Source organism: Pseudomonas bubulae (assembly GCF_900618535.1).
In the GTDB taxonomy this organism is placed as follows: Bacteria; Pseudomonadota; Gammaproteobacteria; order Pseudomonadales; family Pseudomonadaceae; genus Aquipseudomonas; species Aquipseudomonas bubulae.
The window spans coordinates 1-57,370 of sequence record NZ_UYJA01000006.1; the positions used below are offsets into that span (position 1 = coordinate 1).

Consider the following 57,370-nt stretch of genomic DNA (forward strand, 5'->3'; position numbering starts at 1 on the left):
CGCCAGGCGCGACTCTCATCGTGGCGCTGGGGCGTGCCCCAAACAGACGCCGGATAGATTTAAGCAAGCCAACCACATCACCCGTTAATCAGTATTGCAAAATGGGGGGTGACCATAGATTTTTTTGGATTTTTTTTAAGTCAATTGCCCGCCAAAACCCCACCACGGCATGTGATTATTTGGACGCTGCCATTGCCCCGGGCTTGAGCACCAGCCACAGCGCCACGGCGATCAGCAGACCTCCGTACAGGTGCGCCATCGACAGCGGCTCGCCCAGAAACAGCGCGCCCCACAGCACGCCAAACGGCGGGATCATAAAGGTCACGGTCATGGATTTGACCGGGCCAATGCTGGTCAGCAAGCGGAAGTACAGGATATAGGCAAACGCCGTACACACCAGCCCCAGACCCAGCAACGATAACCAGACACTCGTCCCGCCCCAACTGACCGGTGGCTGATTGATCACACTCAGCCCGAACAGCGGCAGCAGGAACAAAGTAGCCCCGAGCATACTGCCCAGTGCCGAAAGACGAGGGTCGAGACCGCCTTGCTGATCCAGCCAGCGGCGTGCCAAAAAGCCGGCAAATCCATAAAAGGTGGTGGCCAGCAGACAGGCGAGGGCGCCCATCAGCAAGTCCAGATTGAAAGCAACCGGCCCGGCACGGGTCAAAATGCCTACACCGAGCAAGCCCAGAAACACCCCGGCCATTTTGGTCAGGGTCAATTTTTCGCTGAAAAACAGACCGCCGATCAATACGCCCATCAACGGTGTGGTGGCGTTGAAAATCGATGAGTAACCGGCAGGCAACACCTGGGCCGCCACCGAATACAGCGTGGCCGGTACCCCGGAGTTGATAACCCCCAGTATCAGGATTACCTTGAGTTTGCCGCCGAAATCCCAGCGCACGCGCATCAGCGCCAGAATCACCACCAGACCGGTTGCTGCGATGGAAACCCGGAAAAAAGCTGTCGGGATGGTCCCGAGTACCGGTGCAATGATCCGCATAAACAGAAAGCTGGCGCCCCAAATGCCTGCCAGCGACAGCATGCGCAGCAAATCGACAAGTCTCACGGGATTTTCCTTACAAGTTTCAAGGCGGGCAGTGTAGGGGATGCAGCGGACAAGACAACGCGCTAATTCCTACAGATTCGTGCATGAGCGTCCAAATCTGCGACAATCCGCCCCCTGCATTTACGAAGAATTCTGCGCACCTGATGACTGACGAATCGCCTGCTATCGACCAACTGTTGAAAAACCTCGATCAAGCCATGATTGCCGACCGCCACAAGCTGCGCCGGCAATTGCATGAGCTGCGCAAAAAGCCTGACGACGCCAAGCTGGCCGCCTGGGCCGAGCGGGTGCAGGCGTCGTGCGCGCAGGTGGCAGCGCGGGCGGCCAGTGTGCCGCAGGTTCGCTATGACGAAAATCTGCCGATCGCGGCCAAGCGGGACGAGATCAAGGCCGCGCTGCTCAAGCATCAGGTGCTGATCCTGGCCGGTGAAACCGGCTCGGGCAAAACCACCCAGTTACCGAAGATCTGCCTTGAAATCGGCCGTGGGCAGCACGGCCTGATCGGCCATACCCAACCGCGCCGCATCGCCGCCCGCAGTGTGGCCAGCCGGGTGGCTGAAGAGCTGGGCACGCCGCTGGGTGCGCTGGTCGGCTATCAGGTGCGGTTTGAGGATCAGAGCGATTCCAATACCCTGATCAAGCTGATGACCGACGGTATCCTGCTGGCCGAAACCCAGCACGACCGCTATCTCGAACGCTATGACACGATCATCGTCGACGAAGCCCACGAGCGCAGCCTGAACATCGACTTTTTGCTCGGTTATCTGAAGATCCTGCTGCCCCGTCGTCCCGATTTGAAGGTCATCATCACCTCGGCAACCATCGATCTTGAGCGTTTCTCCAAACACTTCAATGACGCGCCCATTGTCGAAGTGTCGGGCCGTACCTTTCCGGTCGAGACCTGGTATCGCCCGTTGACCTCCCAGCAGGACGAAGAGGGCAACAACGTTGAAGAAGACCTGAGCGTCGACCAGGCCATTATTGCCACCCTGGACGAGATTGCCGCGTTCGAGCGCAGTGAGCGTAAAAGCCCCGGCGATGTGCTGGTATTTTTACCAGGCGAGCGGGAAATCCGCGATGCCGCCGACATGCTGCGCAAGGCGCAACTCAAGCACACCGAGATCCTGCCGTTGTATGCGCGGTTGTCGCCTGCCGAACAGCAGCGGATTTTCCAGTCGCACCCGGGCCGCCGTGTGGTGCTGGCCACCAACGTAGCGGAAACGTCATTGACTGTGCCGGGCATCCGTTACGTGATTGACAGCGGCACGGCGCGCATCAGCCGATACAGCTACCGGGCCAAGGTCCAGCGCCTGCCGATAGAAGCGATTTCCCAGGCCAGCGCCAACCAGCGCAAGGGCCGTTGTGGCCGGGTCGAGCCGGGTATCTGCGTGCGCCTGTATGCCGAAGAAGATTTTAACGGTCGCCCGGAGTTTACCGATCCTGAGATTCTTCGTACCAACCTTGCGGCAGTCATCCTGCAAATGCTGCACCTGCGCCTGGGCGAAATCACCGCGTTTCCGTTTATTGAGCCCCCGGACGGCAAGGCAATCACCGACGGTTTCAATCTGCTGCAAGAACTGTCGGCGGTTAACCGCGAAAATCAGCTCACACCGCTGGGCCGTCAGTTGGCCCGCCTGCCGGTGGACCCGCGCATGGGCCGTATGTTGCTCGAAGCCGCCAAGCTCGGCAGTTTGCAGGAAGTATTGATCGTCGCCAGTGCGATGTCGGTGCAAGACCCGCGTGAACGTCCGCCGGAACGTCAACAAGCGGCAGATCAGGCCCACGCGCAATGGAAAGATGTCGACTCTGACTTTGCCGGTCTGATCAACGTATGGCGCGGTTTTGAGGAGCAGCGCCAGGCGCTGACGGCCAGCCCGCTGCGCAACTGGTGTCGCAAGAACTTCCTCAACTACCTGCGGTTGCGCGAGTGGCGTGATTCCCACCGTCAATTGAGCCTGATCTGTCGCGATATGCAGCTCACGGTCAATCAGGAACCGGCCGATTATGCAAAACTGCACAAGGCGGTGCTGTCGGGGTTGCTGAGCCAGATCGGGCAAAAAACCGAGGACGGAGATTACCTCGGGGCGCGCCAGCGGCGGTTCTGGATCCATCCGTCTTCGGGGCTGGGTAAAAAGCGTCCGCAGTGGCTGATGACTGCCGAGCTGGTAGAAACGACCAAATTGTATGCGCGGATGGTGGCCAAGATCGAGCCGGACTGGATCGAACCGCTGGCCGGGCATCTGGTGAAAAAGAACTACTTCGAGCCCCATTGGGAGAAGAAGCGCGGGCAGGTGGTGGCCTATGAGCAGATCACCCTGTTCGGCCTGATCGTGGTCGGTCGCCGTGCCGTGCATTACGGGCCGATTGACCCGGTGCTGTCCCGCGAGCTGTTTATCCGTGAAGGGCTGGTGCGTGGCGAAATTCAGTCGCGGGCCAAATGCCTGACGGCCAACGCGCAGTTGCTTGAACAACTCGACGAACTGGAGGCCAAGGCCCGGCGCCGTGACATTCTGGCGGATGAAGAAACCCTCTACGCGTTTTACGACGCTCGCCTGCCGGCCGAGATTCATCAGACCGCGACATTTGACAGCTGGTATCGGGTCAACAGCCAGAAAGATCCACAGTTGCTGATCATGCGCGAAGAAGACGTGCTGGCCCGCGAAGCCACCGAAATCACGGCCATGCATTACCCTGACACGTTGCATCTGGGGGATTTGACCCTGGAGCTCAGCTATCACTTTGAACCCAACCACCCCCGCGATGGCGTGACGGTCAAGGTGCCAGCGCCGCTGCTCCCGGTTTTGCCGCCGGAACGTATGGAGTGGCTGGTGCCCGGCATGATAGAAGCCAAATGCATCGCCCTGGTGCGCAGTTTGCCCAAGGCATTGCGCAAAAACTTCGTGCCGGTGCCGGACTTCGTCAAGGCCGCGTTGCAGCGCATGGAATTTGCTGAGGGATCATTGCCACAAACCCTGGGCCGCGAATTGCTGCGCATGACCGGCGCTCGGGTGAGCGACGAGGCCTGGGCGCAAGCCGCGCAGCAAGTTGAAAATCATCTGAAGATGAATATCGAAGTGGTCGACGCCGACGGCAAGTTTCTCGGCGAGGGTCGTGATCTGGCCGAATTGACGGCCCGCTTTGCCCAGGCCAGTCAGGCAGCACTGGCCGTACCGCAAACCGCGAAAAATCAGCAGCCGGTCGAGGCCAAGGTGTTTGCCCCGGTGGCGGAGAAAACCCAGCAGAAGATCGCCGGGCTGTCGATGACGGTTTACCCGGCGCTGGTGGAAGAGGGCAATACGGTCAAGGAAGGGCGCTTTTCTACCCCGGCCGAGGCTGAGTTCCAGCATCGCCGTGCGTTGCAGCGTTTGCTGATGCAACAACTGGCGGAACCGGCGAAATTTTTGCGTGGCAAGCTGCCAGGGTTGACTGAGCTTGGCCTTTTGTACCGCGAATTGGGTCGGGTCGAGAGCCTGGTGGAGGACATTCTGCTGGCCAGCCTCGACAGCTGCATCCTGGAAGGCGAGGCGGTACTACCCCGTGATGGCGCGGGGCTGGCATCGCTTGCCGAGCGCAAGCGCGGAGCCTGGACCGAACATGCGGAAAAGCTGGCCAGATTGACGCTGGAAATCCTCAAACTGTGGCATGGTCTGCAAAAACGCTTCAAGGGCAAGATCGATCTGGCCCAGGCGGTGGCGTTGAATGACATAAAGCAGCAGCTGAGCCATCTGGTGTACCCGGGTTTTGTGCGCGAAACCCCGGCTTTGTGGCTTAAAGAGTTGCCGCGCTACCTCAAGGCGATAGAAATGCGTCTTGAAAAACTGCCGGGCCAGGTGCAAAAAGACCGGGTCTGGAGTGGTGAGCTGAGTGGTTTGTGGGCGCAGTACCAGGCGCGTGCGACCAAGCATGCGCAGGAGGGCAAGCGCGATCCGCAACTTGAGTTGTACCGCTGGTGGCTGGAAGAATATCGGGTGTCGTTATTCGGCCAGCAACTGGGGACCAAGGTGCCGATTTCGGACAAGCGCCTGAGTAAGCAGTGGAGTTTGGTGGAGGCTTGATCCTGCAGTCCTGTGGGAGCGGGCTTGCTCGCGATGCAGGCGACGCGGTCATGCATTTGCACCGTGTTGCTGCAATCGAGAGCAGGCCAGCTCCCACGGGGGATTACTGCAAGATCCGTAAATAACGCCAAATGCTGGCATTTATGGCAAACTTCGCGGCTATCCGTACCTGAAACGATTTCAATATCTTCTGCTTGAACAGAATAGAGGAACGATCGTGCATAACGTCGTCATCAGCGGCACCGGCCTGTACACCCCGGCCAACAGCATCTCCAACGAAGAGCTGGTGCAGTCTTTCAATACCTATGTACAACAGTTCAACGCGGACCACGCCGTGGCTATCGAGGCCGGTGAAATCCAGCCTCTGGCCGAGTCCAGCGCCGCCTTTATCGAAAAGGCTTCGGGCATAAAAAGCCGCTTTGTGATGGACAAGGACGGCATCCTTGACCCGCAGCGCATGCGCCCGCATTTGCCGGAGCGCTCCAACGACGAAATGTCGGTACTCTGCGAAATGGCCGTTGGCGCTGCCAAACAAGCGCTGGAACGCGCGGGTAAAACCGCCGCTGACATCGACGGCGTGATCGTGGCCTGCTCCAACCTGCAACGCCCGTACCCGGCCATTGCCATCGAAGTGCAACATGCACTGGGCATTCAGGGTTTTGGTTTTGACATGAACGTGGCCTGTTCTTCCGCAACGTTCGGTATCCAGACCGCCAGCAACAGCGTCCAGTTGGGCCAGGCTCGCGCGGTACTGCTTATCAGCCCTGAAGTATGCACCGGCCACTTGAACTTCCGTGACCGTGACAGCCACTTTATCTTTGGCGATGCCGCGACCGCGATAGTGGTCGAGCGTGCCGACCTGGCAACGTCCGAACACCAGTTCGACATCGTCAGCACTAAACTGCTGACTACGTATTCGAACAATATTCGCAACAATTTCGGCTTCCTCAACCGTGCATCCGACGAGCCAGCTGACAGCCCGGACAAACTGTTCGTACAAGAAGGGCGCAAGGTCTTCCGCGATGTCTGCCCGATGGTGGCTGAACTGATCGGCCAGCATCTGCAGGAAAACCAGCTGGACGTGGCGCAAGTCAAACGTTTCTGGTTGCATCAGGCCAACCTGAGCATGAACCACCTGATCGTGCGCAAGCTGTTGGGCCGCGAAGCTTCGGTCGAAGAAGCTCCGGTGATTCTCGACACCTATGCCAACACCAGTTCGGCCGGTTCGGTGATTGCCTTCCACAAGTACCAGGACGACTTGCCAAGCGGTTCGCTGGCGGTGCTCAGCTCGTTCGGTGCCGGCTACTCGATTGGCAGCGTGATTCTGCGTAAACGCTAAGGTCACAGCTGGTTTGTGGTGGGAGCGGGCTTGCTCGCGATACAGGCAGCGCGGTCTGACAGGCAAACTGCGGTGATGCTATCGCGAGCAAGCCCGCTCCCACACAGAAAAATCACTTTCCGGTTGCGGAGACCTGCATGGCAACTGTTGACGACGCTGACCTGCTCAAACGTCTGCTTAACGGCGAGCAACAGGCCTTCCGCGAGCTGGTCACTACCTATCAAGGTGCCATGCGCGCTGTGGCCCATGCGATCGTCGGCAATCGCCATGCTGACGAAATCGTTCAGGACGCCTGGCTGTCAGTGGTGCGCAACCTGTCCGGGTTCGAAGGCCGTTCGAGCCTGAAAACCTGGCTGCTGACCATCACGGCCAATGCGGCGAAACAACGCTACAAGCAAAATCGTCGTGAAGTGCTGCTCGACGATTTGCCTTCGCCCCACGGTACTGTCGACGATGAGCGGTTTTCCAGCGATGGCCACTGGTTGCTTGCCCCTTATTCCTGGCATCAGGACAGCCCTGACGCATTGCTCAGCGAAGATGAGTTGCGCGAATGTCTTGAGCAAACGCTCCTCAGTCTGCCGCAGTTGCAGAGCAGTGTGCTGGTGTTGCGCGAGCGCCAGGGGCTCGAGCTCGAAGAAATTTGTAATATTCTTGAGATATCGCTCTCTAATGTCCGGGTGTTGATACATCGCGCCCGACTCAAAGTCTTCGCGACCGTGGAACATTTCGAGGAAACTGGCGAATGTTGACCTGCAAACAGCAAGTAGCGGTCTCAAGTGACTATCTGGATGGTCAGCTGAGTTTTCGTCAGCGGTTGTTGGTACGCCATCATTTGCTGTTCTGTCCGAACTGCAGGCGTTTTATCAGGCAAATGCGTTTGTTGAGGGGCACGTTGCAAAAACTTCCCGAACCGCCACCGGAGGATCTGGAGCAGACGGTTGAGCGAATGATGCGCGAGCAGTCGCGCTGATGGCGGGGCATGAACGAGAACACTGTCGGTGGATGTGATGGGGGCCGACGGCATCCTCGCTCTGCTTTTACGGCACAAAACGCTGAATGACTTCAGCGTTTTGTCTATTGAGTAAACCTTTCTTTTAGAACTTGGCTTCCAGGTCCAGCTGCAAGGTGTTGGCCTTGGCATCTTTCTGGGTGGAGGTCGCGTAGTCGGCCTTGGTCAGGAAGTAGGTCACGCCGACACCGAAGTTCTTGTCGATTTCATAACCCACTTTGAACTTGTGACCGCGGGAACCGGTAGTACCGTTGGCGAAGTCAGAATCGGTGAAAGCGCCGACCACGGCGTTACGCTGAATATCGCGGTAGTTGTAGTCCAGGCTGAAGGCGTTGAGCTTGGATTTGAAGCCCACCAACCAGGCATCATCCTGATCGCTGTCGGTGGCAGCGTTATGCACGTATTGGCCGTACAGCGACAGCGGCACGGGCAGGTTGGCGATATCGACCTGACCGAAGCCTTCGTACAGGCGGAACTCGTCAGTGCTGTTACCGTTGACGCCGAGTGCACATGGGGTGGTCTTGGTCCCGGTGGTCGGGCACTTGCTGTCCTTGTCGTTGTTGTAGCTGTAAACGCTGCCGCCCAAGGTCACTTTCAGGCTGTCGGTAGGGGCGAAGCGAGCACCCAGCTGGCCGGCGTACAGGCTCAGGTCGTGCTTGAATTGCACGCCTTCGCCGTCAACGTTGTCCTTGAGGGTGTAGTAACCGGCGCTACCAAACATTTCGACGCCGCTGTTGCCCAGGTTGTGTTTGTAAGTGGCGGCCAGACCTTCCGGGTTGATATCGCTATCCCAGATTACATCGCCCATATTGACCCACGGCTGTGGCATCTTGCCGGCAATCAGGTGCAGGTCCTTGACGGCGGTCGGGTGGTAGTCGATGAACGCCATGTCCAGCCACAGTTGCTTCTTGTCGAAGTAGTTGTCCAGATCCTGGTTGGTGGAACGTGCATCATCACCGCCGCCAGTGGCAATACGGATACCGGTATTCACCTGCGGGTTGATTTCGGTATAGGCGCCCAGGCGAGCACGAATGCGTTGGCGGTCCTTGTTCTTGCCATCGGATTCGCCGTCGATCTTGACGGTTTCCTGACGAACCCGTACATCCCCCTTGAGTTCGGTTTTGGCGGCCCAGGCGACTTTCTGTTCGAAGGCACTGAGATCGGATTTTTTCACCTGGTCGGCGGCAGCTTCTTGCTTGGCTTGATTCTCACTGGCGAGTTCAGTTTGCAGCTCGGAGTACTGTGCAGGCGAAATAGAGCCGTTGGCTTTTAGCATTTCGAGCAGTTTGGCATCGACCGCAGCGCTGGCCGGAACGCTCATGGCCAATACCAGGCCACCACACAGTCCCGCAGCAACCCGTGTAGATACAAGACGCATTATGAATCTCCCAGTGCTGAGATGGCCCTAGCCACCCCAAGAAAAATCGGCCCTTTACGGGCTCACGTTAACGAGGCTTGGCGTGTCATGAGCGTGTTGGCAAACAGGTCGCTCATAACCCCGTGTTCTAAGAAGCGGCGTCAGTATCGCGGGTGGATATGACAGAAAAGTGGCAGACTGATAGCAAGTCTGTGACAGTGAAGCGATTCAGTGGTTGGGTGATACCATCGCGTCTAAGCCGCGCCTTGAGGACTATTAATGCCGCTTCAACGACTCGATAGCCTGTCCACCATCCCCTCCCATGAATGGGATGCGCTGGTGCCGGTGGCCCAGCCTTTTTTGCGCCATGCCTTTCTCAGTACCCTGGAAGACAGTGCCAGCCTGGGCCCGCATTCAGGCTGGCAGCCCGAGCATTTACTGCATTATGAAAATGGGCAGTTGCAGGCGGCGTTGCCCAGTTATCGAAAATGGCATTCCTACGGTGAGTACGTGTTCGATCACGAGTGGGCGCAAGCCTGTGAGCGGGCAGGTATCGAGTACTACCCCAAGCTGCTTGCGGCAGTACCGTTCAGTCCGGTCAGCGGCCCCCGGTTGTTGGCCGCCCGTGCCGAGGACGGGCTTGAGCTGCTGGCGGCCTTGCCCGGTTATCTGCAGATCGAAGGGTTGTCCAGCGCCCATATCAATTTCACCGACCTGCTGGCCGATACGGCGCTGGCGCAACAACCCGGCTGGATGCAACGGCTGGGTTGTCAGTTTCACTGGCAGAACCGCGGGTACCGGGACTTTCAGGATTTTCTCGATGCCCTGAGCTCACGCAAGCGCAAACAGATGCGCAAAGAGCGTGAGCAAGTGGCAGGGCAGGGGTTTGAGTTTGAGTGGCTGGAAGGCCAGCAGGTGAGTGAAGCGCAATGGGATTTTGTCTACGCCTGCTACGCCAACACCTATGCTGTGCGACGGCAAACGCCGTATCTGACCCGGGATTTCTTCAGCCTGCTGGCCGAGCGCATGCCCGAATCGATTCGCGTGGTGCTGGCCAAACAGGGTTCGACCCCGGTTGCGATGGCGTTCAGCCTGATCGGCGGCGACAGTCTCTATGGTCGCTACTGGGGATGTCTTGGCGAGTTTGACCGCCTGCATTTCGAGACGTGTTTCTACCAGGGCATGGATTACGCTATCGCCCACGGTATCAGGCGTTTTGATGCCGGTGCTCAGGGCGAGCACAAGCTGATTCGCGGCTTTGAACCGGTGATCACACACTCATGGCATTACCTGCGCCATCAGGGCTTGAAGGCGGCCGTAAGTGACTTTTTGCAGCGTGAGCGGGTCGGTGTGCTGGCGTATGCTGAAGAGGCGAGGTCGGCGCTGCCATATCGGCAGGCCTGACCCTCGCGTCCGGCCGTTTAGCTGCCTTCCTTGCCCAGCCAGCGATAGACCAGTGCGCCAATGGCCGCACCCAGCATTGGCGCCAACCAGAACATCCATAACTGCTGAAGCGCCCAGCCGCCTACGATCAGCGCCGGGCCTGTGCTGCGCGCCGGGTTGACCGACGTGTTGGTCACCGGGATCGAAATCAGGTGGATCAGCGTCAGCGCCAGGCCGATGGCCAGAGGGGCGTGCCCCGCGGATACCCGTTTGTCAGTGGCGCCCATGATGATCAGGATAAACATGGCGGTCATGGTGATTTCACAGATGAGCCCCGACACCATGGAGTAGCCACCGGGTGAGTGGTCGCCATAGCCATTGGCTGCGAGCCCGCTGGCAGCCAGATCAAAGCCGGGTTTGCCACTGGCAATCATGTACAGGAGCCCGGCAGCAATCACACCGCCGAGGATCTGGGCAATGATGTAGGCAGGCAGTTCTTTTGCAGGAAAGCGTCCACCAACCCACAAGCCGAAAGACACGGCCGGGTTGAGATGGCAACCACTTATATGGCCGATGGCAAAGGCCATGGTCACCACGGTCAAGCCAAATGCCAGAGCCACCCCCAGCAGGCCGATGCCGACATCAGGAAACGCGGCTGCGAGCACAGCACTGCCGCAACCGCCCAATACCAACCAGAAAGTACCCAGCAACTCAGTGACGGAACGTTTGAACAAGGTCATGGAGGAGATCCCGGATGGATAAATCCATCGAGCAATTGAAGCGGCGTTGCCTCCTGCGATTTACTACAGGATTCTCCCGAATCCTTTACTAATTACAGCACTCGCCGATTTTTTTTCCAGTGCCATAAAAAACGCCAGCCCCCTTTGAAATCGGGGGCTGGCGTTGTGCTCCACGCGCTTTGCAGTTAGCGCTTTTTTGGTTCAGTCGATGCCGACAAAACCACCGGTCTGGTGTTGCCACAAACGCGAGTACAAGCCACCTTTGGCGAGCAGCTCGCTGTGGGTTCCGGATTCAGCGATACGGCCGTTTTCCAGGACCACCAGACGGTCCATCCGTGCAATGGTGGAGAGGCGGTGGGCGATGGCAATCACGGTTTTGCCTTGCATCAGGGTTTCCAGGCTTTCCTGGATCGCGGCTTCGACTTCGGAGTCCAGTGCCGAGGTGGCCTCGTCCATGATCAGGATCGGAGCGTTCTTGAGCAGCACGCGGGCAATGGCGATACGCTGGCGCTGGCCGCCGGACAGCTTGACGCCGCGCTCGCCCACATGAGCGTCAAAACCGGTGCGGCCCTGGGCATCGGATAGCAGCGGGATAAACTCATCGGCCCGGGCTTTGCGCACGGCTTCCCACAGCTCCTCGTCGGTGGCGTCCGGCTTGCCGTACAGCAAATTGTCGCGGATCGAACGATGCAGCAGCGAGGTGTCCTGGGTAATCATTCCGATCTGTTCGCGCAAGCTTTCCTGCGTCACTTCGGCGATGTTTTGATCGTCGATCAGGATGCGACCGCCTTGTAGGTCATACAAGCGCAACAACAGGTTCACCAGGGTTGACTTGCCGGCACCGGAAGGGCCGATCAGGCCGATTTTTTCACCGGGTTTAATTACCAGGTTGAGGTCGCTGATGATCCCGCTGCGCTTGCCGTAATGGAAGTCAACGTGTTCAAAACGCACTTCGCCACGGTTGACGATCAAGCGTGGAGCCTGGTCGCGGTCAGTCACGGCGACAGGTTGGGCGATGGTCTCCAGGCCGTCCTGAACCATGCCGATATTTTCAAAAATGCCGTTGACCACCCACATGATCCAGCCGGACATGTTGACGATACGAATCACCAGGCCGGTGGCCAGGGCAATTGCGCCGACGCTGATCAGCGACTGGCTCCACAGCCACAGCGCCAGGCCGCTGGTGCTGACGATCAGCAGGCCATTCAGGCTGGTGATTGCCACGTCCATGCTGGTGACCACGCGACTGGCCAGTCGGGTTTTTTCGGTTTGCTCGATAATGGCTTCGCGCGCGTACTGCTGCTCAAAGTTTGTGTGGGCGAACAATTTGAGGGTGGTGATGTTGGTATAGCCGTCGACGATGCGGCCCATCAGTTTGGAGCGTGCATCAGAAGATACCACCGAGCGTTCCTTGACCCGTGGTACGAAGTAATACAAGGCCCCGACATAGCACAGGATCCAGGTCAGCAGGGGGATCATCAGGCGCCAGTCGGCTTCGGCAAACAGCACCAGCGAGCTGATGGCATAGATCAGGACGTGCCACAGCGCATCGACGGCCTGTACCGCCGAATCACGCAGGGAGTTGCCGGTTTGCATGATGCGCTGGGCGATGCGCCCGGCAAAATCGTTCTGGAAAAAGTTGAGGCTTTGCTTGAGTACATAACTGTGGTTTTGCCAGCGGATCATGCTGGTCATGCTGGGGCTCAGGGTCTGGTGCACCAGCAGGTCATGCAGGCCGAAGAACACCGGGCGGATGATCAGTGCGACCACGGCCATCCAGATCAGCTCACCGCTGTGGACCTTGAAAAAGTCAGTATTGGGCGTGCCCTGGGTCAGGTCGATCAGCGTGCTCAAGTAGCTGAAAAGCGATACTTCGATCAGTGCCGCGATCAGCCCGACCACCAGCAAGGCGGCAAACACGGGCCAGACCTGGCGCAGGTAGTAGAGATAAAATGCCCAGACAGTGCTGGGCGGAGCCGGAGTGGGGGCTTCGCGAAAAATATCGATCAGTTGTTCGAAGCGACGATAGAGCATTGGCACTGACGCCCGCAGCGCGGGCTCTCCTTATAGTGGTGTGACCGGCAGAGCAAAACACGGTCGCTGCAGGCGAAGGCAGCATAGCCGTCTGCGGCAGCAGCGACCGTGTATTGTTTCCAGTCAGCGCTTCCTGCGTGATAGCGCCTGTCAGTCGATACGCTTGGCCGACTTGATCAGGACCGGATCGATGGGCACATTTTGCATGCCTTGTTTGGTGGTGGTTTGCGAGTTGACGATCTGGTCAACAACATCCATGCCATTTACTACCTTGGCAAAAACGGCGTAACCGGCATCACGGCCCGGGTCCAGAAACGCATTGTCTGCCACGTTGATGAAGAATTGACTGGTGGCCGAGTTCGGGTTCGACGTGCGTGCCATCGACAGGGTCCCGCGAACGTTATGCAAGCCGTTGCTGGCTTCGTTCTTGATCGGGTCGCGGGTCTGTTTTTGCACCATCTGCGACGTAAAACCACCACCTTGCACCATGAAACCCGGGATCACGCGGTGAAAAATGGTGTTGTTGTAAAAGCCGCTGTCGACATACTTGAGGAAGTTGTCAGTGCTGATCGGAGCCTTGACCGGGTCCAGTTCGATTTCGATCTTGCCAAAGCTGGTATCCAGTACCACGTGAGGCGCTTTGGCAGTTTCAGCCGCCATAAGGTTGGCAGCGAACAGCAGGGCGCCAGCGGCAAGAGCAATTTTTTTAAGCATGGTTCAGTGATCCTGAAAAGTTGGGTGACCGTTCTATGCCGCACCGTCAGTGAAGCTGGGGGGCATTGAACCAGTGCCCGTGCCACATCTTGCAATGGCAGATGTTCACGGGCGGCGGGTGTTGGACAGGATATTCTCGAATCAGGTTCCTGCCCACTGCTCATCACGCTTGCTGCGGTGCGGCGAAAGGTGCCTCGAGCGGTGCCGTGTCGAAAGTTCGCAACAATTCGACAAGGATTTGAGTTGCCGGGCCCAGGGGTTTGTCCTTGTTGGCGTACAGGAAAAACACCGGGTGACGATTGCCGCCCTGGTTGAGCGGCAACGGCTTGAGGAGACCTTCCTTGAGCTCGCGCTCGATCATGTGCCGTGGCAACCAGGCAAACCCCAGCCCGCTGCCCACAAAGGCAGCCGCCGTGGCCAGGCTGCCGACGGTCCAGCGCTGCTCGGAGCCCAGCCAGCCCACGTCCCGTGGTTGCTGGCGCCCGGAGTCACGAATCACCACTTGTAACTGGCTTTCGAGGTCCTGGAAATGCAACTCGCGTTGCAGGCGATGCAACGGGTGGTCGGGATGGGCCACGGCGACAAACTCCACGGTGCTCAACTCGGTACCCAGGTAGCCGGGAATATTGAAGCTGCTGATGGCCAGGTCAGCCACGCCTTCGAGCAGCACTTCCTCGACGCCGGAAAGAACCTCTTCACGCAGACGTACGCGACAGCCCCGGCTTTGCGGCATAAAAGCTGTCAGGGCGCGCACCAACCGGGCGTTGGGGTAGGCTGCGTCGACGACCAGGCGCACCTCGGCTTCCCAGCCTTGCTCCATATGATGGGCAAGGTCTTCGAGCTGGCTGGCCTGCTTGACCAGTTGCCGGGAGCGACGCAGCAACACGCCACCGGCTTCTGTCAGCACCGCCTTGCGTCCGTCGATGCGCAGCAGCGGCACGCCGAGCTGGTCCTGCATGCGGGCCACGGTATAGCTGACAGACGACTGTGAGCGGTGGAGAACTTCAGCGGCTTGTGCGAAGCCTCCGTGGTCGACCACAGCCTGCAAGGTGCGCCATTGATCAAGGGTCACGCGGGGCGCTTTCACAATGAATTCCTCTGATTTTGGAGTGGTTACAGGATACCGTTAAACAAACAGATTTATAGATAGGTTGTAGCAGGTAATTGCGCTTTTTTATCGAATCAATGACCCCTAATCTTGGCTCCATTCTTACAGCATTTACAGATGGAGCTTGTCCGCCATGTCCAATGTTCTGATCATTGAAAGTAGCGCCCGCCAGCAAGGCTCGTTTTCCCGTCAGTTGACCCAGCAGTTCATCAGCCAGTGGCAAGCAGCCCATCCGACCGATCAGGTCACCGTTCGCGACCTTGCCCTGCACCCGGTACCGCACCTTGATGCCAACCTGTTGGGTGGCTGGATGAAGCCCGAAGCACAACGCAGTGCAGACGAGCACGCCTCCCTCAAGCGCTCCGATGAGTTGACCGACGAGTTGCTGGCCGCTGATGTACTGGTGCTGGCGGCGCCCATGTACAACTTTGCGATACCGAGCACGCTCAAGGCCTGGCTGGACCACGTATTGCGCGCCGGGGTGACCTTCAAGTACACCGAAAACGGTCCACAGGGGCTTTTGACCGGCAAGAAAGCATACGTGTTGACGGCTCGCGGCGGGCTATATGCGGGTAGCACCTCGGACCATCAGGAACCATATCTGCGTCAGGTCATGGCCTTTGTCGGCATTCACGATGTGACCTTTATCCATGCCGAAGGGATGAACCTGGGCGGTGACTTCCAGGAGAAAGGTTTGAATCAGGCCAAGGCCAGGTTGTCTGCCATCGCGTAGTCTGTTAATCGACAGATAATCGCCCGATGGCTTAATTGTTTCATTGCTCCTTCAAGCATGCGGTTCGCGCATCGAACCTCCCTTTGCACTTTATTGAGTGCCCGTGCCCGATCAGCCTTTGCGCTGGATCGGGCTTTTTTTGTCTGGAGCATTTGTTGCGTACAAGCATGTTCACGCCTTTCAAGTGCGCTATGTATCTATCTTTTTACAGGTCCATGCTCTGTTAGCTTTGCCCTTTAATTGTTTTGCCCGGGATCCTTATCGGATGGCAAAACATCACTGATTAAGGGCTGTGTGCCATGTCCATGCTTTCGTCCCGCCCAGAGGCGCAACTCCAAAGAGAAGCGCTGGCCATTGCCGGCCACCTATCCCGACAGCCCACTTTTCTTGCGGCCGCCAGAGATTCGTTTCGCACAACGTTGCACCGGCGCTTTGCGTTTGTGTCACAAGCATTTGACCTGGATGCAATGCATGTCACTGATTATCGGCTTGTGTGGAATCAGGATCAGACCGAGCAGGTTGCCAGTCCCGCCACTTCCCGGACTCTGGGTGAGGAACTGAGTCGATATCTGGCGAGCCGTGAGCTGCCGGTTTTTCAGGGGTTGGTCGGTATCTTCGACAAGGCGGGAGTCTATGGGGATCTGGGGGCGCGCATTGTTGGCGGCGACAATACCGGCAGTGAGCTCGTGGCCATGTTGCAGGATGCAGGTGTCCGGGCCTGCTTGAACTACCAGCAACAGGTAGCGGCTTTTTATAGCGGTACACCGCTGGACGGGCTCAAGTCGGCCATGGCTGTTGCCTCGCCCCATGAGCTGGCAGGTGTCGATCCGCAGCGACTTGTCTTCGGCGTCCTGGGGGTATCCGGCCATGAATGGGAGAGCCGCAGCATTGTCCAGCTGTTCGCGGCCTACAGGGAGAGCGGCGAGTTGGCTGCGCATCCGGACGGCATGAGCACGGACGGCCAAATGACTGCCTGGACATACCCTGCGGCCAGTGCGGGCCATTTTTATCGCAGTCACTCCGGTCTGGAGAAGCCTGGGGTTCTGCTTAAACTTCTGCAGGACGCCGATAATCGCTATGCCCGTGACCTGCCGATGAACGAGCCTCTCAAGGCCTGGCTGGCACACAGAATGGCCAGGCAAAGGGCTGCTGAAGCCAATCTGCGTATGCGCGACGGCACCTTGACGGCGGAAGGGGCGGCCATGATCAAGGGGATAACCGGCGGCGTGCGCGATGCGATGGATCTGCACAGCCCTGGCGTGTATGAGCTGTTTCTGCGGGTGCCTGGAATCGAGGCCCGGGTTGCCGGATGTCTGGTTCTTACCAGCAATCCGCGGGATCTGCCCATCTACAGTCCTGCGGGTGTCATCCTGTTGATTGCAGGTCAGGGACTGATCGAGTTTTCCTCGGGCAGTGAGTTCAGTGACTGCATGACGCTCTGGCTGGATCAACCACAAAACCATCCCTGGTTGCGAGCCGGGGTTGCGTTGGGCCACCGGGACGCTGTTTTTGCCCATCGTCCACGTGCGCTTGTGGACTATCCGGGTGTACCCGGCGGCGATGCCTTTGCCCACTGCCTGACAACATTGCTGAGCTGGCAGCAGGACAGTTGTACGCATCTGATCCGTTCTGGCTCGGTGGAGCCCCTTTATCTGGAGCAGGCAATTGATCTCAGGGCCAGGTTTCGTGTCGTGCATGTGCTGCAGGTGTGCGAGTCAGCCCGACAGGGAAAACACACCGCGCAAGCGTTCAGGAACACCGCCCTGAATGACGGGTTGGTGCAGGTATTCCCCCTGATCCAGCCGCTGGTTTCACCATTCGATATGGACAGTCTGAATCTCAAGGGTTACCGCGATGACAGCAAAGTCACAGATCTGTCAGTCGGGAGGATAAATCCAGAGCATTTGCAGCTTGTCAGTACCAGTCCGCTCGGCGATGTACTGCGTGAAATGGTTGCCAATCTCGAGGCATTCAACGTTTTTGCCCAAGCAGATCTTTTCTTTATCTGTGCAGGTGACAATTGCATCGAAATGGCAGCGCAGGAGTTTCGTGAAAGCATACAGGCTCTTGTTCGCCCATTGAGGTACATCGCTGTCGAGTACCAATTGCCTGTAGCACCCGAGGCGGTGCCAGATGAACCGATAAACACGTTCAAACAGCAGGCAGACGCTACCTTGGCGGACTTGCAGGCTATGTCCGAAATGCTCAAGCAGTCTGCTGTACCGTCTTCGCGCAGGCTGCGTCCAGCCATGCATTCAGAGCTGCAGTGCGCCATCAGTGAGGTAATTCGCCAGTTTCAGTTGTTCAAGGATGACTTGCGTGGCGAGGCTATACAGGTGCTGTACCAGCGCCTGCCGCTTGCCGAAACACTGCCGGTCAGACTGCGCGGGCATCTGGAGACCTACCTGCAGGGTGACGGGCAAACCTATCTTTTTGATTACGGTGAGTCTGTAACTCTGCCGGAAATGCTCGAGTACTACCGTGTCATTCCGGCTGGCCCAACTACGGCTCCTGCCAGGCTGCAGGCACTGAACGATCTTGAAGAGCAGTATGCAGTTCGGTGTATGGGTATGGAGCGGGGCACGCCCCTGATTGACTGCCTTCTCACTGCGGATCAGGAGCGAAAGCTGCTGAATGCCGTCAAGGGTTTTATATCGTCCCGGCAGCCTTCACAAGGTGTTAACGCTCTGCCGCCGCTGGAATTGCTGGCACATTACCTGCCTGATTTTGACCCTGCCCGGTTCGCTCACACCAGGCCTGCAGTCGCGCTGCAACAGCTGCTGACTTCAGAATGCGGTCAGTGTCTCGATCGCGAATTGCTCAAGGTCCTGGGGTGGCATGGCGCACGCGATGGTGAGACCAGCCCGGTGACGCTATGTACCCAACTGGTCTGGAAGACTCTTGTGCTTCGATACTCGCAGGCTGGTGAAGTGGCCGGTTACGATTTGCACTCGGATCGTCTATGGGGCAGGACCTATGCGTGGATCCGCAGCGATTTTGAGACCTTTTTGCTTACTTCGCGACAAGCTGCATCCTCGGCGTTTGCCGCGTTGCTGGCGCGGTTGTTGCGAACGGCCATGCCACCGGATTTCAGTGTCCGCGATATTCCTGGCGAACTGACTTACGGTTCGCCCAGTTGGGTCAACTTGCGCCATGGTGCCGAACTGGCGCATGCCATCGAGCCAGGCTCGACACTGCGCATGACATTTCAGGAAGTCATCCTGTTGCCTGGCAAGCAGGGGCAGGGGCTCGTTTTTTCCGCCAAAGCAAACGAGCAGGAACAGGTTCTGCTCCGCGAGAAGTCTTCAGCCATTCTTGCCTTGCGCCTGCCTCCACTGATGGCCTGGGCGGCCCTGCATGGCGTTGTACCTAAAATGCCCCTGGCTGCTTATTCCAGCGTGGAGATGCAGCGCGCAGTACAAGCGCTGGATGCGTATGAACACGCGATTTTCAAAGCAACCAATGACCTGTTCAAACCTGCCCCCAACAGGTTTGAAATTGCAAAAAAAGAGCTGGCACGGCGCGGCCTGAATCCCTATTTCAGCGAGTTCACGGCTGCCAGGGGCAGAATGCCGCTGTTTGAGCTTTACGCTGCCGGCAAGCATCTGGAGCTGGATTTTCCGCCCTACACATCAGCCACCATACCGAGTGCCGAGGAGGTTCGTGCAAGTGCCGAGCGCTTCTCACGGCTCAAGAAGTTGCCGGTGAATATCGAGCTGGAATTCAACCGGCAGTACAATGCCTATGAAGCGGCGCTGGTGGCAGCACAACAGGCGGTTGTCAGGTTTTTACTGGACAGCCTGCCCCCGCGGCAGCGTCAGGACATTGAATACAGCCATGTCAGGGTATTGCGAGTCAGAGCTGAAAGTACCGGCAGTGTCAGTGAGGACAGCCCCGAAATCACGGACTCACTGATGTTGCGTCAGGGGTTTATTCTCGAAGTGTGCAAAAAAGAAACCTGTGATCTCTACGAGATTTTCCCAAGGGCGCTGCACATACAAGAGAGTCCAAGGCTCAAGCCATTGCTGGTAGGAGGCGTAATCGCTCCAAAGAAAATCGGTATTCACACCTGGGTCCACACTTTTCGGCATGGCACGGTTTTGAATATTGACGAAAATGCCTATCGGACCGGGCACAAACCCATGCCCCATGAGACCTCCCGATCCAGGCTGATTATTGAGGAGCTTGGTAGCGTGCCAGCGGGAGACGAGACGAGCAGCCATCTGCCCGATACGTTCAACTCCTTGCGCAGCAAACAGATTGCCAGGCTGATTCCGCTCTATATCGACAAGGGGCAAGCTCGTGCGGCTGCCCGGGGAGTGACGGCTTTTGACCAGGCACATCCTGCCCTGTCATTGCTAAAGGTGATTACGCCATTTTGGGGGGGCATCGAGGATCTGCTTTCGGATGATCAGAAACGCAGAGCTTCGGGGGCATTCGGGATGCTCCTGGACCTGCTGTTTTTGGTCCCCGTCGTAAGATTTGCCGGGGGGGCAGTGCGGGTGATCAACCTGGCTGGAAAGATCGGCTTCAAGGCCGTGTTGCCCCGGATGGGCAAGCTCGCCAGAACCCTGCTGGTGTCTCTGGCTCAGGAGCTGAACCCCCTGGATGGCTTGCCCCGTTTGCTCAAGTGGAGCGGTGTCAAACTGCTTGAGGGTGGTGCTTGTCTGGCTGAGAAAGGTCTCGGGCACTTCAGGCAAGTGACCAGCCTTTCAAGCGTGGCGCGTTACGACATTAAACAGGGGCTGGTAACGATCGCGGATCCCGGGGCCTGGAAGCCTGTGGCTCAGGGCGATGAGCTGCGTACGGTCAGTGATGTTAAAAACGTGCAGGTTCGCAACACGGGCAGCGTCACGACCAGTGATTACCGCCTGATTGATCCTGTATCCAGTCTTCCCTATGGGCCGCGCTTGGCCTCAGGCGCCCGGTCAGTACATTTCGGCCAGCAAAAATTCTTTGTTTCTGCCAGCCCTGATCTTCCCGATGGTTATTACTTGCTGCGAGTCAGAAGTCCTGACAATCCCTCGCAACTGCTCAGCAGCGGGGTAATTGCCAAGCCTGAAGCGGGAGCTGCGGGGCAATGGAAAAGAAGAGGGATCAAGGGCGGGGGAGATGAAGTGCCAGAGACCGCCAGTTTGCATACCTGGAGACTGCAGGACGATAACGGGCTGGCCTCATTGGGGGGCATGACCACATTCCGGCGCAGCGACGTTTCATTGAAAGGGCGGCAGCCCGATACGACAACAGGTGTCCATACCTTCGACAATAGATCCTATATCGCGGTTGGAGATCCGCCCGAGGCTTATGAGGTGGTGCGGGTCAGAAACAGATTCTGGCAGTTGCATACGGATGGTGAACAGGCTGGCCCCTTTGTTGCGTATAGGCCAGCTCAGGGCCATACCTCAGGTGTCTGGGACCTGGCCCCGCAGATTACTCTGCAACCCAAGCCAAGATCGAAATGGGAGACCGCCCCCGAGATCCTGTTCACCCCGGAGCCGGACGGGCCGCAGCTTTACCGCAACCTGAACAAGCTGCCGGCGAGTACCCCCTGGCAGGTTGAGAGCGGCATCGACTTCAAGCGAATTGAGCAGGAAATCCGCACCCGGTTCAATGTTGAACTGGAGGGCGTTGAAGTCATTTCGACAACGGCCAGTGATTTGGCGTTCAGGATGGATATCCCCTACGACGCGGCCTCTGCGAAAGCCAGTCCTGTCGCCTGGACCTCCCCGCAAGGCAAGATCCATATCGCCACGGATCATCCGGATTATGTGGTAAACGGTCTGGTGGACTCCGACAAGGTGCGCTCCACGGTAGTGCATGAGTATGTCCATGCGGCCTCTCATCGCAGAGCCGGTTTGCAGGTCATTTCCGGGGAGGGGGTCAATTATGACGAAAGTGTGGTGGATTATTTCGCGGAAAAAATCTACTCGCAGATTTATCCCGGACGGCCCTACAAAAGCGGCTATTTCACCGCGGACGGAGCCCTGTGGCACGGGCAACTGGTGCCGTTTATGAGTCAAAGCGCAACCATGAACCTGGTTGAGATCCAGCAGGCACTCTTTCACGATCCGGCGTTGTTCAGGCCGCTGGGCCCGGACGCCTTGCAGGAATGGAAGCGGCTGACCGGTTTCTAGTGCTGTGCGCCCTGAGGTCTCAATTGCCCTGGAGCGGATGAGATTGGCAAGCCAGCATTTTACTTCCCCGGCAAACCCGCTAAGGTCGCCCATTCTTTCGAATTCGCCACGGCGTAAACGAACAGGCAACTACGGTTTTTGAGCGAGAGATTCATGGGCTATCTGTTAATTGTTACCCTGATTCAGGCGTTTTCATTCAGCCTGATTGGCGAGTATCTGGCGGGGCACGTCGACAGTTACTTTGCGGTACTGGTGCGTGTGGTACTGGCGGGGCTGGTATTTATTCCGCTCACACGCTGGCGTCAGGTCGAACCCGGTTTCATGCGCGGCATGCTGTTGATCGGGGCGCTGCAGTTCGGTGTCACCTACGTCTGTCTGTACTTGAGTTTTCGAGTGCTTACGGTTCCGGAGGTGTTGTTGTTCACCATCCTGACCCCCCTGCACGTGACCCTAATCGAGGATGCAATCAACCGCCGTTTCAACCCGTGGGCGCTTGTTGCGGCACTGGTCGCCGTTATGGGGGCTGCGGTCATTCGTTTTGACACCATCAGCCCCGAATTTTTCAAGGGCTTCCTGCTCCTGCAACTGGGCAACTTCACTTATGCCGCCGGTCAGGTGATGTACCGGCATCTGGTCGCACGCTACCCGAGCGATTTGCCGCATTACCGGCGCTTCGGTTACTTCTATCTGGGTGCGCTGGCTGTGGTACTGCCTGCTTTTGTGTTGTTCGGCAAAGCCGATTTCTGGCCTGAAGCCCCCTTGCAGTGGGGAGTGCTGGTGTTTCTGGGGCTGGTCTCCACTGCACTTGGCCTGTATTGGTGGAACAAGGGCGCGTGCATGGTCAGTGGCGCGACCCTGGCGGTCATGAACAACGTGCATGTGCCGGTGGGTCTGTTTTTCAGCCTGTTGATCTGGAATCAACACGAGCCTCTGGGGCGGTTGTTCCTGGGCGGGCTGGTGATATTGATTGCCGTCTGGATAAGCCGGCTAGACCGCAGGGCTGTGACGGTCTAAGGTCAATCTCAGTCCATCTATCGCCTTAAGGGAGAGTCGGAATGACAGTCAGGGTGTTGATCTTGCCGGGCCTGTTCAATTCAGGAACAGAGCATTGGCAATCTCACTGGGAGCAGCGCTACAGCGGTTTGCATCGGGTCAAGCAGGACAATTGGGAAACCCCCGCCTGTGTTGACTGGGTGCAGAACCTGCATAAAAAAATCACCAAGAGCGAGCGCCCCGTAGTGCTGGTGGGTCACAGCCTGGCGTGTACGCTGATAGCCCGCTGGGCCCAGCAGCACCCCAAGGAGGCAAGGCGGGTGCGCGGGGCGTTGCTGGTGGCGCCCAGTGATACCGAGGCCGACAGCTACCCGGCCGGGACCTCAGGCTTTAGCCCCATGCCGCTCAATACCCTGCCTTTTGATGCGATCACCGTAGCCAGTACCAACGACCCCTATGTCACCCGCGAGCGGGTCGAGGCCTTCAGCCAGGCCTGGGGGAGTGAACTGGTATGGTTGGAGAATGCCGGGCATATCAATGGCGAAGGTGGCTTTGGCACCTGGCCGCAGGGCATCGAGTTACTGTTCAAACTGACCGGTGACCCGCAGTTCAAGCAGGCTTGAGCAGGTAGATACTCTGTGGCAAGTCAAGCCCAATCAAAAGCCCCCTCACCCTAGCCCTCTCCCGAAGGGAGAGGGCACTGACCGCATGCGGCCTCAAAAACTTCACTGATCAGCACCCTCTCCTTTCGGGAGAGGGTTGGGGTGAGGGGCTTTCAGCTATCACTTTTGCCTCAGCGGCTATACATCACTCTTCGATCGGTATTCTGGTCAACAGCCCCTTGCGCAGGTCATTGCCGCTTGGTTGCTGGTACACGCTTAAACCGAACTCGGGCAGTACTGACAGCAGATAGTCGAAGATATCGCCCTGAATGCGTTCGTATTCGTCCCACACAGTGGTTCGGGTAAAGCAGTACACCTCCAGGGGTACGCCTTGAGGCGTGGTTTGCAGTTGGCGCACCATGCAGGTCATGTTCGGCTGGATATCGGCATGGCTTTTCAGATAGGCAAGGGCATAGGCGCGGAAAGTGCCGATATTGGTCATGCGTCGACGGTTGGCTGACATGGCTGCCACGTTGCCCTGGGCTTCATTCCAGCTTTTGAGTTCGGCTTTCTTGCGATGCAGGTAGTCGCTCAGCAAGCGCACTCCCTCCAGACGTTGCTCCTGCTCATCGGTCAGGAACGCAACATCGCTTGCGTCAATAAACAGGCTGCGCTTGATCCGCCGGCCGCCGGACTGCTGCATGCCGCGCCAGTTCTTGAACGACTCGGACATCAGGCGCCAGGTGGGTATCGAGACAATGGTCTTGTCGAAATTCTGCACCTTGACGGTATGCAGGGTGATATCGATCACATCACCATCGGCCCCGACCTGAGGCATTTCGATCCAGTCACCAACCCGCAGCAAGTCGTTGCTGGTCAACTGTACGCTGGCCACGAACGACAGCAGGGTGTCCTTGTAGACCAGCAGGATAACCGCAGACATTGCCCCCAGCCCGGAAAGCAGCAGCATTGGCGAGCGGTCGATCAGGGTCGCGACAATGATGATGGCCGAGAACACATACAGCAACATTTTGGTCAGCTGAATGTAGCCCTTGATCGGGCGCGTCTTGGCGTAGTTGGTGCGCGAATAGATGTCGAGCAAGGCGTCCAGCAGTGAACTGATAACCCGCGTCAGTACGAAGATGGTGATGGCCAGCGCCAGGTTGCCAAGGAAGTGGCGACCGTTGTCGCTCATGTCCGGCACCAGATTGCGCCCGAACTGCACTATCAGCGAGGGAGTCAGTTGCGCCAGGCGATGGAACACCTTGTGTTCGCGTAAATCATTGATCCAGTGCAGGGCCGGTTGGCGGCCGAGCATTTTGGTCACACGCAGGATAATAATGCGTGCGATATGACCGGCCAGCAGGGCGACGCCCACGAGAACGATCAGGCCCAGTATGGCCGAAACCCAGGGATGTTGATCCAGATTGGCCCACAGGTCCTGGATTTGGCTCCAGAGTGCTTGAGTATCCATAAGCTAAAACGATATCCGGTAATAAATGGCCATGGGATTAGAGCACTTCAGGGCGATTTGTGGGCCTTGATTGGACTAAAGACCCTAAAAAACCATTTGTTTCACGCCGTTCGTGCAAAGTAACTCGGCCTTGGCGCTCGAAACCGTTACTCTATGCCGCTGATTTTTTGTATTTCTTCGAGGTAGCACCCGTGTTTTCCGATTTCGCCCTGCACGAACGCCTGCTTAAAGCTGTGGCCGAGCTTAAATTTGTCGAGCCTACGCCTGTGCAAGCAGCGGCCATCCCGCTCGCGCTCGAAGGGCGTGACCTGCGGGTTACAGCTCAAACCGGGAGTGGCAAAACTGCCGCTTTCGTACTGCCGATTCTGAATCGTCTGATTGGTCCTGCCAAAATCCGCGTCAGTATCAAAGCGTTGATTTTGCTGCCGACCCGCGAGCTGGCACAGCAAACGCTAAAAGAAGTTGAGCGTTTTTCGCAGTTCACGTTCATCAAGTCCGGTCTGATCACCGGCGGTGAGGACTTCAAGGTTCAGGCGGCCATGCTGCGCAAGGTGCCGGATATCCTGATCGGCACCCCTGGCCGTTTGCTCGAGCAACTGAATGCCGGCAACCTTGACTTGAAAGAAGTTGAAGTTCTGGTACTCGACGAAGCCGACCGCATGCTCGACATGGGTTTCTCCGAAGACGTGCAACGTCTGGTCGATGAGTGCCCGAACCGTCAGCAAACCATGCTGTTCTCGGCCACCACCGGTGGTTCGGGCCTGCGTGAGATGATCGGCAAGGTACTGAACAACCCTGAGCACTTGCAGCTCAACCAGGTCAGCCAGTTGAACGCCACCACGCGTCAGCAGATCATCACGGCAGACCACAACCAGCACAAAGAGCAAATTGTTAACTGGCTGCTGGCTAACGAGACTTATCAAAAAGCCATCGTTTTCACCAACACCCGTGCCATGGCTGACCGCATCTACGGTCGCCTGGTGGCTCAGGAGTACAAGGCGTTCGTCTTGCACGGTGAAAAAGACCAGAAAGACCGCAAGCTGGCCATCGATCGCCTGAAGCAGGGTGGCGTCAAGATTCTGGTGGCTACCGACGTGGCGGCCCGTGGTCTGGACGTTGAAGGCCTGGATCTGGTGATCAACTTCGATATGCCTCGCAGCGGCGACGAGTACGTTCACCGTATTGGTCGTACTGGCCGTGCGGGCAATGATGGCCTGGCGATCTCGCTGATCTGCCATGGTGACTGGAACCTGATGTCCAGCATTGAGCGCTACCTGAAGCAAAGCTTCGAGCGCCGTACCATCAAGGAAGTCAAAGGCGTCTACGGCGGCCCGAAAAACGTCAAGGCTTCGGGTAAGGCTGTTGGTGTGAAGAAGAAAAAGACCGACGCCAAGGGCGTCAAGAAGAAGTCGGGCGCCAAGGCACCGACCAAGCGCAAGATCGCCAACCGCCCGAAGACCGACGCTCTTTCGTTGGTCAGCAAGGACGGCATGGCGCCGCTCAAGCGCCGCAAGCCAGAAGCACCAGCGGCTGAGTAAATCGCCGGCATGGCTCACAAAAAACCCGGCCTGCGCCGGGTTTTTTGTTGCCTGAAACGCCGCAGATTTTGTGAGCGCCGCAATGTCTGCAGGAGCTGGCTTGCCTGCGATGGTGTTATCGTGGGGTGACTGGGAAACCGCGCCGTCTGCATCGCGAGCAAGCCCGCTGCGACAAAACCCGGGCGTTTCAGTAGAACGTCCGCTCGGCCTTAAATGTCAGTAAGCCATCACACTGGGTGTTCTGCCCGGAGTAGGCAGAGCAGTCGCTGCCGTCCAGGCTGGAATCGCTGTAGATCACGTTGAGGTCAATGCCCATCCAGGGGCGCGAGAGTTTGATCGACCAGTCATTGAATGCGCGTACGCTGCCACCGTCGGCAATGGACACCGGTGTGCCCAGTTGGTGGGTGGTGTATTTCATGCTTACGCCGATGCCAAAGGGCTGGTTGACCCCCAGGTCGGCAAACAATGTGCTGTCGCGGCGCCCCGGATCATTGCTGAAGGCGGCGCCAAAGCGCGTGCCCAGCACGGTGAGGCCTGCAAAGATCTGCTGGCTGTCGAGTGAGTCGACTTTGGGGTAGCTGTAATGGATCACCCCCAGCTCATAGCTCAGGGTCTGGTCAAAGGGGCGCTTGTAACCCAGATACGAATCCACTTCCAGGTTGCTGCCAGGCTTGATGCCCATGGTTGGCGCCCATTGCCCGACATACCAGCCGCTGTCGTGGGTCAGGTCCAGGCCGCCATGAAAGGTCGAGCCGGGGCTGGTGGGCTTGACCAGGCCCTGGGCCATGCTGCGGCTGGGCTGGGTGGCCAGCTTCAGGTCGAAGTCGCCCAGCTCGCGGGAAAACACCTGTGCGTCTGCAATGGTGCTGGTCAGCAGCGTGCTGGCCAGCAACACCGTCCGTGTCAGCATGATCGGCTCCCTATTTGGGCTCAAAGGCTTGATTCAGAGCCTTCGGAGCATACGCAGGAATATCGGCAACAAAGTGCCGTTCGTCGATTTATCGATGCGAATCGGGGGCGGGGCAGGGGAACAAAGGGGATAAATCGAGAGTCCTAGCGCCTTGAAGGGCAAAGCGCATAAGGACCAGATGAAGCGAGGGGGTATTACTTCTTGCCGAGCGTGATTTGCTTGGACGGGCCGAAAGTTTGGCCGCTGACGCCTTTGCTGATTTGCTGAATCTCGCCGCCGGATTTCAGGAATGCTTCGATTTGAGCATTGATGGAATCACTGGTTTCAACAGCGGGAGCTGGCTTTGCTTTGCTGGCGGATGCTTTTACACGCATGGCGGCTATTGACCTGTAGAAAATAACTTGGCCAGCGATAGTACCTGAAATACTTGACAATTGCTTGTTAAATATCTTCGTAAAATAATATCGGTGCAGTATGAGTCAGCATGAACGACTGCATAATTGTCGGCTAACTCGCTGTTTTAATTCATAACGTGGGAGGTTTTGTATACGTGTCCGGCCGTGCGCAGATGGCCTTTGAGCATCCGCCAGGCTGACGAGTGGCGTCCAAGGCGCGTTGGAAAAACCTGATAAATCAAACCTTTCGCAGATTTTTTGGATGGCGGGCTGCGGCACTCCAATTTGCCCCCCTAAACTCGGGTAGAATGCCGCCTACGTAATGAGGGTATTGGACATGGCTTTAATCGGTCGCTACAACAGTTTGCAAGTGGTTAAACATACAAACTTCGGTTTGTATCTGGATGGTGGGGCTGACGGCGAAATCCTGTTGCCCAATCGTTATATTCCAAAAGATATTCCCAGCGAAGATGAAGACTGGCTCAACGTCTTTGTTTATTTGGACAGCGCTGACAAGTTAATTGCCACCACTGAAAAACCAAAAGTTCAAGTCGGTGAATTTGCCAGCTTGAAAGTGGTTGAAGTTAACAGCATCGGCGTATTCCTCGATTGGGGTTTACCAAAAGATTTGCTGTTGCCGTATTCCGAAGAAAAGCGCCAGATGACCGCCGGCGAATATGTCGTGGTGCACGTCTACCTCGACAAGCACACGCGTCGTATCACCGCGACTGCCCGTCTGGACCGCTACCTGGACAAAACCCCGGCCAATTATCAGGTCGGCCAGGAAGTTGATCTGTTGGTGGCTGAGGCCACGGACATGGGCTTTAAAGCCGTGATCAACAACAAGCACTGGGGTTTGATCCACAAGAATGAAATCTTCAAGTTCATGCGTGCGGGCAAGCAGGAAAAGGGCTACATCAAGGAAGTCCGTGCGGACGGCAAGATCAGCCTGAGTCTGCAACCGGTTGGCCAGGAAGCAGCCAGCAGCCTGAATTCGAAGATCCTCAGCAAGTTGCGCGACAACAACGGTGTGCTCGCCGTGAGCGACAAAAGTGCCCCTGAAGTCATCAGTACTCATTTTGGCGTCAGCAAGGGCAACTTCAAGAAAGCCATTGGTGCGCTCTACAAGGAAGGCAAGATTGCGATCCACCCGGACCGTATCGAACTGATCTGATCCAACACGAGGGGCTGGCGACATGAGCAAGGCAGTGTGGGCGTATATTGGTGCGTTACTGGCTTTTCTGGTGCTTGACGGCCTGTGGCTGGGCCTGCTTATGAGCTCTACCTATAAAGAGCTGTTGGGTTCGTTGATGCTGGCTCAACCCAAGTGGGGCCCGGCCATCGTGTTTTACCTGCTGTATGTGCTGGGCGTGGTGTTCTTTGTGGTGTTGCCGGCCCTTGCCCGGGCCAGTGCGCGCAGGGCTGCTCTGGCAGGTGCGTTTTTCGGGCTGGTGGCTTATGGCACCTATGACATGACGAACTGGGCCACGCTGCAAGGCTGGTCGCCCCAGTTGGCATTGATGGACATGGCCTGGGGCGGGTTACTGACCTGTCTTGCAGCCCTGTCGGGTTATTGGGCGGCACGCAAGCTGGCGTCCTGATTGTTTTCGACCTTTTTAGGTGTGGCTTTTTTCGGGTGAACTATGAGTGTTTCGCGGCGAGCAACGGATGCTTTCGCACTGCAAGTGATGCTGGGATTGTGCCTGATCTGGGGTGTGCAACAGGTCATCATCAAGCTGGCGGCACCCGATATCGCACCCGTGATGCAGGCCGCCATGCGCTCCGGTATTTCAGCACTGCTGGTTGGGCTGCTGATCTGCTGGAAGGGTGGCTGGAGCCAGGTGCCTGCCACCTGGCGTGGCGGTTTACTGGCAGGCAGCTTGTTCGGCCTGGAGTTCTTCTTTATTTCCGAAGGCCTGCAACTGACCAGTGCCGCGCATATGTCGGTATTTCTCTATACCGCGCCCATTTTCACCGCACTCGGGATTAACTGGCTGTTGCCCAGCGAGCGCTTGCGGCCTTTGCAATGGCTGGGGATATTGCTTGCGTTTGCCGGGATTGCCTTCTCATTCGCGGGCGGTATGTCGTTTGCTGACATGGACCGCAACGTGCTGCTGGGCGATGCCTACGCCATTCTGGCGGGCATGGCCTGGGGCGCGACCACGGTGGTGGTGCGCGGCTCGCGGTTGTCGGAGGCACCTGTGACCCTGACCCTGTTCTATCAGTTGATTGTCGGTTTTTTCGGCCTGCTGGTGATTGCCGCTTTCAGCGGCCAGATCAGCCACGTCAGCCTGACCACCGTGGCGGTGGCCAGTGTGCTGTTTCAAGGGCTGGTCGTGTCGTTCTTCAGTTATCTGGTGTGGTTCTGGTTACTCAAGCGTTATATGGCTTCCAACTTGGCGGTGTTCTCCTTCATGACCCCGCTGTTCGGAGTGACATTCGGTGTGCTGGTGCTGCATGAGCCTCTGAGCGTCAACTTTGTGGTGGGCGCAGTGCTGGTGCTGTGCGGTATTACGTTTGTCAGCGCCGAGCAGTGGGTGCGTCGCAAAGTGCGTGCTCTGCTGGGGGGCTGACCGACTGCCAGGCCAGAGTGCCCGCTAGCAGCAGCCCGCTGGCCGCGATGATCAGTGCCGGTTGCAAGCCGCCGCTGAAATGGCTGCTCAGTGCAGCCAGCAATGGCCCGCACAGTTGGCCCACGGCGAAACAGGCGGTCAGCATGGCCGCATTGCGCGCTGTGGCATTGGGCGCCAGATCCCGTGAGCACTGCATCACCAGCGGCATGCAGGCCAGAAACGGCGTGCCGCAGAGGATTACACCAAGTGCCAGCCCCGCGCTGCTCGGAAGCAGGCACGCCAGCACACCAAGGGCTTGAATCCATAACCCGCCCATCAGCCAGAAGCGCGTGGTAGCAGGGCGCGGCCGACGAAAGCTGATCAGTGTCACGCCAATGGCAGCACATAGCCCGAATGCTGGCCAGAACAGATCGGCTTGCCACTGGCCATGAAACCGGGCATTGGCCATCTGGGATAAAAATGTCGCCGGGATGATATAGCCCAGGCCATAGAGCCCATAAATTGCTCCCAGACGGGCGATCCCGGGTTGCCGGTTATCGGGCTGCATCGTTTGAGGCCGGGCGGCAAGTGCAGCGGGTTGCGGTAGCGCGGGCAAAATCACCAGCAACATCAGCAGTGCCGCCAGGGCATAAATCATCCAGAGCGTGGCCGAGTCTTGCCCGGTTAAATTGGCGGCCAGGGCCAGCAGTCCGGTCAGCATCACCCCGAGACCGGGCCCGGCAAAAACCAGAGCGCCCAGACGCGGTCGGTTGGCGGTGATGGCGATGTGCTGACTCAGTGCGGTGATCATCACCATCACCCAGGCACTGGCGATCCCGGAGCCGAATCGTAATAACAGATGCGCCCAAAACCCCTGGGCCCAGTACGACGCCAGCGTCAGCCCAACGCACAGCCACAGGCCTGTATGCAATCGGTTACGCACCTGGTCGGGGCGCCTGGCGCGCATGGCATCCAGGGCGCCGAGCAGGTAACCCAGGTAGTTGGCGGCGGCAATCAGCCCTGCGCCGGTCAGGTCGATCTGGCCTTCGCTGATCAGGTGCGGCAGTTGCGGCGTCAGGGAAAAACGGCCAATGCCCATGGCCATCATGAGTGCAACAAGGCTGGCGAGCAGGCGAATCAGGGGCGACATGCTGGGATTTCCCGATAGTGAACAATGACCGTCAGGCTAGTGGTATTTGACTTTCTCTAAAAATGAATAATAGTGATCTACTTATTCTGTTTTGGAGAATCGTGTGGAGTTCAGCCAATTACGTATTTTTCAGGCCGTGGCTGAAGAAGGGTCGATCACCCGTGCGGCTGAGCGTCTGCACCGAGTGTCTTCCAACCTGTCGACCCGGCTCAAGCAACTGGAAGAGCAGATGGGTGTCGAACTGTTTATGCGTGAGCGTCAGCGCTTGCAGTTATCTCCGGCAGGGCAGGTGCTGCTGGACTACACCGCACGTTTGTTTGCCCTGCACGATGAAGCGCTGAGCGCCGTGCAGGGTGGCGTGCCTTCGGGCAAGTTCACCCTGGGCACCATGTACAGCACTGCGGCAATCCATTTGCCGAACCTGCTGGCGCACTACCATCGCACCTACCCGGCGGTGAATCTGCATGTGCAATCGGCACCCAGCGGCGAGTTGCTCGAAGGGCTGCTGGGCGGGCGCCTGGATGCTGCCCTGGTGGATGGCCCGCTGGAATTGGCAGGCCTGGACGGGGTGGAGTTTTGTGACGAGCGCCTGGTACTGATCAGTGATCTGGATCATCCGCAGATCACCCACGCCAAGGATGTGCAGGGGCGTGAAGTGTTTACTTTTCGCCAGGGCTGTTCTTATCGGGCCCGGCTTGAAGCCTGGTACGCCAGTGATCGCGCAGCCATGGGCCGGGTAATGGAGATTGAATCCTATCAAGGCATGCTGGCGTGCGTGGCGGCGGGGTCGGGGGTCGCATTGATGCCGGCTTCGATGCTGGCCAGCTTGCCGGGGCGTGAAAATGTCCGTGTACACCCTTTGAAACAACCTTTTGCATGCGCCACGACCTGGCTGATGTGGCGAAAAGGCATGACGGGGGCAAACCTGAATGCCTGGATACAGCTGCAACAGGCCCGTTCGCTGCCAGTTCATGATTAATCGCTGCAACTTCAAGTGCTGGCCTGAATCCGATGTATGGGGCGACTTAGCCTAAAGTTCATTGACCTTAAGCAAGCATCTTGTAGTACTTAGGACTATTATCTGTACGAAGCGACCACTGAATTCCCGTCGCTCGAGTGACCCCAAGGGGGATATATGAAAGACAAACTGCAAACCTGGCTCCATGACCTGGGCGTGGCCCTCGGCCTGATCGAGCCGCCAATGCAACCTGTGCCTATCCCTGTCGAGGATCCGCGTCGTCGTCCGCAACGTCGCCGCTAAAGTTGCGTTTGCGTCGCGTGCCGTTCACGGCTCCCGGTGATTGCCGGCGAGAGGGGTGAAGGGCTGCAGGCAACACAAGGGCAGTGTGAACTGCCCCCATCCATCAGGGCTTGTCAGCCCATGGTAAAACGCACGCTGTAGTTTAGCGGCGCCTGGTCTGTTTTCTCCGTTATTCGCGCTTCACATTTCGCATCATCCATACCCGTCGAGGTTGCACTGGCAGATCGTGTAGAGCTCAGTGTGGGTTTGAATACGCCAAATGACTGGGTAACCCGCAGTGCTGTGTTAAAGGTGCATTCCCGATTGCCATTGGCGTATGAAAAGACTTCGCGAAGTATCGCAGGGGTTTTGCGCGGGTAGCCGAAGCTGGTTTTATAGCTGACTGCAATCGAATGCTCGCTTAACGGATCGACATCAAAGTAGCCAGGTTCGACCAGCGACAGGTTCCAGTTTGAACGATTGAGTTTGAGCGGCCCGGAGGTGTTGTTGATGATCTCGAATGTCAGTGTGGTGACATCGGCTTGAGCATTCATGCCGGTGAGTATCGTGGTGGTGGCCACCACGGCAATAGCCAGGTACGTCTTGAAGTGGGTCATGGTGTTAAGTCCATTTAATCAATCACAGGTAGTTTGAAGTTGAGCGGCTACATCCCCTGTAGCCGCTTTTCAAGCGTAGTTGGACTGACTAATGGGCTGGCAGCGACAAGGCGCTGCGTGGGCGGGGTATTGGTGTTTGCGGTTGTATGAAATGAGATCGGCAGAAAAACGGGTACGAACAGGAGCGTCGGACCCGCTCAAGAAGACCTTCTCAGGCGACGCTGGCCACCGCCACAGGGCGCCGATCTATCAGGCTGACCAGCACAAAGCTTGCCAGTGCCACGGCCAGGCTGTAGTAGATCGGGGTGTTGGCGTCCAGGCCGTCCTTGATCATGAAGATCAATGCGGTGATAAAACCCAGGCTCATGCTGGAGATGGCGCCCGCTGTAGTGGCGCGTTTCCAGAAAATCGCGCCGATCAATGGCACCAGCATGCCGCCCACCAGCAGGTTGTAGGCCAGGGTCAGGGCGCTGATCACATCAGACACCACCAGCGCGATACCCAGTACGGCAATGCCCGTCAGCAGGGTAAACAGGCGGTTGATCCGCAGGCTCGACTGCTTGCCGCCGCGCAGCCTTGGCAACAGGTCTTCGGTCAGTACGGTGGAGGCTGCCAGCAAACCGGCGCTGGCGGTGGACATCATGGCCGCCAGTGCTGCTGCAATCACCAACCCGCGAATACCGTCTGGCAGCGACACTTTGACGATGGCGGCAAAGGCGTTGTTGACGTTATCCAGGTCGGGAATCAGCACGTGTGCGGCCATACCGATCAGTGCACAGGTCAGGCCATAGAGGATGCAGTAGAACCCGGCGAATGTGCCAGCATACTTGGCCACTTTGGCAGTTTTGGCGGTGAACACCCGTTGCCAGATGTCCTGGCCGATCAGGATGCCGAAAAAATAAATCATGAAGTAGGTGATGATCGTGTCCCAGCCGATGCTGGTGAAGCTGAAGTTCGAGGCTGGCAACTTGCTCACCAGTTCGTCCCAGCCGCCGACGCGGTACAGGCAGATGGGCAGCAGTACGAACATCAGGCCGACCGTCTTGATCACGAACTGGACGATGTCGGTCAGGGTCAGCGACCACATGCCGCCCACGGTGGAGTAGATCACCACCACGCCACCACCGATCAATACCGAGATCCAGAAAGGCAGGCCGAACAGCACTTCCAGAACGGTGCCGATGGCCAGGATTGAGGTCACGCCGATCATCAGTGCGTAGGCCAGCATGATCACCGCACTGGCCTGGCGGGCCATCGGGTTGTAGCGTTTTTCCAGCACCTGGGTGACGGTAAAAATTTTCAGTTTGAGCAGCGGCTTGGCCAAAAACAGGTTCAGCGCGATGATCCCGCAACCCAGAGCGGCACATAGCCAGAAGCCGGAAATCCCGTGAACATAGCCCAGGCGCACGGTGCCGACGGTAGAGGCACCGCCCAAAACGGTGGCGGCCATCGTGCCCATATACAGCGTGGGTCCCAGATTTCGTCCGGCAACCAGATAGTCTTCGTGGGTTTTGGCCTTGCGCATGCCGTAGTAACCGAGCACCAGCATTGCCGCTGCGTAGATAAGGACGACCAGTAGATCTAGAGCCATGATGGCGAATCTCCGATTATTTTTTTTATGGATGCAGCTAAAGCACGGTGGCTTGGTGCCATAAGCGCAAGGCTTGCTGGCACCGCAGAGATGTCCTTATCGATGTACTACCCCGGGCAGCACGCAGAGCATTTCGTAGAGCAGGTTGGCGCCCAGTAATGAAGTGTTGCCGGTGGTGTCGTACGGCGGCGAGACTTCTACCAGATCGCAGCCGACCAGGTCGAGGCCCTGGCAACCGCGGATCACCTCCATTGCCTGGATGGTGGTCAGGCCGCCGATTTCCGGGGTGCCGGTGCCCGGCGCCCAGGCCGGGTCGATGCCGTCGATATCAAAGCTCAGGTACACCGGGCCGTTACCGACTTTCTCGCGCACTTCGGCCATCAATGGCGTCAGGGATTTATGCCAGCACTCTTCGGCCTGCACCACGCGGAACCCTTGTTTGCGGCTCCAGTTGAAGTCCTCAGCGGTATAGCCCTGGGCACGCAGGCCGATCTGCACCACGCGGTCACAGTCCAGCAGACCTTCTTCCACGGCGCGGCGGAAGGTGGTGCCGTGGGCGATTTTCTCGCCAAACATGTGATCGTTTACATCGGCATGGGCATCGATATGCACCAGGCCAACCTTGCCGTGCTTTTTATGGATGGCCCGCAGGATGGGCAGGGTGATGGTGTGATCACCGCCCAGGGTCATGGGGATGACATCGTGTTCAAGGATTTCGTCGTAGGCCTCTTCGATGATGCGCACGGCGTCCAGCAGGTTGAAGGTGTTGATCGCCACATCGCCGATATCGGCAACCGACAATGAATCAAAGGGGGCGGCGCCGGTGGCCATGTTGTACGGGCGGATCATTACCGATTCGGCGCGGATTTCGCGGGGGCCGAAGCGGGTGCCGGCGCGCAGCGAAGTGCCGATATCCAGGGGCACACCGACAAAAGCGGCATCAAGGCCGGCGGCCGATTGCAGGTGGGGCAGGCGCATCATGGTGGCGATGCCGGCGAAGCGCGGCATTTCATTACCGCCCAGTGGTTGATGAAGAATTTTGTCCACGGGTAAGGCCTCGTCGTTTTGTAGGAGTTATGGCGCTCGATTCTGCGAAAGGTACGAGGCGGGAAGAATCGCTGCGAACAAATACTTAGTTCAGGTTTTTCTAAACTGATAGCGGTAGACTTTGATCATTCATCATTGCCTGTGGGGGCGGGCTTGCTCGCGAATGCATCACCACAGAGCAGGCTGAAACCCGGGCGCCTGTATCGCGGGCAAGCCCGCTCCCACGGTGGAAAGTGAGTTACTGATGGCCAACGCTTTACCCGATCTGAAACTATTGCGAATTTTTGCCAGCGTGGTCAGGCACCAGGGGTTCGCCAATGCCCAGCAGGCGCTCAACCTCTCGACGTCTGCCATCAGCACTTATATGAGCCAGCTTGAAACCAATCTGGGGCTGGTGCTGTGCCATCGCGGTCGTGGCGGGTTCAGCCTGACCAGCAAGGGCGAGTTGTTCCATCAGGAAACCCTGCGCCTGCTGGGCGAACTGGAAGGTTTCGAGCAATACGCGGCAGCGCTCAAGGGTGAGTTGCGCGGTACCCTGAACCTGGGTGTGATCGACTCGACGGTCAACGACAAGGCCTTGCCCTTTGCCGAGGCCATTGGTGCCTACAGCCAGGAGCATCCAGCGGTGCACCTGCATTTATCGGTGATGAGCCCGTATGAATTGCAGCTCGGGGTTCAGGACAATCGCCTGGACCTGGCCATCGGAGCGTTTTCCACGCGCATGAGCGGGCTGGTCTACCAGCCGTTGTACCGCGAGCAGCACTGGCTGTACTGCAGCACGCGACACCCTCTGTTCAGTGAGCGGCGTATCCCCGGGCCGGTGATTACCCAGCAGCGGATGGTCGGGCGCGGCTACTGGAGCCAGGCTGAACTGGCGCGCCACGGCTTCAAGCACAGCGCGGCGACGGTGGACAGCATGGAGGCACAGCTGATTCTGGTGCTCTCGGGCGCCTACATCGGTTACCTGCCCGAACACTATGCCGAGCCCTGGGTGGAGAAGGGTGACCTGCGCGTGCTGCTCCCCGCGACCTTTGGCTATCAGGCACCGTTCTCGATGATCGTGCGCCGTGGTCGCAGCCGCGAACCCTTGATCCAGACGTTTCGCGACCTGCTCAAAGCCCAGCTTCATAAACCTTGAACGAGCCCGTTTACTCTATGTCCCGAGCCCAATGCCCGCGCTGTATGCGCCCGCAGTCCCACTGCCTGTGCGAACTTATTCCACAACTGGCAAGCCGTACCCGCGTGTTGCTGTTGCAGCACCCCAGTGAGGTCAATCACGCACTGAACACCGCCCGACTGGCAGCCTTGGGGCTGACCAACGCACAATTGGTGGTTGGCGAGGTGTTCGAAGATTTGGCAACCTTGCTCAACCCGCCGGGGTATCGGGCGCGGTTATTGTTCCCCGGTGACGATGCGCAACTGATCGTGGCCGATGTTGTCGGCGAGCAAGACCTGCCGTTGCTGTTGGTGGTACCCGATGGCACCTGGCGCAAGGCGCGCAAGTTGCTGCACCTTAATCCGCTGCTGGCGCAATTGCCGCGGGTGACGTTGCCCGAGGGCGCTGTGTCACGTTACCGGTTGCGCAAGGCGCCGGGGCCGGGTGCCCTGTCTACTTTGGAAGCGATTGTGCAGGCGCTGGAAATTCTGGAGCCGGCCACCTCGTTCACGCCGTTGCTGCGCCCGTTCGAGGCGCTGATTGAAGGCCAGATCGAAGCGATGGGCGCCGATACCTATCTGAAAAATCACGGGCACAAGTCGTAATCTGTGGGCGCGGGCTTGCTCGCGATGCAGGTTGCGGGGTATGTCAGGGAAACCGAGTTGGGGCGATCGCGAGCAAGCCCGCTCCCACAGGGTTTCAGGGTTTTTCGAGGGTTTTTTGTCGCAGGATGTAGATGCTCACCAGCACGGCACTGGTCAGCATAAAGCCCCGGGCCCATGGCAAGGGTACCAGGTAGCAGGACAGGCCAATGCTCAGCCACATCAGGCCAATGGCGTAGACCTTGCCCTTGAGCGGGATGCCATTACCGTCCAGGTAGTCGCGGATCCATGGCCCGAGCCGTGGGTGCTCGACCAGCCATTGATAAAAACGCGGCGAACTGCGCGCAAAGCATGCGGCAGCCAATAGCAGAAAGGGGGTTGTAGGCAGTACCGGCAGAAATATGCCGATCACCCCCAGGGCTACGCTCAGCCAGCCAATGGCAAACAAAGCGTAGCGCAGCAACCGCGGGCGGTTGCCGAGTGGGGGCTGAACCACTAAAGGATCAGTGGTGGCGCGGTTTGAGGATCGCCGGCTTTTCGTCTGGCGCCTGGCACAGCAGGTACAGGGCCGTCAGCGCTTCCGGAATCTGAACGATCATGTCGTCCATCAGGTTGGCATCTTTGGCGATGTCTTCGAATTCTGGCTGATCATCGAACAGGCCCGAGCCCACCATGATTGGCAGCAGCATTTCGCTGACTTCTTCTTCGGCGGTTTCGAACCAGGCGGCTTCGCGCATGAATACGCCTTCCATAAAGCCTACACACCAGCCGCGCAGGTCGGAATCATCCGGCTCGTCGCCCAGATCCAGGTCGCATGGCAATTCGAACTCTTCATCGGATGCCAACTGGCGAGCGATATGTGCCTTGAGCTGGATCAGCGTGCCTTCGATTTCGGCGCGCTGGGCGTCGTCCTTGTAGTGCGGGGCTTCGGAGAAGATCGCGTCGATCCATTCGCGCTCTGGCACTTCCTCGGAACAGATGGATAGGGCAGTCAGATAGCCGTGGGTGGCCACGTAGTCCAGCGCCTCGTCATGCAGCTCGTCGGCGTCGAGGAAGGCTTGCAGGCGGGTTAGTTGCTCAGCGAAGGACATTAAGTGTTACCTAGTAAATAAACGATAGTGAATTCTAGGCTTTCTTGAGCTTCCAAGCCAGTCGCAGGGCACATTTGCCATCAGTTCCCGGTTATCGGTGTTGCAATTACACCCCCCGCAGCGGGGGAGTGCTCGGGTATACTGCCGCGTTTTGTGATGCCCTGCGTTAAATGTCGCGTACCGGTGGCCTGGGTCCGAGCCTTTTAGAGGCTTGCGGGCGTAGCGGATCGTGCTGGCGCAGGGGTGTTTCGGCGATTTCTGGAGTTTCTATGCTCGAACAGGCTCAACGCGTACTCAAAGACATCTTCGGCTACGACAGTTTCCGTGGCCGCCAGGGTGACATTATTGAGCGCGTGGCCAATGGTGGCGACGCCCTGGTGCTGATGCCCACCGGCGGCGGCAAGTCCCTGTGCTTCCAGGTGCCGGCCTTGCTGCGCGATGGCCTGGCCGTGGTGGTATCGCCGCTGATTGCCTTGATGGACGACCAGGTCGCGACCCTTGAAGAACTCGGGGTGGCCGCGGCGTCCTTGAATTCGACCCTGAGTGCCGAGCAGCAGCGCGAGCTGGCCAACCGTATCAAGCGCGGCGAAGTCAAGATGCTCTATCTTGCGCCGGAGCGTCTGGTGCAGCCGCGCATGATGGCGTTTTTGCAGAGCCTGGACATCGCCTTGTTTGCCATCGACGAAGCTCACTGCGTATCGCAATGGGGCCACGACTTCCGCCCTGAATACCTGCAGCTGGGCCAACTGGCTGAAGTGTTTCCCAATGTGCCGCGAATTGCCCTGACGGCCACGGCCGACAAGCGCACCCGCGAAGAGATCGTCACTCGCCTGCATTTGCAGAATGCCGAACGCTTTTTGTCGAGCTTCGACCGTCCCAATATTTTCTATCGCATCGTGCCCAAAGAGCAGCCGCGCAAGCAGTTGCTGGCGTTCTTGTCGGAGCGTCGCAGCGATGCGGGCATCGTCTACTGCCTGTCCCGTAAAAAAGTCGATGAAGTCGCGCAGTTCCTCTGCGATCAGGGGTTCCCGGCCTTGCCGTATCACGCCGGCTTGCCCAGCGACACCCGGGCTGCCAACCAGAAGCGCTTCCTCAACGAGGAAGGGCTGATCATGGTAGCCACCATTGCGTTCGGTATGGGCATCGACAAGTCCAACGTGCGTTTCGTTGCGCATCTGGACTTGCCCAAGTCGCTAGAGGCGTATTACCAGGAAACCGGCCGCGCAGGCCGTGATGGTCTGCCGGCGGATGCCTGGATGGCCTACGGCCTGCAAGACGTGGTGATGCTCAAGCAGATGCTGCAAAACTCCGAAGGCGACGAGCGACACAAGCGTCTGGAGCACCACAAACTCGACGCCATGCTGTCGCTGTGTGAAGAAACCCGCTGCCGCCGTCAGACCCTGCTCGCTTACTTTGATGAAGAAATGCCACAACCTTGCGGGCATTGCGACAACTGCGTGGACGGCGTGCAGACCTGGGATGCCACCGAACCGGCACGCCAGGCGCTGTCAGCGATTTATCGCACGGGCCAACGTTATGGCACCGGGCATCTGATCGACGTGTTACTGGGCCGCGAGAACGAAAAAGTCCGCAGCTTTGGCCATCAACATCTGTCTGTTTTTGGTGTGGGCAAAGCCCGCGCCGAAGGCGAGTGGCGCACGCTGTTCCGCCAATTGGTGGCCCGTGGTCTGGCTGACATCGATATTGAAGGCTACGGCGGCCTGCGCCTGAGCGACAGCTGCCGGCCGTTGCTGCGTGGCGAAGTGACCCTGGAGCTGCGTCGCGAGCTCAAGCCGCAAACCTCGGTCAAGAGCAGCTCTGCCAGCCCGGCCAGCCAGCTGGTGCGTGGCGAAGAGCGCGAACAGTGGGAAGCCCTGCGTGCCCTGCGGCGCAAACTGGCCGAGGAGCACGGCGTACCGCCCTATGTCATCTTCCCCGACTCCACGCTGCTCGAAATGCTGCGCAGCCAGCCCACCTCGATGTCCGAGATGGCCAGGGTCAGCGGTGTCGGTGCACGCAAGCTGGAGCGTTATGGCGAGGCATTCCTCGAAGTGCTGGGCGGGCAGGGCGAAACACCGAAGGTGGTGGCCGATATCCGCCACGAACTGATCAGCCTGGCCCGCGCCGGCATGACTCCGCTGCAGATCAGCGGGCAATTGCAGTGCTCGGAAAAGAACGTTTACACCATGCTGGCCGAAGCCATAGGTCGTCAGGAGCTGTCGCTGGAGCAGGCACTGGACTTGCCTGAAGAGCTGATGGAGGAAGTGCAGGATGCATTCCTCGATGGTGAAGGCGAGCTGCCGAGCGTGGCCAGCATCGCCGAGCAGTTCAAGGGGCGGGTACCTGAGGGCGTGCTGTATTGCGTGCGTGCAGCCCTGCAATCGGAGTTTGAAATCTAGCTATTACGGGGATTATGTAACGATTGATTGACTTATAGGCCTTGCCTATGAGCAAACGGCATGCTTAGCTGACTAATAATTAGTTTCACTCTATTTTCAGTCTAAACATTGAGTTTTTTATGCCGTTAACCGATCAACACCGTTTTGGTATGCAACTGGCCCAAATGTCCCGTGGTTGGCGTGCCGAGCTGGATCGTCGTCTCGCTGGCCTGGGCCTGTCCCAGGCACGCTGGCTGGTGCTTTTGCATCTGGCCCGTTTTGACGAGGCGCCCACGCAGCGCGAGCTGGCCCAGAGCGTTGGCGTTGAAGGTCCGACACTGGCTCGTCTGCTTGACAGCCTCGAGGCGCAGGGGCTGGTGCAGCGTCACGCGGTGGTTGAAGACCGCCGTGCGAAAAAAATCGTCTTGAGTGATTCTGCCCGCCCGCTGATCGAACAGATCGAAGCCATTGCCACGGCGTTGCGTCAGGAGCTGTTCGTGGGTATTGATGAAGAAGAAGCGCGCATTTGCCTGCGTGTGCACAAGCGGATTCTGGATAACCTCGAAAAGAACTGATCTCACACATCCCTGTTGTGGGAGCGAGCCTGCTCGCGATGGCATCACTGCGGCCTGCCTAAAAGACCACGCTGCCAGCATCGCGAGCAGGCTCGCTCCCACAGTAGTCTGTTTTCAGCCGTCAGAACGTCTGCCCCAGGTTCAGATACAGCGCTTTCTGGTCATCATCGTTGAAGCCGTAGCTGAAGTTCAGCGGCCCCAGCGGCGTGTCAAAGCCGATAAAAATGCTCGCCGCATTGATATAGCCGCTGTTGTACTCGTTGTCGTTGTTCCAGGCACGTCCGCGCTCCAGAGAAGCGCCGGCATACAACGGAAAATCAAACGGCAAATACGAGCGGGGCGTGAGGCGACGATAATAAACGGCGCGCATCAGGCTTATATTCTGTGCCGAAATCGCATCTTCCCTGAAACCCGAGAGTTGTCGTGCCCCGCCGAGCAAGAAGCTCGAGGTGACAATTTCAGTCTTGTCCAGAGTACGTCCGTAACGCCCGCCCAATATCCAGGTATTGGGGCCTGAACTCATGGCTTTGTCCAGTTTGAATTCCCACTGTCGATAGCGCTCATCCGAGCCAAGGCTCGGGTCGAACTGGCGCAGGCTCAGGCTGATGTCTTCTCCTGAATGGGGGAAGTACACGTTATCCAGTGAGTCGAATGAGTACTTCAAATCATAGGATCCCTCTTTGAAGTTGAGGCTTGGCATGTCGCGCTCACCGATGCGTACGTCAGCCTTGCCCCATGCCTCACCGATGCCCAGGCGAATTTCACCGCTATTACCGATTTGGCGACCAAAGTTAAGACCAAAGCCATAGCGCTCCAGCCGGTACTCGGCAATAGGGTCGTTCTCGTCGATGATTTCCACGTTTTGTGACTGGGCGCGGATATAGGGGGCGACAAAGTAGCGCGAGCCGGCATCCAGGGGCTGGTAAAATTCGCTGTACAGCTCTTGCTTGTCGCCAATCTGCACCCGCGTCAGCCATTCGGCACCCAGCCGGTTGATGCCGTTGACTCGGTAGCTGGCACCAATATTGAACGCGCTGTCGCCGCGCATGTCGTCCGACAGGTTCAGCCCCAGGCGCAGGTAGTCAGTACCGCTGCGCTTGCCTTTGGCGCTGATGACCAGGGTGCGCTCCTTGCCCTTGTGCACCACGCGGTATTGCACCTGATCGAAGTAATCGAGCCCGTACAACGTGCCCATGTCACGTTGCAGGCGGCCCAGGTCCAGGGGCTCGCCGATGGGCTGGCGAATATAGTAGCGGATTACCGAATCGCCGATTTTCGAGTCGTTTTCGATCTTGATCGCGGTAATCACCGGAGTGCGTTCTTCGGGGGTGCGGGCTTCAGCCAGTTGCACGTCCGTAGGTTGACGCAGGCTGGCGAGGCGTTTCTCAAGCACCTGCGTGGCCCTGTAGCCTGCATTGATGATGTCAAGTGAGCGGCCAAAATCAGTGGCGCCATAGCTGGCCAGGGCGGGCTGAATCAAAATATCGTCAGGCTTCAATGATGCCAGCTGCACTTCTGAATTGCTTCGGGTCATCAGGGTGATCGACTGGTTGAGGATGTCGAACACGGTGTTGAGTTGTTTGCGCCCCCGCAACGGGGTGCCGATATCCACCACAATGACCATGTCCACGCCCATCTCCCGGGCCACATCCACCGGGATATTGTCGACCATGCCGCCATCGACCAACAGCTGGCCGTTGATCTCGACCGGGGCGAATACCGCCGGGATTGACATGCTGGCGCGGATCACCTGGGGCAGATGCCCTTTGCGAAACACCACTTTTTCGCCATTGACGATATCAGTGGCCACGGCGCGGAACGGGATTGGCAGTTTGTCGAAGTCGCGCACATCACTGCTGTGGGCCAGCAGGCTTTCGAGCAGCAATGCCAGGTTCTGGCCCTGAATCACGCCCAATGGCAGGCCCAGGCTGCCATCGTCGCGGAAACTGAGTTGTTGCTTGACCAGAAAGTCGCGGTCATCCTGCTTGCGCCGAAAAGGTATGTCTTCGCGCTCCGGCGCATCGGACAGGGCCTCTTGCCAGTCGATGCTCAGCGCGAGTTTTTCCAGCTCATCGATTTTGTAGCCGGAGGCATACAGACCGCCAATCACTGCGCCCATGCTGGTGCCCGCGATGGCATCGATATGAATGCCCTGTTCTTCCAGGGCCTTTAATACGCCAACGTGGGCCAGGCCACGGGCCGCGCCGCCGGACAGCACAAGGCCGACTTTGGGTTTGGCGGCTTCGGCGGCAAACAGCACCAAAGGGCAAAGACACAGGAACAAACAACAGAGCAGGCGGCGCATCATGAGTCTCTGGGCAAGCGAGAAAGGCGGCTATTATAGCGGCGCCTTCCTTTCAAGAGCCTTTGAAATCATGTCGATCAATAAACCCGAAATTGTCATTACCTACTGCACCCAATGCCAGTGGCTGCTGCGTGCCGCCTGGCTGGCTCAAGAGTTGCTCAGCACCTTTGCCGAAGACCTGGGCCGGGTCGTGCTGGAGCCTGGCACCGGTGGGGTGTTTCGCATCACCTGCGACGGTGTGCAGATCTGGGAACGCAAGGCTGACGGCGGCTTTCCCGAAGCCAAGGTGCTCAAGCAGCGAGTGCGTGACCAAATTGACCCGCAGCGCGACCTGGGGCACAACGACCGGGCTCAGTGAGCGGCGGCGTCCAGCCCTGCCTTATCTGGTGCGGGGCCGCTGCGCATGCGGCTCGACACCACGATGGCGACGATTATCAGTACACCGCCCAGCAACATGCGCAGCGAGGGTGTTTCGTGGAACAGCAACCATGCCAGGGTGATGCCATAGACCGGTTCCATGGCAAAGACCACGGCGGCAGTGCGCGCCTTGATCACTGCCAGGCTGGCGACGAACAGGCTGTGTGCCACGCCGGTGCAAAACACCCCGAGCAGACCGATCCATAGCCAGTCCAGCGGGCGGACTTCGCTCAACCCCGGGCCGGCAAAGGGCAGCAGGCACAACGCGACCACCGCGTTTTGCCACATGGCGGCCTGCACGGCGGGCATCCGCCCCGCGTTGGCGCGGTTGTTCAGCGACAGCAGTGAAAACAGCAACCCGGAAGCGACGGCCCACAGCAGCCCTTCGGTGGCCTGGCTGGCCAGGTCAAAGCTTGGCGTGACCAGGATCAGCCCGATGCTGACCAGCGCCACCAGAACTATTTCGTTGGGACGAATGCGTTCGCGAAAAATCAGTCCTTCCAGAATCACCGTGAACGCCGGGAAACTGGCAAAGCCCAGGGTTGCAATCGCGACCCCGGCGATTTTTACCGAGACAAAAAAGCTTATCCAGTGCCCGGCCAGCAGCACACCGCTCAGCAGCAAACTGCGGGCGTCGCGCAGGGTCAGTCGGTACCAGGCGCTGCGTTTGGCCAGCGCGGTGAAGCACAGCAATGCCAGCACTGCGAAAGCGGCGCGGCCAAATACGATGATCGAAGCCGATGCAGCGGCAAGTTTGCCGAACACGCCAGTCAGGCCAAACATCAAAGCGCCGATATGCAGGGCGCCCAGGGCAGTACGCGGAGTCATTGCAATCCTTGGTTCAATACAGGCAAGGCGTGCAGTCTACGGGGCAGGGCAGGGAGCTGTCTGTCGCGACACTGGCGTCAGTTGTCGCCAGACTCGCGCCTCAGCACCGAAGGCGAGGCGCCGAATTCGCGCAGCATGGCGGCGGCGAACGCGCTTTGCGAGTTGTAGCCAACGCGGCTGGCTATTTCGCCTATGGCCAGGGCGCTTTGGCGCAGCAGCGTCAGGGCACTGCGCAGGCGTCGCTGGCGGATGTAGTCCATTGGCGTTTGCCCGCACTCGCTGGCAAAGCGGCTGTGCAAGCGGGCGCAGGACAAGCCTGCAATTTGAGCCAGATCCGCAACCTGTAACGGGTAGGCAGTATTCTGCTCAATATAGGCATCCATGGCCGCGTAGGGCAGGCGTTTGGGTTGCGCCCGTTCACCGGCAAGGTTAGCCAGGCTGGCGAGCAGCAGAATCGCACCCTGGCGAGCAATCAACGGGTCGTTTATCGGGCTGGTGGCGAGCCAGTCGACCAGTTGATGCTGTTTCGGGTCGAGAGGCAGCTGTGCGGGGTTGTCGAGCAATCGGCGGCTGGCATCGGCGTGCCCACCCAGGGACTGGCCCAGCCAGTTGTCACCAGGCACGTCCAGCACCAGGCAGTGGCTGCCTTGCGGGCTGCCGCAGGTGTGGTGGGCGCCCGCAGGCACGACCATCAGCTGTTGCTGGCGCAGCAGGCTGGGCCGGCCCTCGACTTCGAAATCCAGCTTGCCCGACAAGCTGATCACCACCTGCGCATGTTCATGGCTATGGGCAATCAGGTCGTGGCGGTAATGGCGCAGTGACAGGATTTGGTCCATGACAGGTCTCTTCTGTGGATCAGTGCCGCCAAAATGCCGGAATGCACAATACAAACACGGTAATGATCTCCAGTCGCCCAAGCAACATGCCCAACGACAAAATCCACTTGGCCGCATCCGGCAGGCTGGCGAAGTTGCCGGACGGCCCGATGATCTCGCCCAGCCCCGGCCCAACGCCGGACACCGTGCTGGCGGCGCCGGTCAGGGCGGTCATCCAGTCCAGTCCCAGCAGCGACAGGGCCAGCGCGATCACGCAGATGGTGATGGCGAAGAAAAACGAAAAGGTCAGGATCGAGCGTACGATTTCTTCGTCGAGGCGGTGGCCGTTGTACTTCTGCTTGATCACCGCTCGAGGGTGGATCAGTTGATTAAGGTTGGCCTTGAGCAGGATATAGGCGACCTGAAAGCGGAAAATCTTGATCCCGCCTGCAGTCGAGCCCGAGCAACCGCCGATAAAGCCCAGGTAGAAGAACAGCATCAGCGAGAAATTGCCCCACAGGCTGTAGTCACCCAGAGCAAAGCCCGTGGTCGTTACTACCGAGGTCACGTTGAGCGCGACATGGCGGAAGGCGTCCCACCACGGCATGTTGGTAGTCCACCACAACCAGATGCTGAGCACGAACCAGGTCACGACCAGCAAGCCGAGCAAGCCTTGTACCTGCTGATCCTTGATCAGGGCCTTGCGATGGCCGCGCAGGGTGGCCACATACAAGGTAAACGGCAAGCTACCCATGATCATCACGGCAATGGCGACCCAGTGCACCGCCGGTTGCGACCACTTGGCCAGTGACTGGTCGGAGGTCGAGAAACCGCCGGTGGAAATGGCCGACATGGCGTGGTTGATCGCATCAAACACGCTCATGCCCGCCCACCAGAACGCCAGGCTGCCCAGAATGGTGATGCCGACGTAGGTGGCGACAATCAGGCGGGCCACCATGTGCGAGCGCGGCATGACCTTTTCGGAGCGGTCAGAGGACTCGGTCTGGAACAGGCGCATGCCACCGATGCGCAGCAGGGGCAAGATGGCTACCGCCATACCGATAAAGCCGATGCCGCCCAGCCAGTGCAGCATCGAGCGCCACATCAGAATGCCGGGGGACATGGTGTCCAGGCCGCTCAGCACGGTGGAGCCGGTGGCGGTAATGCCGGACATGCTTTCAAAAAAAGAATCGGTATAGCTGATGTGCTGCGTCAGCAAAAACGGCAGTGCGGCGAAGATGCACACCACCACCCAGCTGGACACAGTCAGCAGATACATGTCCCGGGGGCGCAGATGCACCTGCTCGGGGCGGCCCGGTATGACCAGCGCCAGGCCGGCAATGAAGGTAATCAGGCTGGCCCACAAAAAGGATGGCAAGTCGCCCAGGTGGTCGTAAATCACCAGGGTCAGCATGGGCACGGCCATGCTGATCGCGAGCGTAATCAGGAAGATGCCGATAATGAAACCGATGATGCGTAATGTCGGCAACGCCATGAAGTCAGCTCGGGGATGAAAGAGGGGCGCCATTCTACCTGTGGTCCGGGCTATGTAAACCGCCAAGCCTTCGGGAGATACCGTTAGAATAGCTGCACATTTTCTTCAGGAGGTGGCCAATGGAGGCTCTCGACGCTTTGCTCAACCGTGTTTCTGCCCCGCGCCTGCTCGATCCTGCGCCAACGGCTGAGCAACGTGAAGTACTTTTCGCCGCCGCCTTGCGTGCGCCGGACCACGGTCAGTTGCGTCCTTACCGGTTTTTGACGGTTGAAGGCGCTGCGCGCAATCAACTGGGTGAAATCCTCGCCGAGGCCGTGCTGGCCCAAGGTGGCGAAGTGACCCAGGCCGCCCTGGACAAGGCTCGCGCCATGCCTTTGCGCGCCCCTTTGGTGGTGGTAGTGATTGCCCGTTTGCAGGATCACTTCAAGGTGCCGAAGGCTGAACAGCTGATTACCGCGGGCTGTGCGGCCCATGCCATTGAGCTGGCAGCTTATGCCCAGGGCATTGGCGCGGTATGGCGCACCGGCGAGTTGTCGTATGCACCGCATGTGGCCAAGGGTTTGGGGCTGGGTGAGGGCGAGGAAGTGGTGGCGTTCCTGTATTTGGGCACGCCGCAGAACGAGTTGCGCGTTGCGCCCAAGGTGGACAGCGCCGAGTTTGTGCAGGCGTGGTCGGTTAAGTAGCCCTGTACCAATATCCGTAGCAGCTGCCGAAGGAACAAGGCTGCGTTCGGCGGCGTAGCCACCGCAAAATCAGCGCACGCGATTATTCAGTTAAACCGCGGATTCTGATTTTACGATTGCTTTGCAATCGGACGCAGCCTCGTTCCTACGGCAGCTGCTACGCGATCAAATTGCTGCGAAACCTTTACAGGTTACCGTCCGGTTTCAGCGGTAACTCCAGGGTGGCAACAAATCCGCCATCCGGGTGATTGCCCAGCATCAGCCGCCCGCCATGGCGTTCCGCCGCCCGTCGCGCAATGGCCAATCCCAGCCCGTGGCCGGCCGCTGTCTGGCCCGGTGCGCGGAAAAACGGCTCACCCAATTGCGCCAGGTACTCTTCAGCGACCCCCGGGCCATGGTCGCGAACCTTGATGGTGATGTGTTCGCCTTCGCGCTCCGCGCTCAGTTCAATCGGCTGGCCAGGCGGGTTGAAGCGCTGCGCGTTGCGCAACAGGTTATCCACGGCGCGCTCGATCATCGTTGGCCAGCCGTTGAGGCCCAACCCCTGTTCGGCTTGCAGCAGTACGGGCTGCTCGGGGGCCAGCATCGAGGCGTCTTTTTGCACGGTGTTGAGCAGTGCATTGAGGTCGACCTGCTCGGCGCTGGCCTGATCGGCATCGACCCGGGCCAGGGTCAGAATCTCGCTGATCAACGATTCCAGCCGATCGCACTCGCGGGTCAGGCGTGGCCACAGTTTTTCACGTTCTTCAGGCCCGGCGCGTTCAGCCAGGGCCAGAGCGATCTTGAGTCGGGCCAGGGGCGAGCGCAGCTCGTGGGACACATCACGCAGCAGTTGGCGCTGGCTGCCGATCAGGCTTTGCAGGCGGGCACCCATGCGGTTGAAGTCGGTGGCCAGCACGCCAAATTCATCACGTCGCGACGCCAACTGCGCCAGGCTGTTCTGTTGGTAAGTGGTTTGCCCAAGGTCATGCACGGCAACGCGCAGACGCTTGAGCGGGCGGGTAATCGAGAGCGTCACCATCAGGCTGAACAGCGTCAGCACCACCAGCGCAATCCCCAGTGCGCTCAGAGGCCAGATCAGGCTCTGGCGGTGCCAGGCATCCAGCTCGGGGTGGGGGATGCGATAGATCAGCAGGTAGGTTTCGGCGGTTTTGGGGCTGGTGTATTCGACGGTCAGGCGTCGCCATGGCAACTGTTCTGTGCCCGGATTCTGGCGGGCTTCCCAGGCGGCTGCCCGACGCGGGAAGGTGCCACGTACCAGCGGGTCGCCACTTTCGTTGAGCACTTGCACGTCGATGTGATAACGGCGCTTGCGCCGTTCAAGGAAATCCTGCGCCGCATCGGCGCCCTGAGTTTCGTAACGCTCGGTCCACTGTTGCGCCAGATTGGCGATCCCGGGATGACGGCTGAGAATCCATGCGTCCTGATTGAGCATATGCCCCAGCAGGATCGACAACCCTGCGACCAGGGCAATCGCCAGCCAGAAGCTGGCGAGAATGCGCCAAAACAGTGATCGCACGGTAATTCCTCACAAGTCATTGATTGAAACGACCAAAGCCCAACGGCGTGAGCCGTTGGGCTTGGTGGGCAGACAGATTATTGCGCTTTTGGCGCTTGCTGTGCTTTCCAGTCCTTAAACTCTTTCATCTCGGCTTGACGCTCGGCGCGTTTCTTTTGCATCTCGTCGAAGCGTTTTTGCTGATCAGGCTTGAGCAAGGCGCGAATATCGCTCTGGGTTTTGTCGTGCTTGGCCTTCATCTCGTCTTTCAGGGCTTTCTGGTCGGCGGCTGGCAGTTTTTCCAGGTACTTCTCGACCAGTTGCTTGCGATCATGCATTTGCTCGCCCATCAGCTTGCCGATCTGCTGGCGCTGCTCGCGGGTGAGGTCCAGCTGGCTGTAAGGGGCGTCGCCGCGACCGTGGTGCTCGCCGCCGTGACGAGGGCCCATCTGGCCGTCACCACCAGGCATGGCCATTGCGACGGTTGGCAGTGCTGCAGCAAACATCAAAGCAATTAGAGTCTTACGCATGGTGTGTCTCCTTTGAATTTGGATTCCGGTTGTTCCGGATGCGCCCAGTTTAGGGAGATCAAGGTCAATCGCTGTCAACCGTGGGTAAAGCTTTGGTAAAGACGGTTTTGCCGGGGATTTACACAGGGTGAGGGCGCTTTTCTCAGACGCTGTAGAAATACCCGCGGCTGCGCAGTGCCACGATGCGCGGGCTGCCATCCGGGTGCGGGCCGATCTTTTTGCGCAGGTTGCTGATATGCATGTCCAGGCTGCGGTCGTACAGGGTCAGCTTGCGGCCCAGGGCGATCTGCGCCAGTTCCTGTTTGTCCAGCGGCTCACCCGGTTGGCGCAGCAGGGCTTCAAGGATGCGGCTTTCAGACACGGTCAGGGTAATGTCGCGCTGGTCGATGGTGACCACGCCGCGCATCGGGCTGAAACACAGGTCGCCCAGCTCCATCTGGCTGGACACCGCCGCCGGGTGGCTGCGGCGCAATACGGCGCGCAGGCGGGCTGTCAGCTCGCGAGGGTCGCAAGGCTTGGCCAGGTAGTCATCGGCGCCCAGCTCCAGGCCCAGGATGCGGTCCAGCGGTTCGCCTCGGGCCGAAAGCATCAGCACCGGCAGATCAGGGTGGTCGTTGCGCAATTGCTTGAGCAGCTCAAGGCCGCTGCCGTCGGGGAGCATGACATCCAGCACCACGGCATCGGGGCTGGACTCTGCCAGCGCCTTGCGGGCGCTGGCACCGTCGTGGCATGCGCGAACCTGAAAGCCTTCCTGGCTCAGCCAACTGACCAGCAGCTCACACAGCTCCTGGTCATCATCTATCAGTAACAGGTCGCTCATGACTTACTCGATTTGACCGGTGCCGGTGCTGTTTGCGCCGGCTGCCGGTAAAGATACAGGTTACGGCAGGACTTGCTTGAACGGCTTGACGCTGACATTGGCATATACGCCAGCGGCAACGTAAGGGTCGGCTTCGGCCCAGGCCTGGGCAGCGTTCAGGGATTCGAACTCGGCCACGATCAGGCTGCCGCTAAAACCGGCAGCGCCAGGGTCATTGCTGTCGATGGCCGGGTGCGGGCCGGCCAGTACGATGCGGCCTTCGGCTTTCAGTTGTTGCAAGCGCTCAAGGTGCGCAGGGCGGGCAGCCAGGCGAGCTTCGAGGGAATTGGCGACGTCTGTTGCAATGATGGCGTAGAGCATGTCAGTCCTTGGTCTTGGGGGTGGTATCAGTCGGGTCGGTGTCATGCAGATGGCGCGACAGGTAAATGCCCTGGGCGATCAGGAACAACACAGTCATGCCCAGGCTGCCGAACACTTTGAAGTCGACCCAGATGCTTTGGTAAGTGAATGCCACGAACAGGTTGGCCGCGCCGCAGAACAGGAAAAACCCGATCCAGGCCACGTTCAGGCGGGTCCAGATGGCATCTGGCAGGCTCAGGGCGTGGCCCATCATGCGCTTGATCAGGACCTTGTCGCCGATAAAGTGGCTGCCGGCAAACGCCAGGGCAAACAGCCAGTTGACCACCGGGGCTTTCCATTTAAGGAAGGTTTCGCTGTGGAAGGCCAGAGTCAGGCTGCCGAATACCAGGCAGGCGATCAGGGTCAGCCATTGGCTTTTTTCGAGTTTGCGTTGCTTGATAAACAGCGCGCCATACACCACCAGCGAACTGATTATCAGCATGGCGGTAGCGCTGTAGATACCGCCGACCGACAGGCTGTGCCCGCCGATTTCGACGATGCGCGGTTCGATTTTGTAAACGATGAAAAACAGTAACAGCGGGATGAAGTCGATGAATTGTTTCACAGTGGCAGCCAGAAGCAGGATGTGGCGGCATAATAACAAACATCAATGACAGCGAAAGCGTCAGCTAGAGGTTATTAAATCCCCGTGGAAATTGACTTGCATTGCCATAGCACGGCATCCGATGGCGCCTTGGCGCCTGCGGTACTGGTCGCGCGTGCGTTCGAGAAAGGTGTGCGAGTCCTGGCCCTGACCGATCACGATACACTTGAAGGCCTCGACGAAGCCCGCGCGGCGGCGCAGGCGCTGGGCATGACATTGGTCAACGGCGTGGAGTTGTCCTGCACCTGGGGCGGGGCGACGATTCATGTGCTCGGCTACGGTTTCGATGTCAACGCCCCGGCGCTGGTCGAGGCCATTGCCAAATTGCACGATGGCCGCTGGCTGCGCGCCGAAGAGATCAGTCGCAAGCTGGCGCTCAAGGGTATGCCTGGTGCGCTTGAAGGCGCACGGGGTATCCAGCAAGCCCTGGGTGACAGCGGCAACGCCCCGGCCCGTCCGCATTTTGCCGATTTTCTGGTCGAGGCCGGTTACGTCAAGGATCGCGCCGAAGCCTTCCGCAAATGGCTGGGGGCCGGCAAGCTGGGGGACGTCAAGCTGCACTGGCCGACCCTGGAAGACACCGTCGCCACCCTGCGCGCAGCAGGCGCCTGGGTCAGTCTGGCGCACCCCTCGCACTACGATTTTACCCGCAGCAAGCGCCGACGGCTGATTGGCGACTATATTCAAGCTGGGGGTCACGCGATTGAAGTGGTCAACGGGTACCAGCCGGCCGATCAGGTTGGCAGCCTGGCGATCCTTGCGCGTGAGTTCGGTCTGCTGGTCAGTGCCGGCAGTGATTTTCATGGTCCAGGAGGGTGGTCCGAGATCGGCGAATACCGTCCGCTTCCGGAAGACTTGCCGCCATTGTGGTGTCGATTCAAATATGACAAACCCACTGCCAACGTCTGAACAGGTAAACACTGTGAGTCAATTTTTCCAGATTCATCCGGAAAACCCACAACCGCGTCTGATCAAACAGGCCGTTGAAATCATCAAGAAGGGTGGGGTAGTGATTTATCCCACCGACTCGTCCTACGCCGTGGGTTGCCAGATGGGCGACAAGGGTGCGATCGAGCGGATCAAGCGCCTGCGCAACCTGGACGACAAGCACAACTTCACCCTGATGTGCTGTGACCTGTCGCAGCTGGGACTGTTTGCCAAGGTGGATACCGGGGTCTTCCGTCTGCTCAAGGCGCATACGCCGGGGCCGTACACCTTTATCCTCAACGCCACCCGCGAAGTGCCGCGCCTGCTGCTGCACCCTAAACGCCGTACCATTGGCCTGCGCGTACCGAGCCATCCGATTGCGCTGGCATTGCTTGAAGAACTGGGCGAACCGCTGATGAGCGTGACCCTGATCCTGCCGGGCGAGAGCGAGCCGATGGAAGACCCGTATGAAATCCGTGATGCCCTGGAAAAACAGGTCGACCTGATCATTGACGGCGGTTTTGGCGGCAACAAGGCCTCCACTGTCATCAGCCTGGTGGACAGTGGTGACCCCGAGATCGTGCGGGTGGGCTGCGGTGATCCTCAACCCTTTATGGTCGAGGCCTGATGTCTGACGTAGAAGCACCTGAGGCCCGGGCCGGTGCCCAGCAAGAACTGTCTCTGGCCATGGTCTATGGCCAGGCGGTCATCGAAATGCCGCAAGACCTGTATATCCCCCCGGATGCACTGGAGGTGTTTCTTGATGCTTTTGAAGGCCCGCTCGACCTGCTGCTGTACCTGATCCGCAAGCAAAATATCGACATTCTCGACATTCCGGTGGCGGAAATTACCCGCCAGTACATGGGTTATGTCGAGCTCATGAAAACCGTGCGCCTGGAGCTGGCGGCCGAGTATCTGGTCATGGCCGCGATGCTGGCCGAGATCAAGTCGCGGATGCTGTTGCCGCGTTCGGCCGAAATCGAGGAGGACGAGGGTGACCCCCGTGCCGAGCTGATTCGCCGCCTGCAGCAATACGAGCGCTTCAAGGCTGCCGCTGAAGGCATTGAGGGGCTCAGCCGGGTAGGGCGCGAGATCTATGTGCCCAAGCTCGATGCCCCCGAAGCACGGGCGCGCAAACTGGTACCGGATGTGGCGCTCGAAGAGCTGCTGATGTCGATGGCCGAAGTGCTGCGCCGCACCGACATGTTTGAAAGTCATCAGGTCAGCCGTGAGGCCCTGTCGACCCGCGAACGCATGAGTGACGTACTTGAGCGTCTCAAGGGGGGTGGCTTTGTGCCCTTTGTCGAGCTGTTTACCGCTGAAGAAGGCAAGTTGGGTGTAGTCGTGACCTTTATGGCCATTCTTGAACTGGTCAAAGAGTCGCTGATCGAGTTGGTACAAAATGAACCCTTCGCGCCGATCCATGTGCGGGCAAGAGCCGAATAAAGAGCTGAAACCATGAATTTGACTGAACCCCGCGAGCTGGCCCCCTTGCTTGAGGCCTTTCTGCTGGCCTCGGGAAAGCCGCAGAGCCTTGAGCGCCTGTTCGAACTGTTTGAAGAGGGCGAGCGCCCGGAACCGCCGGTCTTCAAAAAGGCCTTGGAACTGCTGCGCAAATCCTGCGACGGCCGCGCCTTTGAACTGAAAGAAGTTGCCTCCGGCTATCGCCTGCAGATCCGCGAAAAGTACTCGCCCTGGGTCGGACGTCTGTGGGAAGAACGCCCGCAACGTTACTCGCGGGCCATGCTGGAGACCATGGCGCTGATCGCTTATCGCCAGCCCATTACCCGTGGCGAGATCGAAGATGTGCGCGGTGTGGCGGTCAACAGCCATATCGTCAAGACACTGCTGGAGCGCGAGTGGATTCGCGTGGTGGGTTATCGTGACGTGCCGGGCAAGCCCGCCATGTTTGCCACCACCAAGGGCTTTCTTGACCACTTCAACCTCAAGAGCCTCGATGAATTGCCGCCACTGGCCGAGCTGCGCGAGCTGGAGCCGGATCCGATCCTCGATTTTGACGATGCTCCAGTGCCTGCGCATCTTCAGGCGCTGGCCGACGAAAGCGCTGAGCCGGAAGAGCCGAAAGACGAAACCAGCTTCCGCACCCTGCTGACGGAACTGGACTCGATGGAGGAAGGTCTTAAAACCGACTTTGATGATTTGTTGCGCGACGTTGCGCCAGTTGAAGCTCTAGAGCCTGAGCCTGAGCCTGAGCCTGAGCCTGAGCCTGAGTCCGAGCCGGAAATAGAAGCCCAACCACAACCGCAGCAACCCTCTGCGGCCGAGTTGGCCCGCGAGCGATTGCGCGCTGCGGTTGCTGCACTTGAGCAGCGATCTGCCTTGAGCGACGAAGAGCTTGAGGCTCAGGCCCTGGCCGAAGCCATCGAACAGGAACGCCGCGAGCAGGAAGACTGATGCACTCCCATTAAGAATCTTGGCAAGCCGCGGATTCTGCGGGCAATGCATGACCCGTGGGAGCTGGCTTGCCTGCGATGCAGACGACGCGGGCTGTCAGGCACACCGCAGCGATGCCATCGCGAGCAAGCCCGCTCCCACACAATTTTCGGAGGGCTGCCATGACTGCAACCAAAGACCCCTGCATCGGTGTCTGCAAGTTCACCGACGACATTTGCCTGGGCTGCGGGCGAACCAAGCGTGAAATCAAGGCCTGGAAGAAACTCGACAAAGACGAAAAACGTGCGGTGCTGGCCGAATCCGCCCTGCGTTTACTGGCGCTTGAGGCCACCGGCCGGCGGAAAACCAAGTGAGCCACGCACTTCGTGACTAGCCTTTGATGCGCAATGGCCAATATCCGCGTATGATTCGCGACCCTCTGGGGCTCAGCAGAGCCCCAAGGCCCATTTTTAACACTTCAGGCGCTCGCCTGAATTGACACACCGGGAGGTGCCCAGATGAAAGATCTCGACCCTAAAGACGGCCAGGAAATTGGCCCGGCAGGCGAAAAACTGCAAAAAGTCCTCGCCCGTATTGGCGTTGGCTCGCGTCGCGACGTAGAGAGCTGGATCAGCCAGGGCCGGATCAAGGTCAATGGCAAGGATGCAACCCTGGGTCTGCGCGTAGACCTGCACGACGCCATCACCATCGATGGCAAGGTGATCAAGCGTGAAGAGGCAGCCGAATCGGTTCGCCGCGTGATCATGTACAACAAACCCGACGGCGAAATCTGCACCCGTGACGACCCTGAAGGCCGTCCGACCGTGTTCGACAAACTGCCGCGTCCAAAAGAAGGCCGCTGGATCAATATCGGTCGTCTGGACATCAACACCACCGGCTTGCTGATGTTCACCACTGACGGTGAGCTGGCCAACCGCTTGATGCACCCTTCGTACGAAATGGACCGTGAATACGCGGTACGTGTGCGTGGCGAAGTGGATGACGACATGATTGCCCGCCTCAAGGCCGGCGTTGTGCTGGAAGACGGTCCGGCGCGTTTCACCGACATCAAGCAGGCGCCAGGCGGCGAAGGCTTCAACCATTGGTACCACTGCGTAGTGATGGAAGGCCGTAACCGTGAAGTGCGTCGTCTGTGGGAATCCCAGGGCCTGGTGGTCAGCCGCCTGAAGCGCGTACGTTTCGGTCCGGTGTTCCTCAACTCCGATCTGCCGATGGGTCGCTGGCGCGAAATGAGCCAGTTCGAAGTGGACATTCTCAGCGCTGAAGTCGGCCTCACGCCGGTTGCCATGCCTGAGATGAACGCCAAGAGCAAAGACAAGCTTGAGCGCATGCAGCGCAAATCCTCGCGCCCTGTGGCCCGTGGTGACCGTGTTGCCCGCGTGCTGCGCCCGGCTGAAGGTGCACCTGTTGCGCCGCGTCCGGCACGCCAGCCGCATATCGAAGGCGAGCGTCCGGGCCGTCCGGCTCGTGATGAATCGGCTCGTCCGGCGCGCAAGCCTGCCGGCCGTACTGATCGTGTGCCAGCAGGTCGTGGTGCGCCAGTTGCCGAGCGTCCGAGCGAAATCAACAAGCGTCCAACCAAGCCAACCCGTAACGGGCCAAAGCTGGTTGACGATGCGCCGTCGGGCAAGCGTCGTGGTGCCCCGGCAGGTTCGGGCCAGCGCCCGGGCTTCGGTCGTCGCAAGCCGCAGTAAGCGGTAAGCGCGGTACAAAAAACGCCAACCCCCAGGGGTTGGCGTTTTTTTATGTCTGAGAAATGCTGATGGTTGCGTAGCAGCTGCCAGGGAACGAGGCTGCGTGCGGCGACGCAGTCGTCGTAAAAACAGGCACTGTGGTGTGCCAGGCCAATACGGTTTTCAGGATTTACGGTTGCTGTGCAACCGAACGCAGCCTCGTTCCTTCGGCAGCTGCTACGGGTCGTAATTCGCGTGGCAAATAATCGTTACACCATGTCAATAAACCTATACGAATTCAGCCACTTACCGACCCTAAACCGCTGAAATCATCCCTTTGTAATGAAAACCTTCCGAGATTTACAGAATTAG

General features: G+C 58.7%; 51 protein-coding genes. 27 read left to right on the forward strand and 24 right to left on the reverse strand.

The features are described from left to right. Positions 1–175 precede the first annotated feature (175 nt). Entirely contained in the window at positions 176–1,072 is an 897-nt protein-coding gene (locus PPTH39_RS20000) for a DMT family transporter (RefSeq protein ID WP_095002680.1), read from the reverse strand. Positions 1,073–1,215: 143 nt separating this feature from the next. Between PPTH39_RS20000 and hrpA the strand changes: the two genes are divergently transcribed. The 4 genes from hrpA (at position 1,216) to PPTH39_RS20030 (ending at position 7,436) form a co-directional block, all read left to right on the forward strand. Beyond that, positions 1,216–5,127, forward strand: coding sequence for an ATP-dependent RNA helicase HrpA (hrpA, locus tag PPTH39_RS20005; protein ID WP_095018956.1), 3,912 nt, complete (start codon positions 1,216–1,218; stop codon positions 5,125–5,127). A gap of 217 nt (positions 5,128–5,344) precedes the next feature. Beyond that, complete coding sequence (locus PPTH39_RS20015) at positions 5,345–6,466, forward strand: beta-ketoacyl-ACP synthase III (protein WP_095002679.1); 1,122 nt, start codon at positions 5,345–5,347, stop codon at positions 6,464–6,466. A 137-nt stretch (positions 6,467–6,603) separates the two neighbouring features. Next, positions 6,604–7,215 (forward strand): RNA polymerase sigma factor, encoded by a 612-nt coding sequence (locus PPTH39_RS20025; RefSeq protein ID WP_095024130.1) that lies wholly within the window; start codon positions 6,604–6,606, stop codon positions 7,213–7,215. Beyond that, positions 7,209–7,436, forward strand: coding sequence for an anti-sigma factor family protein (locus tag PPTH39_RS20030; protein WP_095002677.1), 228 nt, complete (start codon positions 7,209–7,211; stop codon positions 7,434–7,436). Before PPTH39_RS20025 ends, PPTH39_RS20030 begins: the two co-directional genes overlap by 7 nt. Positions 7,437–7,560: 124 nt before the next feature. On the opposite strand, the gene PPTH39_RS20035 is transcribed toward PPTH39_RS20030, so the two are convergent. Beyond that, a complete protein-coding gene (locus PPTH39_RS20035; RefSeq protein ID WP_165446539.1) occupies positions 7,561–8,853 on the reverse strand; it encodes a putative porin in 1,293 nt (430 codons plus the stop codon). Positions 8,854–9,111: 258 nt separating this feature from the next. Here PPTH39_RS20035 and PPTH39_RS20040 point away from each other — a divergent pair, with 258 nt between their 5' ends. Continuing rightward, positions 9,112–10,236 (forward strand): GNAT family N-acetyltransferase, encoded by a 1,125-nt coding sequence (locus PPTH39_RS20040; RefSeq protein ID WP_095018936.1) that lies wholly within the window; start codon positions 9,112–9,114, stop codon positions 10,234–10,236. 17 nt (positions 10,237–10,253) lie between these two features. Here PPTH39_RS20040 and aqpZ read toward each other — a convergent pair whose 3' ends face one another. The 4 genes from aqpZ to PPTH39_RS20060 all read right to left on the reverse strand — a co-directional run bounded on the left by aqpZ (position 10,254) and on the right by PPTH39_RS20060 (position 14,790). Next, the gene (gene aqpZ, locus PPTH39_RS20045) at positions 10,254–10,955 is read right to left on the reverse strand and encodes an aquaporin Z (RefSeq protein WP_095002674.1); all 702 of its coding nucleotides are present in this window, start codon (positions 10,953–10,955) and stop codon (positions 10,254–10,256) included. A 201-nt stretch (positions 10,956–11,156) separates the two neighbouring features. Continuing rightward, complete coding sequence (locus PPTH39_RS20050; RefSeq protein ID WP_095002673.1) at positions 11,157–12,989, reverse strand: ABC transporter ATP-binding protein; 1,833 nt, start codon at positions 12,987–12,989, stop codon at positions 11,157–11,159. Between the two features lie 150 nt (positions 12,990–13,139). Continuing rightward, entirely contained in the window at positions 13,140–13,703 is a 564-nt protein-coding gene (locus tag PPTH39_RS20055) for a peptidylprolyl isomerase (RefSeq protein ID WP_095002672.1), read from the reverse strand. Between the two features lie 163 nt (positions 13,704–13,866). Then, a complete protein-coding gene (locus tag PPTH39_RS20060; RefSeq protein ID WP_095002671.1) occupies positions 13,867–14,790 on the reverse strand; it encodes a LysR family transcriptional regulator in 924 nt (307 codons plus the stop codon). Positions 14,791–14,944: 154 nt separating this feature from the next. On the opposite strand from PPTH39_RS20060, the gene PPTH39_RS20065 reads away from it, so the two are divergent. The 4 genes from PPTH39_RS20065 to PPTH39_RS20080 all read left to right on the forward strand — a co-directional run bounded on the left by PPTH39_RS20065 (position 14,945) and on the right by PPTH39_RS20080 (position 23,294). After that, positions 14,945–15,544, forward strand: a complete 600-nt coding sequence (locus PPTH39_RS20065) for an FMN-dependent NADH-azoreductase (protein WP_130872349.1) — start codon at positions 14,945–14,947, stop codon at positions 15,542–15,544. Between the two features lie 299 nt (positions 15,545–15,843). After that, positions 15,844–21,678 (forward strand): hypothetical protein, encoded by a 5,835-nt coding sequence (locus PPTH39_RS20070; RefSeq protein ID WP_130872350.1) that lies wholly within the window; start codon positions 15,844–15,846, stop codon positions 21,676–21,678. Between the two features lie 153 nt (positions 21,679–21,831). Further along, positions 21,832–22,692, forward strand: a complete 861-nt coding sequence (locus PPTH39_RS20075; RefSeq protein WP_095002668.1) for a carboxylate/amino acid/amine transporter — start codon at positions 21,832–21,834, stop codon at positions 22,690–22,692. A gap of 41 nt (positions 22,693–22,733) precedes the next feature. After that, complete coding sequence (locus tag PPTH39_RS20080) at positions 22,734–23,294, forward strand: RBBP9/YdeN family alpha/beta hydrolase (RefSeq protein WP_130872351.1); 561 nt, start codon at positions 22,734–22,736, stop codon at positions 23,292–23,294. A gap of 184 nt (positions 23,295–23,478) precedes the next feature. On the opposite strand, the gene PPTH39_RS20085 is transcribed toward PPTH39_RS20080, so the two are convergent. After that, positions 23,479–24,747, reverse strand: coding sequence for a mechanosensitive ion channel family protein (locus PPTH39_RS20085; protein WP_095002666.1), 1,269 nt, complete (start codon positions 24,745–24,747; stop codon positions 23,479–23,481). Between the two features lie 191 nt (positions 24,748–24,938). Between PPTH39_RS20085 and PPTH39_RS20090 the strand changes: the two genes are divergently transcribed. Further along, positions 24,939–26,285, forward strand: coding sequence for a DEAD/DEAH box helicase (locus tag PPTH39_RS20090; protein ID WP_095002665.1), 1,347 nt, complete (start codon positions 24,939–24,941; stop codon positions 26,283–26,285). A 187-nt stretch (positions 26,286–26,472) separates the two neighbouring features. On the opposite strand, the gene PPTH39_RS20095 is transcribed toward PPTH39_RS20090, so the two are convergent. Both PPTH39_RS20095 and PPTH39_RS20100 read right to left on the reverse strand, forming a co-directional pair. Then, positions 26,473–27,195, reverse strand: a complete 723-nt coding sequence (locus tag PPTH39_RS20095) for a TorF family putative porin (protein WP_130872352.1) — start codon at positions 27,193–27,195, stop codon at positions 26,473–26,475. Between the two features lie 194 nt (positions 27,196–27,389). Further along, positions 27,390–27,569: a hypothetical protein gene (locus tag PPTH39_RS20100; RefSeq protein WP_016781632.1), complete on the reverse strand. Its 180-nt coding sequence runs from the start codon at positions 27,567–27,569 to the stop codon at positions 27,390–27,392. Between the two features lie 358 nt (positions 27,570–27,927). On the opposite strand from PPTH39_RS20100, the gene PPTH39_RS20105 reads away from it, so the two are divergent. The 3 genes from PPTH39_RS20105 to PPTH39_RS20115 are packed head-to-tail and all read left to right on the forward strand — an operon-like array spanning position 27,928 to position 30,163. Further along, a complete protein-coding gene (locus PPTH39_RS20105) occupies positions 27,928–28,764 on the forward strand; it encodes a CvfB family protein (protein WP_095002663.1) in 837 nt (278 codons plus the stop codon). 22 nt (positions 28,765–28,786) lie between these two features. Beyond that, positions 28,787–29,191, forward strand: a complete 405-nt coding sequence (locus tag PPTH39_RS20110; RefSeq protein WP_095002662.1) for a DUF2177 family protein — start codon at positions 28,787–28,789, stop codon at positions 29,189–29,191. A gap of 42 nt (positions 29,192–29,233) precedes the next feature. Beyond that, entirely contained in the window at positions 29,234–30,163 is a 930-nt protein-coding gene (locus PPTH39_RS20115) for a DMT family transporter (protein ID WP_095002661.1), read from the forward strand. On the opposite strand, the gene PPTH39_RS20120 is transcribed toward PPTH39_RS20115, so the two are convergent. Continuing rightward, positions 30,111–31,292: an MFS transporter gene (locus PPTH39_RS20120; RefSeq protein ID WP_130872353.1), complete on the reverse strand. Its 1,182-nt coding sequence runs from the start codon at positions 31,290–31,292 to the stop codon at positions 30,111–30,113. The two genes, PPTH39_RS20115 and PPTH39_RS20120, sit on opposite strands and share 53 nt — an antisense overlap. Before the next feature lie 103 nt (positions 31,293–31,395). Between PPTH39_RS20120 and ptrR the strand changes: the two genes are divergently transcribed. Both ptrR and PPTH39_RS23800 read left to right on the forward strand, forming a co-directional pair. Next, positions 31,396–32,271 (forward strand): putrescine utilization regulator PtrR, encoded by an 876-nt coding sequence (gene ptrR / locus PPTH39_RS20125; RefSeq protein ID WP_130872354.1) that lies wholly within the window; start codon positions 31,396–31,398, stop codon positions 32,269–32,271. 156 nt (positions 32,272–32,427) lie between these two features. Then, positions 32,428–32,553, forward strand: a complete 126-nt coding sequence (locus PPTH39_RS23800) for a PA1414 family protein (protein ID WP_254924894.1) — start codon at positions 32,428–32,430, stop codon at positions 32,551–32,553. Positions 32,554–32,666: 113 nt separating this feature from the next. Here PPTH39_RS23800 and PPTH39_RS20130 read toward each other — a convergent pair whose 3' ends face one another. From PPTH39_RS20130 to speB, 3 genes are all read right to left on the reverse strand, one after another. Next, positions 32,667–33,149, reverse strand: coding sequence for a hypothetical protein (locus tag PPTH39_RS20130; protein ID WP_130872355.1), 483 nt, complete (start codon positions 33,147–33,149; stop codon positions 32,667–32,669). A 211-nt stretch (positions 33,150–33,360) separates the two neighbouring features. Beyond that, a complete protein-coding gene (locus PPTH39_RS20135; RefSeq protein WP_095002657.1) occupies positions 33,361–34,740 on the reverse strand; it encodes a sodium:solute symporter family protein in 1,380 nt (459 codons plus the stop codon). A gap of 96 nt (positions 34,741–34,836) precedes the next feature. Then, positions 34,837–35,787, reverse strand: coding sequence for an agmatinase (speB, locus tag PPTH39_RS20140; protein WP_095002656.1), 951 nt, complete (start codon positions 35,785–35,787; stop codon positions 34,837–34,839). Positions 35,788–36,031: 244 nt separating this feature from the next. Here speB and PPTH39_RS20145 point away from each other — a divergent pair, with 244 nt between their 5' ends. Together PPTH39_RS20145 and PPTH39_RS20150 are read left to right on the forward strand one after the other, a co-directional pair. Continuing rightward, positions 36,032–36,925 carry a LysR family transcriptional regulator gene (locus PPTH39_RS20145; RefSeq protein WP_095002655.1) on the forward strand — a complete coding sequence of 298 codons (894 nt, stop codon included), beginning with the start codon at positions 36,032–36,034 and terminating at the stop codon, positions 36,923–36,925. Positions 36,926–36,942: 17 nt separating this feature from the next. Continuing rightward, on the forward strand, positions 36,943–37,548 hold the full coding sequence (locus tag PPTH39_RS20150; protein ID WP_095002654.1) for a tRNA-uridine aminocarboxypropyltransferase: 606 nt from the start codon (positions 36,943–36,945) through the stop codon (positions 37,546–37,548). Positions 37,549–37,642: 94 nt separating this feature from the next. Here PPTH39_RS20150 and PPTH39_RS20155 read toward each other — a convergent pair whose 3' ends face one another. After that, entirely contained in the window at positions 37,643–38,041 is a 399-nt protein-coding gene (locus tag PPTH39_RS20155; protein ID WP_169916488.1) for a YbaN family protein, read from the reverse strand. Positions 38,042–38,048: 7 nt separating this feature from the next. After that, a complete protein-coding gene (locus PPTH39_RS20160) occupies positions 38,049–38,636 on the reverse strand; it encodes a UPF0149 family protein (protein WP_095002653.1) in 588 nt (195 codons plus the stop codon). Positions 38,637–38,905: 269 nt separating this feature from the next. Between PPTH39_RS20160 and recQ the strand changes: the two genes are divergently transcribed. Beyond that, positions 38,906–41,035, forward strand: coding sequence for a DNA helicase RecQ (gene recQ / locus PPTH39_RS20165; protein WP_095002652.1), 2,130 nt, complete (start codon positions 38,906–38,908; stop codon positions 41,033–41,035). Positions 41,036–41,154: 119 nt separating this feature from the next. Next, a complete protein-coding gene (locus PPTH39_RS20170; RefSeq protein ID WP_095002651.1) occupies positions 41,155–41,589 on the forward strand; it encodes a MarR family transcriptional regulator in 435 nt (144 codons plus the stop codon). 121 nt (positions 41,590–41,710) lie between these two features. On the opposite strand, the gene PPTH39_RS20175 is transcribed toward PPTH39_RS20170, so the two are convergent. Then, the gene (locus PPTH39_RS20175; protein ID WP_095018931.1) at positions 41,711–43,894 is read right to left on the reverse strand and encodes a patatin-like phospholipase family protein; all 2,184 of its coding nucleotides are present in this window, start codon (positions 43,892–43,894) and stop codon (positions 41,711–41,713) included. A 70-nt stretch (positions 43,895–43,964) separates the two neighbouring features. On the opposite strand from PPTH39_RS20175, the gene PPTH39_RS20180 reads away from it, so the two are divergent. Next, positions 43,965–44,252 (forward strand): Rdx family protein, encoded by a 288-nt coding sequence (locus PPTH39_RS20180; protein WP_095002712.1) that lies wholly within the window; start codon positions 43,965–43,967, stop codon positions 44,250–44,252. Here the strand turns inward: PPTH39_RS20180 and PPTH39_RS20185 are convergent. From PPTH39_RS20185 to PPTH39_RS20195, 3 genes are all read right to left on the reverse strand, one after another. Further along, positions 44,246–45,139: a DMT family transporter gene (locus PPTH39_RS20185; RefSeq protein ID WP_095039322.1), complete on the reverse strand. Its 894-nt coding sequence runs from the start codon at positions 45,137–45,139 to the stop codon at positions 44,246–44,248. The two genes, PPTH39_RS20180 and PPTH39_RS20185, sit on opposite strands and share 7 nt — an antisense overlap. Before the next feature lie 77 nt (positions 45,140–45,216). Continuing rightward, positions 45,217–45,975 (reverse strand): AraC family transcriptional regulator, encoded by a 759-nt coding sequence (locus PPTH39_RS20190; protein ID WP_095026941.1) that lies wholly within the window; start codon positions 45,973–45,975, stop codon positions 45,217–45,219. Positions 45,976–45,994: 19 nt separating this feature from the next. Beyond that, entirely contained in the window at positions 45,995–47,449 is a 1,455-nt protein-coding gene (locus PPTH39_RS20195) for a TrkH family potassium uptake protein (RefSeq protein ID WP_095002647.1), read from the reverse strand. Positions 47,450–47,568: 119 nt separating this feature from the next. On the opposite strand from PPTH39_RS20195, the gene PPTH39_RS20200 reads away from it, so the two are divergent. Next, complete coding sequence (locus tag PPTH39_RS20200) at positions 47,569–48,132, forward strand: nitroreductase family protein (protein WP_095002646.1); 564 nt, start codon at positions 47,569–47,571, stop codon at positions 48,130–48,132. Between the two features lie 184 nt (positions 48,133–48,316). Here the strand turns inward: PPTH39_RS20200 and PPTH39_RS20205 are convergent, their stop codons facing one another. From PPTH39_RS20205 to PPTH39_RS20225, 5 genes are all read right to left on the reverse strand, one after another. After that, positions 48,317–49,651: a sensor histidine kinase gene (locus tag PPTH39_RS20205; RefSeq protein ID WP_095018929.1), complete on the reverse strand. Its 1,335-nt coding sequence runs from the start codon at positions 49,649–49,651 to the stop codon at positions 48,317–48,319. Between the two features lie 77 nt (positions 49,652–49,728). Beyond that, complete coding sequence (locus tag PPTH39_RS20210; RefSeq protein ID WP_095002644.1) at positions 49,729–50,160, reverse strand: Spy/CpxP family protein refolding chaperone; 432 nt, start codon at positions 50,158–50,160, stop codon at positions 49,729–49,731. Positions 50,161–50,302: 142 nt separating this feature from the next. Then, positions 50,303–50,980, reverse strand: a complete 678-nt coding sequence (locus PPTH39_RS20215; protein WP_095002643.1) for a response regulator transcription factor — start codon at positions 50,978–50,980, stop codon at positions 50,303–50,305. A gap of 60 nt (positions 50,981–51,040) precedes the next feature. Beyond that, on the reverse strand, positions 51,041–51,340 hold the full coding sequence (locus PPTH39_RS20220) for a YciI family protein (protein ID WP_095002642.1): 300 nt from the start codon (positions 51,338–51,340) through the stop codon (positions 51,041–51,043). Between the two features lies 1 nt (position 51,341). Next, positions 51,342–51,944, reverse strand: a complete 603-nt coding sequence (locus PPTH39_RS20225; RefSeq protein WP_095002641.1) for a septation protein A — start codon at positions 51,942–51,944, stop codon at positions 51,342–51,344. Positions 51,945–52,028: 84 nt separating this feature from the next. On the opposite strand from PPTH39_RS20225, the gene PPTH39_RS20230 reads away from it, so the two are divergent. The 6 genes from PPTH39_RS20230 to rluB all read left to right on the forward strand — a co-directional run bounded on the left by PPTH39_RS20230 (position 52,029) and on the right by rluB (position 57,019). Next, positions 52,029–52,892 carry a PHP domain-containing protein gene (locus PPTH39_RS20230; RefSeq protein ID WP_095025656.1) on the forward strand — a complete coding sequence of 288 codons (864 nt, stop codon included), beginning with the start codon at positions 52,029–52,031 and terminating at the stop codon, positions 52,890–52,892. Between the two features lie 13 nt (positions 52,893–52,905). After that, positions 52,906–53,538: an L-threonylcarbamoyladenylate synthase gene (locus PPTH39_RS20235; protein ID WP_095002639.1), complete on the forward strand. Its 633-nt coding sequence runs from the start codon at positions 52,906–52,908 to the stop codon at positions 53,536–53,538. 119 nt (positions 53,539–53,657) lie between these two features. Beyond that, positions 53,658–54,356, forward strand: coding sequence for a segregation and condensation protein A (locus PPTH39_RS20240; protein WP_170943745.1), 699 nt, complete (start codon positions 53,658–53,660; stop codon positions 54,354–54,356). A gap of 12 nt (positions 54,357–54,368) precedes the next feature. Next, positions 54,369–55,325: an SMC-Scp complex subunit ScpB gene (gene scpB, locus PPTH39_RS20245; RefSeq protein ID WP_130872356.1), complete on the forward strand. Its 957-nt coding sequence runs from the start codon at positions 54,369–54,371 to the stop codon at positions 55,323–55,325. Between the two features lie 161 nt (positions 55,326–55,486). After that, the gene (locus PPTH39_RS20255) at positions 55,487–55,678 is read left to right on the forward strand and encodes a DUF1289 domain-containing protein (protein WP_095002636.1); all 192 of its coding nucleotides are present in this window, start codon (positions 55,487–55,489) and stop codon (positions 55,676–55,678) included. Positions 55,679–55,822: 144 nt separating this feature from the next. Then, complete coding sequence (gene rluB, locus PPTH39_RS20260) at positions 55,823–57,019, forward strand: 23S rRNA pseudouridine(2605) synthase RluB (protein WP_088377744.1); 1,197 nt, start codon at positions 55,823–55,825, stop codon at positions 57,017–57,019. The last annotated feature ends 351 nt before the right edge of the window (positions 57,020–57,370 follow it).

Bases quoted from the DNA above. Each gene is read 5' to 3' on its own strand.
- hrpA (WP_095018956.1), top strand. From the start codon at position 1,216: ATGACTGACGAATCGCCTGCTATCGACCAACTGTTGAAAAACCTCGAT.
- PPTH39_RS20025 (WP_095024130.1), top strand. From the start codon at position 6,604: ATGGCAACTGTTGACGACGCTGACCTGCTCAAACGTCTGCTTAACGGC.
- PPTH39_RS20030 (WP_095002677.1), top strand. From the start codon at position 7,209: ATGTTGACCTGCAAACAGCAAGTAGCGGTCTCAAGTGACTATCTGGAT.
- PPTH39_RS20035 (WP_165446539.1), bottom strand. From the start codon at position 8,853: ATGCGTCTTGTATCTACACGGGTTGCTGCGGGACTGTGTGGTGGCCTG.
- PPTH39_RS20040 (WP_095018936.1), top strand. From the start codon at position 9,112: ATGCCGCTTCAACGACTCGATAGCCTGTCCACCATCCCCTCCCATGAA.
- aqpZ (WP_095002674.1), bottom strand. From the start codon at position 10,955: ATGACCTTGTTCAAACGTTCCGTCACTGAGTTGCTGGGTACTTTCTGG.
- PPTH39_RS20050 (WP_095002673.1), bottom strand. From the start codon at position 12,989: ATGCTCTATCGTCGCTTCGAACAACTGATCGATATTTTTCGCGAAGCC.
- PPTH39_RS20055 (WP_095002672.1), bottom strand. From the start codon at position 13,703: ATGCTTAAAAAAATTGCTCTTGCCGCTGGCGCCCTGCTGTTCGCTGCC.
- PPTH39_RS20065 (WP_130872349.1), top strand. From the start codon at position 14,945: ATGTCCAATGTTCTGATCATTGAAAGTAGCGCCCGCCAGCAAGGCTCG.
- PPTH39_RS20070 (WP_130872350.1), top strand. From the start codon at position 15,844: ATGTCCATGCTTTCGTCCCGCCCAGAGGCGCAACTCCAAAGAGAAGCG.
- PPTH39_RS20075 (WP_095002668.1), top strand. From the start codon at position 21,832: ATGGGCTATCTGTTAATTGTTACCCTGATTCAGGCGTTTTCATTCAGC.
- PPTH39_RS20080 (WP_130872351.1), top strand. From the start codon at position 22,734: ATGACAGTCAGGGTGTTGATCTTGCCGGGCCTGTTCAATTCAGGAACA.
- PPTH39_RS20085 (WP_095002666.1), bottom strand. From the start codon at position 24,747: ATGGATACTCAAGCACTCTGGAGCCAAATCCAGGACCTGTGGGCCAAT.
- PPTH39_RS20095 (WP_130872352.1), bottom strand. From the start codon at position 27,195: ATGCTGACACGGACGGTGTTGCTGGCCAGCACGCTGCTGACCAGCACC.
- PPTH39_RS20100 (WP_016781632.1), bottom strand. From the start codon at position 27,569: ATGCGTGTAAAAGCATCCGCCAGCAAAGCAAAGCCAGCTCCCGCTGTT.
- PPTH39_RS20105 (WP_095002663.1), top strand. From the start codon at position 27,928: ATGGCTTTAATCGGTCGCTACAACAGTTTGCAAGTGGTTAAACATACA.
- PPTH39_RS20110 (WP_095002662.1), top strand. From the start codon at position 28,787: ATGAGCAAGGCAGTGTGGGCGTATATTGGTGCGTTACTGGCTTTTCTG.
- PPTH39_RS20115 (WP_095002661.1), top strand. From the start codon at position 29,234: ATGAGTGTTTCGCGGCGAGCAACGGATGCTTTCGCACTGCAAGTGATG.
- PPTH39_RS20120 (WP_130872353.1), bottom strand. From the start codon at position 31,292: ATGTCGCCCCTGATTCGCCTGCTCGCCAGCCTTGTTGCACTCATGATG.
- PPTH39_RS23800 (WP_254924894.1), top strand. From the start codon at position 32,428: ATGAAAGACAAACTGCAAACCTGGCTCCATGACCTGGGCGTGGCCCTC.
- PPTH39_RS20130 (WP_130872355.1), bottom strand. From the start codon at position 33,149: ATGACCCACTTCAAGACGTACCTGGCTATTGCCGTGGTGGCCACCACC.
- PPTH39_RS20135 (WP_095002657.1), bottom strand. From the start codon at position 34,740: ATGGCTCTAGATCTACTGGTCGTCCTTATCTACGCAGCGGCAATGCTG.
- PPTH39_RS20145 (WP_095002655.1), top strand. From the start codon at position 36,032: ATGGCCAACGCTTTACCCGATCTGAAACTATTGCGAATTTTTGCCAGC.
- PPTH39_RS20150 (WP_095002654.1), top strand. From the start codon at position 36,943: ATGTCCCGAGCCCAATGCCCGCGCTGTATGCGCCCGCAGTCCCACTGC.
- PPTH39_RS20160 (WP_095002653.1), bottom strand. From the start codon at position 38,636: ATGTCCTTCGCTGAGCAACTAACCCGCCTGCAAGCCTTCCTCGACGCC.
- recQ (WP_095002652.1), top strand. From the start codon at position 38,906: ATGCTCGAACAGGCTCAACGCGTACTCAAAGACATCTTCGGCTACGAC.
- PPTH39_RS20170 (WP_095002651.1), top strand. From the start codon at position 41,155: ATGCCGTTAACCGATCAACACCGTTTTGGTATGCAACTGGCCCAAATG.
- PPTH39_RS20175 (WP_095018931.1), bottom strand. From the start codon at position 43,894: ATGCGCCGCCTGCTCTGTTGTTTGTTCCTGTGTCTTTGCCCTTTGGTG.
- PPTH39_RS20180 (WP_095002712.1), top strand. From the start codon at position 43,965: ATGTCGATCAATAAACCCGAAATTGTCATTACCTACTGCACCCAATGC.
- PPTH39_RS20185 (WP_095039322.1), bottom strand. From the start codon at position 45,139: ATGACTCCGCGTACTGCCCTGGGCGCCCTGCATATCGGCGCTTTGATG.
- PPTH39_RS20190 (WP_095026941.1), bottom strand. From the start codon at position 45,975: ATGGACCAAATCCTGTCACTGCGCCATTACCGCCACGACCTGATTGCC.
- PPTH39_RS20195 (WP_095002647.1), bottom strand. From the start codon at position 47,449: ATGGCGTTGCCGACATTACGCATCATCGGTTTCATTATCGGCATCTTC.
- PPTH39_RS20200 (WP_095002646.1), top strand. From the start codon at position 47,569: ATGGAGGCTCTCGACGCTTTGCTCAACCGTGTTTCTGCCCCGCGCCTG.
- PPTH39_RS20210 (WP_095002644.1), bottom strand. From the start codon at position 50,160: ATGCGTAAGACTCTAATTGCTTTGATGTTTGCTGCAGCACTGCCAACC.
- PPTH39_RS20215 (WP_095002643.1), bottom strand. From the start codon at position 50,980: ATGAGCGACCTGTTACTGATAGATGATGACCAGGAGCTGTGTGAGCTG.
- PPTH39_RS20220 (WP_095002642.1), bottom strand. From the start codon at position 51,340: ATGCTCTACGCCATCATTGCAACAGACGTCGCCAATTCCCTCGAAGCT.
- scpB (WP_130872356.1), top strand. From the start codon at position 54,369: ATGAATTTGACTGAACCCCGCGAGCTGGCCCCCTTGCTTGAGGCCTTT.
- PPTH39_RS20255 (WP_095002636.1), top strand. From the start codon at position 55,487: ATGACTGCAACCAAAGACCCCTGCATCGGTGTCTGCAAGTTCACCGAC.
- rluB (WP_088377744.1), top strand. From the start codon at position 55,823: ATGAAAGATCTCGACCCTAAAGACGGCCAGGAAATTGGCCCGGCAGGC.